The organism is Bacteroidales bacterium, assembly GCA_017521245.1.
In the GTDB taxonomy this organism is placed as follows: Bacteria; Bacteroidota; Bacteroidia; order Bacteroidales; family G3-4614; genus Caccoplasma_A.
In genome coordinates, this window is the sequence record JAFXDI010000009.1 from 57,672 (window position 1) to 115,342 (window position 57,671).

General features: G+C 38.8%; 45 protein-coding genes and 1 tRNA gene (2 of these 46 cut by a window edge). 23 read left to right on the forward strand and 23 right to left on the reverse strand.

Annotated features, from left to right (window positions below):
* The 3 genes in view from IKK64_02425 to topA are tightly spaced (at most 16 nt apart) and all read left to right on the forward strand, a layout consistent with a single transcriptional unit that may run on beyond the window.
* Positions 1–414, forward strand: partial view of a 2,3-bisphosphoglycerate-independent phosphoglycerate mutase gene (locus IKK64_02425; protein MBR4118918.1) — the 3' portion only. Its footprint begins 1,971 nt before the window's first position; 414 of the gene's 2,385 nt are visible here — the last part of the coding sequence; its start codon lies beyond the left edge, outside the window; its stop codon occupies positions 412–414.
* Positions 415–422: 8 nt separating this feature from the next.
* The gene (locus IKK64_02430; GenBank protein ID MBR4118919.1) at positions 423–1,010 is read left to right on the forward strand and encodes a DUF3109 family protein; all 588 of its coding nucleotides are present in this window, start codon (positions 423–425) and stop codon (positions 1,008–1,010) included.
* Between the two features lie 16 nt (positions 1,011–1,026).
* Positions 1,027–3,360, forward strand: coding sequence for a type I DNA topoisomerase (topA, locus tag IKK64_02435; GenBank protein ID MBR4118920.1), 2,334 nt, complete (start codon positions 1,027–1,029; stop codon positions 3,358–3,360).
* A gap of 77 nt (positions 3,361–3,437) precedes the next feature.
* Here topA and IKK64_02440 read toward each other — a convergent pair whose 3' ends face one another.
* A complete protein-coding gene (locus IKK64_02440; GenBank protein ID MBR4118921.1) occupies positions 3,438–4,667 on the reverse strand; it encodes a DUF2851 family protein in 1,230 nt (409 codons plus the stop codon).
* A gap of 130 nt (positions 4,668–4,797) precedes the next feature.
* On the opposite strand from IKK64_02440, the gene dapB reads away from it, so the two are divergent.
* The 6 genes from dapB to nagA all read left to right on the forward strand — a co-directional run bounded on the left by dapB (position 4,798) and on the right by nagA (position 11,179).
* Positions 4,798–5,511, forward strand: coding sequence for a 4-hydroxy-tetrahydrodipicolinate reductase (gene dapB, locus IKK64_02445; GenBank protein MBR4118922.1), 714 nt, complete (start codon positions 4,798–4,800; stop codon positions 5,509–5,511).
* Between the two features lie 45 nt (positions 5,512–5,556).
* Positions 5,557–6,993 carry a signal peptidase I gene (gene lepB, locus IKK64_02450; protein ID MBR4118923.1) on the forward strand — a complete coding sequence of 479 codons (1,437 nt, stop codon included), beginning with the start codon at positions 5,557–5,559 and terminating at the stop codon, positions 6,991–6,993.
* Positions 6,990–7,616 (forward strand): WbqC family protein, encoded by a 627-nt coding sequence (locus IKK64_02455; GenBank protein ID MBR4118924.1) that lies wholly within the window; start codon positions 6,990–6,992, stop codon positions 7,614–7,616. Before lepB ends, IKK64_02455 begins: the two co-directional genes overlap by 4 nt.
* Positions 7,617–7,620: 4 nt before the next feature.
* Positions 7,621–8,808 carry an MFS transporter gene (locus IKK64_02460; GenBank protein ID MBR4118925.1) on the forward strand — a complete coding sequence of 396 codons (1,188 nt, stop codon included), beginning with the start codon at positions 7,621–7,623 and terminating at the stop codon, positions 8,806–8,808.
* Between the two features lie 10 nt (positions 8,809–8,818).
* On the forward strand, positions 8,819–9,829 hold the full coding sequence (locus tag IKK64_02465) for an acyltransferase family protein (protein MBR4118926.1): 1,011 nt from the start codon (positions 8,819–8,821) through the stop codon (positions 9,827–9,829).
* 186 nt (positions 9,830–10,015) lie between these two features.
* Positions 10,016–11,179, forward strand: a complete 1,164-nt coding sequence (gene nagA / locus IKK64_02470) for an N-acetylglucosamine-6-phosphate deacetylase (GenBank protein ID MBR4118927.1) — start codon at positions 10,016–10,018, stop codon at positions 11,177–11,179.
* Positions 11,180–11,405: 226 nt separating this feature from the next.
* On the opposite strand, the gene IKK64_02475 is transcribed toward nagA, so the two are convergent.
* Positions 11,406–12,032: a DUF4294 domain-containing protein gene (locus IKK64_02475; protein MBR4118928.1), complete on the reverse strand. Its 627-nt coding sequence runs from the start codon at positions 12,030–12,032 to the stop codon at positions 11,406–11,408.
* 89 nt (positions 12,033–12,121) lie between these two features.
* Here IKK64_02475 and IKK64_02480 point away from each other — a divergent pair, with 89 nt between their 5' ends.
* Positions 12,122–12,901 (forward strand): radical SAM protein, encoded by a 780-nt coding sequence (locus tag IKK64_02480; GenBank protein ID MBR4118929.1) that lies wholly within the window; start codon positions 12,122–12,124, stop codon positions 12,899–12,901.
* 54 nt (positions 12,902–12,955) lie between these two features.
* Positions 12,956–13,651 (forward strand): leucine-rich repeat domain-containing protein, encoded by a 696-nt coding sequence (locus IKK64_02485; GenBank protein ID MBR4118930.1) that lies wholly within the window; start codon positions 12,956–12,958, stop codon positions 13,649–13,651.
* A gap of 507 nt (positions 13,652–14,158) precedes the next feature.
* On the opposite strand, the gene IKK64_02490 is transcribed toward IKK64_02485, so the two are convergent.
* The 5 genes from IKK64_02490 to IKK64_02510 form a co-directional block, all read right to left on the reverse strand.
* The gene (locus tag IKK64_02490) at positions 14,159–17,446 is read right to left on the reverse strand and encodes a beta-N-acetylglucosaminidase domain-containing protein (GenBank protein ID MBR4118931.1); all 3,288 of its coding nucleotides are present in this window, start codon (positions 17,444–17,446) and stop codon (positions 14,159–14,161) included.
* Between the two features lie 302 nt (positions 17,447–17,748).
* Positions 17,749–18,831, reverse strand: a complete 1,083-nt coding sequence (gene proB / locus IKK64_02495) for a glutamate 5-kinase (protein MBR4118932.1) — start codon at positions 18,829–18,831, stop codon at positions 17,749–17,751.
* Positions 18,832–18,846: 15 nt separating this feature from the next.
* Positions 18,847–20,493, reverse strand: coding sequence for an AMP-binding protein (locus IKK64_02500; GenBank protein ID MBR4118933.1), 1,647 nt, complete (start codon positions 20,491–20,493; stop codon positions 18,847–18,849).
* A 24-nt stretch (positions 20,494–20,517) separates the two neighbouring features.
* Entirely contained in the window at positions 20,518–21,072 is a 555-nt protein-coding gene (locus IKK64_02505) for a helix-turn-helix transcriptional regulator (protein ID MBR4118934.1), read from the reverse strand.
* Between the two features lie 112 nt (positions 21,073–21,184).
* Positions 21,185–21,454 (reverse strand): hypothetical protein, encoded by a 270-nt coding sequence (locus IKK64_02510; GenBank protein ID MBR4118935.1) that lies wholly within the window; start codon positions 21,452–21,454, stop codon positions 21,185–21,187.
* Between the two features lie 128 nt (positions 21,455–21,582).
* On the opposite strand from IKK64_02510, the gene IKK64_02515 reads away from it, so the two are divergent.
* A complete protein-coding gene (locus IKK64_02515; protein MBR4118936.1) occupies positions 21,583–23,451 on the forward strand; it encodes an alpha-L-fucosidase in 1,869 nt (622 codons plus the stop codon).
* A 137-nt stretch (positions 23,452–23,588) separates the two neighbouring features.
* On the opposite strand, the gene IKK64_02520 is transcribed toward IKK64_02515, so the two are convergent.
* Positions 23,589–24,464, reverse strand: coding sequence for a nucleoside phosphorylase (locus IKK64_02520; GenBank protein MBR4118937.1), 876 nt, complete (start codon positions 24,462–24,464; stop codon positions 23,589–23,591).
* Positions 24,465–24,593: 129 nt separating this feature from the next.
* Here IKK64_02520 and IKK64_02525 point away from each other — a divergent pair.
* Positions 24,594–24,677: transfer RNA gene (locus IKK64_02525), tRNA-Leu, on the forward strand.
* Between the two features lie 53 nt (positions 24,678–24,730).
* Here the strand turns inward: IKK64_02525 and IKK64_02530 are convergent.
* Together IKK64_02530 and IKK64_02535 are read right to left on the reverse strand one after the other, a co-directional pair.
* Positions 24,731–24,925: a leucine-rich repeat protein gene (locus tag IKK64_02530; protein ID MBR4118938.1), complete on the reverse strand. Its 195-nt coding sequence runs from the start codon at positions 24,923–24,925 to the stop codon at positions 24,731–24,733.
* Positions 24,926–25,561: 636 nt separating this feature from the next.
* A complete protein-coding gene (locus tag IKK64_02535; GenBank protein MBR4118939.1) occupies positions 25,562–28,735 on the reverse strand; it encodes a DUF4981 domain-containing protein in 3,174 nt (1,057 codons plus the stop codon).
* 346 nt (positions 28,736–29,081) lie between these two features.
* On the opposite strand from IKK64_02535, the gene IKK64_02540 reads away from it, so the two are divergent.
* From IKK64_02540 to ubiE, 10 genes are all read left to right on the forward strand, one after another.
* A complete protein-coding gene (locus IKK64_02540) occupies positions 29,082–31,430 on the forward strand; it encodes a family 20 glycosylhydrolase (GenBank protein ID MBR4118940.1) in 2,349 nt (782 codons plus the stop codon).
* Between the two features lie 12 nt (positions 31,431–31,442).
* On the forward strand, positions 31,443–33,692 hold the full coding sequence (locus IKK64_02545) for a family 20 glycosylhydrolase (GenBank protein MBR4118941.1): 2,250 nt from the start codon (positions 31,443–31,445) through the stop codon (positions 33,690–33,692).
* A gap of 65 nt (positions 33,693–33,757) precedes the next feature.
* On the forward strand, positions 33,758–35,062 hold the full coding sequence (locus IKK64_02550) for an MFS transporter (GenBank protein ID MBR4118942.1): 1,305 nt from the start codon (positions 33,758–33,760) through the stop codon (positions 35,060–35,062).
* Between the two features lie 48 nt (positions 35,063–35,110).
* Entirely contained in the window at positions 35,111–36,085 is a 975-nt protein-coding gene (locus IKK64_02555; protein MBR4118943.1) for a glycoside hydrolase family 130 protein, read from the forward strand.
* A 14-nt stretch (positions 36,086–36,099) separates the two neighbouring features.
* The gene (locus tag IKK64_02560; GenBank protein MBR4118944.1) at positions 36,100–38,361 is read left to right on the forward strand and encodes a GH92 family glycosyl hydrolase; all 2,262 of its coding nucleotides are present in this window, start codon (positions 36,100–36,102) and stop codon (positions 38,359–38,361) included.
* Between the two features lie 127 nt (positions 38,362–38,488).
* Complete coding sequence (locus tag IKK64_02565; protein MBR4118945.1) at positions 38,489–39,970, forward strand: proline--tRNA ligase; 1,482 nt, start codon at positions 38,489–38,491, stop codon at positions 39,968–39,970.
* 248 nt (positions 39,971–40,218) lie between these two features.
* Positions 40,219–41,106 carry a peptidoglycan DD-metalloendopeptidase family protein gene (locus IKK64_02570; protein ID MBR4118946.1) on the forward strand — a complete coding sequence of 296 codons (888 nt, stop codon included), beginning with the start codon at positions 40,219–40,221 and terminating at the stop codon, positions 41,104–41,106.
* Between the two features lie 129 nt (positions 41,107–41,235).
* Positions 41,236–42,213 carry a PhoH family protein gene (locus tag IKK64_02575; protein ID MBR4118947.1) on the forward strand — a complete coding sequence of 326 codons (978 nt, stop codon included), beginning with the start codon at positions 41,236–41,238 and terminating at the stop codon, positions 42,211–42,213.
* Between the two features lie 18 nt (positions 42,214–42,231).
* Positions 42,232–43,182, forward strand: a complete 951-nt coding sequence (locus IKK64_02580) for a phosphoribosylaminoimidazolesuccinocarboxamide synthase (protein MBR4118948.1) — start codon at positions 42,232–42,234, stop codon at positions 43,180–43,182.
* Positions 43,183–43,256: 74 nt separating this feature from the next.
* Positions 43,257–44,000 (forward strand): bifunctional demethylmenaquinone methyltransferase/2-methoxy-6-polyprenyl-1,4-benzoquinol methylase UbiE, encoded by a 744-nt coding sequence (gene ubiE, locus IKK64_02585; GenBank protein MBR4118949.1) that lies wholly within the window; start codon positions 43,257–43,259, stop codon positions 43,998–44,000.
* An 84-nt stretch (positions 44,001–44,084) separates the two neighbouring features.
* Here ubiE and IKK64_02590 read toward each other — a convergent pair whose 3' ends face one another.
* The 13 genes from IKK64_02590 to IKK64_02650 all read right to left on the reverse strand — a co-directional run.
* Positions 44,085–44,585, reverse strand: coding sequence for a flavin reductase family protein (locus tag IKK64_02590; GenBank protein ID MBR4118950.1), 501 nt, complete (start codon positions 44,583–44,585; stop codon positions 44,085–44,087).
* Positions 44,586–44,630: 45 nt separating this feature from the next.
* Positions 44,631–46,373 carry a hypothetical protein gene (locus IKK64_02595; protein MBR4118951.1) on the reverse strand — a complete coding sequence of 581 codons (1,743 nt, stop codon included), beginning with the start codon at positions 46,371–46,373 and terminating at the stop codon, positions 44,631–44,633.
* Positions 46,374–46,402: 29 nt separating this feature from the next.
* Positions 46,403–49,390 (reverse strand): phosphoenolpyruvate synthase, encoded by a 2,988-nt coding sequence (locus IKK64_02600; GenBank protein MBR4118952.1) that lies wholly within the window; start codon positions 49,388–49,390, stop codon positions 46,403–46,405.
* 168 nt (positions 49,391–49,558) lie between these two features.
* The gene (locus tag IKK64_02605; GenBank protein ID MBR4118953.1) at positions 49,559–50,563 is read right to left on the reverse strand and encodes a 2-oxoacid:ferredoxin oxidoreductase subunit beta; all 1,005 of its coding nucleotides are present in this window, start codon (positions 50,561–50,563) and stop codon (positions 49,559–49,561) included.
* 12 nt (positions 50,564–50,575) lie between these two features.
* On the reverse strand, positions 50,576–52,417 hold the full coding sequence (locus IKK64_02610) for a 2-oxoacid:acceptor oxidoreductase subunit alpha (protein ID MBR4118954.1): 1,842 nt from the start codon (positions 52,415–52,417) through the stop codon (positions 50,576–50,578).
* Between the two features lie 318 nt (positions 52,418–52,735).
* A complete protein-coding gene (locus IKK64_02615; GenBank protein ID MBR4118955.1) occupies positions 52,736–53,257 on the reverse strand; it encodes a shikimate kinase in 522 nt (173 codons plus the stop codon).
* Positions 53,258–53,272: 15 nt separating this feature from the next.
* Positions 53,273–53,977, reverse strand: coding sequence for an exosortase/archaeosortase family protein (locus IKK64_02620; GenBank protein MBR4118956.1), 705 nt, complete (start codon positions 53,975–53,977; stop codon positions 53,273–53,275).
* 5 nt (positions 53,978–53,982) lie between these two features.
* Entirely contained in the window at positions 53,983–54,438 is a 456-nt protein-coding gene (gene folK / locus IKK64_02625) for a 2-amino-4-hydroxy-6-hydroxymethyldihydropteridine diphosphokinase (protein ID MBR4118957.1), read from the reverse strand.
* Positions 54,439–54,457: 19 nt separating this feature from the next.
* The gene (gene queA, locus IKK64_02630; GenBank protein MBR4118958.1) at positions 54,458–55,510 is read right to left on the reverse strand and encodes a tRNA preQ1(34) S-adenosylmethionine ribosyltransferase-isomerase QueA; all 1,053 of its coding nucleotides are present in this window, start codon (positions 55,508–55,510) and stop codon (positions 54,458–54,460) included.
* Positions 55,511–55,533: 23 nt separating this feature from the next.
* Positions 55,534–56,262, reverse strand: a complete 729-nt coding sequence (truB, locus tag IKK64_02635; GenBank protein MBR4118959.1) for a tRNA pseudouridine(55) synthase TruB — start codon at positions 56,260–56,262, stop codon at positions 55,534–55,536.
* A gap of 19 nt (positions 56,263–56,281) precedes the next feature.
* Positions 56,282–57,127 carry an undecaprenyl-diphosphate phosphatase gene (locus IKK64_02640; protein ID MBR4118960.1) on the reverse strand — a complete coding sequence of 282 codons (846 nt, stop codon included), beginning with the start codon at positions 57,125–57,127 and terminating at the stop codon, positions 56,282–56,284.
* The gene (locus IKK64_02645; GenBank protein MBR4118961.1) at positions 57,127–57,429 is read right to left on the reverse strand and encodes a DUF3098 domain-containing protein; all 303 of its coding nucleotides are present in this window, start codon (positions 57,427–57,429) and stop codon (positions 57,127–57,129) included. Before IKK64_02645 ends, IKK64_02640 begins: the two co-directional genes overlap by 1 nt.
* A 14-nt stretch (positions 57,430–57,443) precedes the next feature.
* A protein-coding gene (locus IKK64_02650; protein MBR4118962.1) for a permease-like cell division protein FtsX crosses the window boundary here: on the reverse strand, positions 57,444–57,671 show its end. 654 nt of this gene lie beyond the right edge of the window; only the last 228 of its 882 coding nucleotides appear in the window; the start codon falls outside the window, past its right edge; the stop codon is at positions 57,444–57,446.

Genomic DNA, 57,671 nt, shown 5'->3' on the forward strand with positions numbered 1-57,671 from the left:
AGTGCATACGAGGTAAAAGATAAATTGGTAGAGGCTATAAAATCAGACAAATTTGATTTCATAGTAGTAAACTTTGCTAATGGCGATATGGTAGGTCACACAGGAATATACGAAGCAATAGAGAAAGCAGTAGTTGCGGTAGATGCTTGTGTAAAAGATGTAATTGAGGCAGCAAAGGCAACAGGATATGAGGCAATAATCATTGCCGACCATGGAAATGCCGACAACGCAGTAAATAGCGATAATACACCAAACACAGCACACTCATTGAATCCGGTACCATGTGTGTATGTAACAGAGAACAAATCAGCACAAATTGAAAACGGAATATTGGCAGATGTTGCCCCCACTATCTTAAACATAATGGGATTAGAGCAACCAGCCGAAATGAGCGGAAAGAACCTTATAAAATAGTCTGAAAGGTGATAAAGATAGGGGATACTCTGGTAAGTCTCGATGTAATCGAATGTTACTTCTGTTGTAATCTTGACGATTGCAAAGGGGCTTGCTGTATAGAGGGAGATGCAGGAGCTCCAATAACCAAAGAGGAAGAGGAGGCATTAAACGAGGCTCTCCCTGCTGTAATAGATCAGTTACCCAAAGAGGCACGAGAGGTTATAAAAAAACAAGGAGTATCGTATGTTGATGAGGAGGGCGATTTAGTCACCTCAATAATAGGAAACAAAGATTGCGTTTTCTGCACATACGATAAAAAAGGAGTATGTCTGTGTGCGTTGGAGATAGGGTATAACAGAGGCGAATGTAAGTTTAAAAAACCGGTATCGTGTCACCTATATCCCATACGCTTAACAGAATATCCAACATTCACAGCAGTGAATTATGATGAGAGGAAAATATGCAGAGGAGCGGTAAAACTCGGAAAAGAGAAAGGAATAAGAGTTTACCAGTTTCTTGAAGGACCTCTTGTAAGACACTTTGGCGAGGAGTGGTACCAAGAGTTAAAACAAGTTGCCGAAGAGTATCTACGCCAACAAGGCGAGAGTGTTTAAAGCAAAAAGGAAGAGTATGCAGTCAAATTTAGTTATAGTTGAGTCTCCCGCCAAAGCAAAGACAATAGAGAAGTTTTTAGGGAAGGAGTATAAGGTTTTGTCGAGTTACGGACACATAAGAGACTTGAAGAAAAAGGATTTCAGTATTAATGTAGAAAAGGGATTCTTACCCATATATGAAATACCTTCAGACAAAAAACAAGTTGTAGATACCCTAAAAAAAGCAGCAAAAGCGGCAGATATTGTATGGTTAGCATCCGATGAAGACCGTGAGGGAGAGGCAATAGCATGGCACCTATATGAAGTGCTTGGGTTAACACCTGAGAAGACACGCCGTATAGTATTCCATGAGATAACAAAAGATGCTATACTGTCGGCAATAGAGAATCCACGAGAGATAGACATAAACCTTGTAAATGCACAACAAGCACGACGAGTTTTAGATAGAATTGTAGGATTTGAACTATCTCCAATACTTTGGCGAAAGATAAAACCTGCACTATCAGCAGGGCGAGTACAATCAGTAGCAGTACGCTTGATTGTAGAAAGAGAGCGAGAGATAGAGAATTTCACACCCGAAGCATCATTTAAAATAACAGCAATCTTTAAAGATGCCGAAGGAAACAAACTAAAAGGCGAATTACAATTCCGTCCGGCAAACGAAAGAGATGCCGAGGCACTATTGCAAAAACTCTCAACCGAGGAGTTTGAGGTAAACGATATAACCGTTAAACCATTAAAAAAATATCCAGCACCACCTTTTACAACATCAACCTTACAACAAGAGGCAGCACGTAAATTAGGTTTTACCGTATCGCAAACAATGCGAGTGGCACAACACCTATACGAGGCAGGACTTATAACATATATGCGTACCGACTCGGTAAACTTGTCATCTTTAGCAATAAACACCGCAAAAGAGACAATAATCGAGAAGTTTGGAAAAGAGTACTCATACCCACATAATTTCCATACAAGTTCAAAAGGGGCACAAGAGGCACACGAGGCAATTCGCCCAACCTACATAGCAAATAGCGAGATAGAGGGTAACTCTCAAGAGAAACGCCTATACGACCTGATATGGAAACGTACCGTAGCATCTCAAATGACACCGGCACAAACTAAAAAAACCACAATAAGTGTTCAGACAGTTAATGGCGAAGAGAAGTTTGTGATAATAGGAGAGGTTGTGAAGTTTGACGGATTCTTACGCCTATATGTTGAGACAACCGATGAAGATGGCGAGAAAGAGAGCGAAACATCGGTATTGCCTCCTATTCAAATGGGAGACAAATTAACTCTAAACTCAGGAGAGGCTGTTGAACGTTTCACTATGGCTCCACTTCGCTACTCAGAGGCAAGTTTGGTACACAAACTCGAAGAGTTGGGAATAGGACGTCCATCAACATACGCCCCCACAATATCAACAATACAGCAACGCGAATATGTTGAACGAGGAACAAAAAGCGGAGTAAAGAGAGAGTATAAGATAATTACACTAAAAAAAGGAAAGACAACATCAACCATTAAAACCGAAAATGTAGGAAGCGAAAAAGGAAAACTAATACCTACCGATATAGGAATAGTGGTTAATGATTATCTAACTGAGAACTTCCCCGACATATTAAACTACAACTTTACAGCAAAAGTAGAAGAGGAGTTTGATAGTATAGCAGACGGAGAGAATACATGGAACGGAGCAATAGCAACATTCTATGAAACATTCCATCCGGAGGTAGAGTCTGCATCATCGCAACACTCAGGCAATAAAGTAGGAGAGCGAGTATTGGGAACCGATCCTGCAACAGGACGCAGAGTATCAGTAAAAATAGGACGTTTTGGACCAGTAGTACAATTGGGAACAGCCGAAGAGGAGGAGAAACCAATATTTGCCTCATTAATGGAGGGACAAACACTAAGCAACATAACCTTGGAACAAGCCCTAAAACTATTTGCATTACCCCGTACATTGGGAACTTTTGAAGAGAAAGAGATAGTTATAGGAGTAGGAAAGTTTGGTCCCTATATCCGCCACGATGGTAAATTTACATCATTACCCAAAGAGTATAAACCATTAGAGATAACACTCGAAGAGGCAATTCAACTAATAGAGGCAAAGCGCAGTGAGGAGCAAAGCCGAATATTAAAAACCTTTGAAGAGGAGCCGGAGTTGCAAATAATAAACGGTCGTTACGGAGCCTATATAGCATATAAGAAAAGCAACTATAAACTACCCAAAGGAGCAGTTGCCGAGGATTTAACAATAGAGGATTGCAAAAAAATTATTGCAGAACAAGGCGAAAAGCCTACAAAAAAGACAACAAAAAAATCTAAAGCAAAAAAGAGTTGAAAATTAAAAATAGATAAAGTTATAATATAAGAGAAGGAGGTTCATGTTTGAAGAGAGCCCCCTTCTCTTGTTTATACTTATAATCTCTTCTTAACCTCATCCCTAAAAATTTTATAACCAATCTTGCACCTGATACAGTTACGAGGATTGCAGTAGTTATTATTTAGAGCAATGAAAGCCTGAGAAGCTAAAGCCGATTTACACTCAATACCACCATTAACATATTTACGAACAATATAGTTATTCTCAGCCTTACATCCCTCCAAAAAAGATATAGCCCTGTCGGCAAACTTCTCGTTTCCTATATACTCCGAGTAGGCATACAAAAGAGGAGCAACAGAATTTATTATAATAAGGTCAATTGCCGCCTTACCAAAACATTTCCTAAGAGGAGGCGTTTCAGAAGTAAAGTTATAGTGAGTATCCCAAAAATCACTCGGATATATATCAAAAACCTTTCGTAAATCATCATCACTCTCCGCATCAACAAACTTAGCAAACATAGGCATTGATGAGTGAATTAAGGCTGCAAGTAAAGCAATTCTCTGATGAGGAAAGTTAGAAGGTCTAATACCTGAGAACTTCCACAACTTAATATCATTTACAGGTAAAGCAAACTTGTTTTTCAGAAAAGCAAACTCATTTGACAACCTTTTGTAATAAGCAATATCACTCAAACTACTATCATCAAGAAGTCCTGCAACACCAAACAACATTGCTTCAAGTTGAAAAAGCGAGTCGGAGTGTTTTTGAAGAAATCTTAAAGGCAGAGCCTTAGCCAGTGCCTCAAAAGCATTACCATTAACACCAAACCCTAATGAACGAGCAACAGAGATATAACAAACCTCTTCCCAATCTCCATTATAAGAGTTATGCCACTCTTTAATCCTCTCGCTTTTATTTTGCAATCTCTCTATTGCCAACGAAGTAATAAGGTCGGTAACAAAAATTGAGGGCATATCCTTAATATGTTCGCTACAAGGCAGTTCCTCAAACTTTGATATTAATTTCTTTCTCAGAATCTCTACCTCATTCAAAAAGTTGATAACAAGCATAGGAGTTCCCTCAATAGAAGATTCCACTCTATCGGTAACATAAATATCACAACCTTTGTATGAGGCAGGAGCAACCGCTACACGAAGTTTTTGTGTGTTATCCTCTATTCGCAAAAGAGCATCCGAGAAGATTAAATCTCCGTTGCAATCCATACCAGATGATATAATCTCCGCCTTTTCACCATTTGAGAGAGTAAACCTACCACCCTTCAACAAATTATATCTCCATACAAAAGAGAGTATATTTTCCATAAAAATTTGTATCTTCGCAAATGTTACAAATATAGTTACAAACAAGCGAGAAATATCAAGTTTACTTGAATATTTATCAAAGCGAGTGCAGACTATATTCGTTGTTTTCAACAAATATAAAGAAAAAAATATGAAGATAGCACTAATAGGATATGGCAAAATGGGTAAGACCATTGAGCAGATTGCCATAGCAAGAGGTCACGAAATAGTGGCACGTATAGATATAAATAATCAAGATGATTTTAACTCACCCGAGTTTAAGAGTGCCGATGTGGCAATAGAGTTCTCACAACCTCAGTCGGCAATAAACAACTATCGCAGAGCCTTTGCGGCAGGAGTAAAAGTAGTATCGGGAACAACAGGTTGGTTAGAAAATATGCCCGAAGTAAAAGAGGCGTGTGAAAACGGAAGTACATTCTTTCACTCATCAAACTTCAGTCTTGGAGTAAATATATTCTTTGCCATAAACAGATATTTGGCAAAGATAATGAACGGATTTACCAACTATGAAGTATCAATGGAGGAGACGCACCACATACACAAGTTGGATGCCCCAAGTGGAACAGCAATAACACTTGCCGAAGGGATAATTGAGAACATCACACGCAAGGATACATGGGTAGAGGGAGCAGAGCCAAAATCATCAGAGATAGGAATAACCTCAATCCGCCGAGATGAAGTACCCGGTATTCACACTATAAAATATGAGTCAGAAGTTGATACCATAACAATAACACACGATGCAAAGAGCAGAGCAGGATTTGCACTTGGAGCAGTAGTGGCGGCAGAGTTTATAAAAGATAAAACAGGCTTTATCACAATGCAAGATATGTTGAAATTTTAAAAATATATTTTGAAAATAAATAGTAACAAAAACAAATTAAAATAGATGTCGGAACAAGAAAAAAAGAGTAGATTTTCAGGCATAAAAAAATCGCGTTGGATACGCTTTACATTAGCCTCATTACTACTAACAGGTTTTACAATATGGTCGGGCAATTACCTCTTATTGTTATTGCTCATACTATTTGTAGATATATATCTAACTGAATATATACCATGGAGAGCATGGCGAAAAATCAAAAACCCAGCACTTCGCAAAGTATTTGAGTGGATTGATGCCATATTGTATGCTTTGGTAGCAGTATATTTGATAAACTCATTTATATTTCAGAACTACAAGATTCCATCATCATCACTTGAGAAATCGTTGTTAGTAGGAGATTATTTGCTTGTAAGCAAATTAAGTTATGGACCGCGAGTACCCATGACACCCTTATCGTTCCCATTGGCACAACACACCTTGCCAGTACTAAATTGTAAATCGTACATTGACAACCCACAATTAGATTACAAACGATTAAAAGGAACAGGCGAGATAAAACGCGGAGATATAGTGGTATTTAACTTCCCTGCAGGAGATACAGTCTTGAGTAAGGTCTCAAATCCCGATTACTACACACTCTCTCACATATATGGCAAGGAGAATATCAAAAATAACCAACGAGTATACGGAGAGATACTCTATCGCCCCGTAGATAGAAGAGAGAACTATGTAAAACGATGCGTAGGAATGCCAGGAGATACATTTGAGATACGTAATAATCAGATATATATCAACTCTGTTGCAGTCAAAAATCCCAAACATTTGCAGTATAACTATTACGTAATGTTATCTGCCCCTGACAAACGATTGTCAAAAAAACATTTCGAAGATTTGGGAGTCTCTGAAGATGATCGTATGCTAATACAAAACTCATATCAGTATGGCGATTTACTCTCATTCTTAGGCTTTAAAACAAACGAGCAGGGAACATACAACCCAGTATATCGTATGCCATTAACACAAGAAGCAAAAGCAAAATTAGAGGCAATGTCAATAGTGTCGCAAATAATACAAGAGCCGGGCGAAATGATGGGAGGCGATGTATATCCATTAGGATATTACGGATGGACAAGAGAAAATTACGGACCATTATGGATACCACAACGAGGCAAAACATTAGAACTTACCCTCGAGAACTGGCCTATCTACGAAAGAGTAATACGCAACTATGAGGGCAATGATACTGAGGTGAAAGATGGCAAAATATATGTAAATGGCGAGGAGACAACACAATACACCTTTAAAATGGATTACTACTATATGTTGGGCGACAACAGAGACAACTCTGCCGATAGCCGTTATTGGGGATTTGTACCCGAAGATCACATAGTAGGAAAACCACTCTTTGTATGGTTGTCACTTGATCCCGACAAATCGTTCTTTAACGGAGGAATCCGATTTAACAGGCTCTTCCGCTCCGTAGAGACCTTATCAGAATAGAGATGGTAATATTAACTCCTTCATATTTAGCCCCCATATCATATTACAGGCAGTTAAACAACTCGCCTGTAATAGTTGAGGCGTGTTGCAATTATCAAAAGCAGAGTTACCGTAACCGATGCAAAATTGCAACAGAGGCAGGAGTTATGACCTTGTCAATTCCGGTTGAAAAACCATCAGGAAAGGTACTGACACGCGATGTATCTATATCCTCTCACGACAACTGGCAACATCTGCATTGGATGGCAATCTTTTCGGCATATCAATCATCGCCATACTTTGAGTACTACTCTGATGAGTTACGCCCATTCTATGAGCCAAACCGATACAAATACCTATACGACTTCAATATTGAGTTGCAAAACACCATCTGCTCACTATTGAATATAACCCCTAAGATAGAGTATAGCACAGAGTATATACAGCCCCAAGAAGGAGATATTGATTTACGCGAAAAGATACACCCCAAACACCCTATCTTTGAACAAGAAAAGTTATTACCATACTACCAAGTATTTTCAGAGAGACATGGATTTATCCCAGACCTTTCAATATTAGACCTGCTGTTTAATATGGGCCCCGAGAGCATATTCCTATTGCTCCCCACCCCAAAAGAGATATAGTGAGATGGAAAAAGAGAGGCTCTTCAACAGAAACTTTTTATTAGTATTGGCAGGAAACTTTTTGTTGTTTTTTGCCTTTTTTACAATACTCCCGGTGTTGCCACTTTATATGCAGCAAGAGTACAATGCAACCCATACACAGATAGGAGTAGTGTTGTCGCTCTACACAATAACAGCGTTGATAATACGACCCTTTGCAGGATTTATGTTAGATTCGCTCCCACGCCGACCAATGCAGTTAATCTTTTATGGAGCATTTGCCCTACTGTTCTGTACCTATATAATACCGGGGAATATAATAACATTTGCAGTAATCAGAGCACTGCACGGATTAATATTTGGATTTATAACCGTAGCCAACAGTACCGTAGCAATAGATGTACTGCACACATCACGCCGTAACGAGGGTATAGGATATTACGGAATAAGCAACAATCTTGGAATGGCATTAGGACCAACAATCTCATTTGCCACCTATAACTTCTTTGGGAGTTATGAGGCACTCTTCTTATCTGCCTTTGTAGCATGTACATTAGGCTTTATAATGGTATTAATGGTGAGAATGTCAAAGAGAGTACCCGCACCAAAAACAATAAGTACCTCGCCTGTATCACTCGATAGATTCTTCCTAATAAAAGGAACACACGAGAGTGTAACCTTTATGCTACTATCGTTTAGTTACGGAATACTGTCAACCTATTTGGCGGTATATGCACGAGATGAAGTAGGAATAGAAAACAGCACAGGGCCATTCTTCCTTCTTATGGCATTAGGGTTAATAAGTGCTCGTATAAGCAACGGACCGCACTTGCGAAAAGGCAGAGTAATACAACTTATCACAACAGGAATGTTAGGACTATTCATAGGATATGCAATGTTTATATTTCTCACAGCGCCAATAGCCTTTTACGCTTCGGCATTTGTGTTAGGATTTTCGTATGGAATGATATGTCCGCCAGTACAAACAATGTTTGTAAACCTTGCACCTCACGAACGCCGAAGCACAGCAAACTCAACCTATCTAACCTCTTGGGATGTAGGAGTAGGCATAGGAGTAGTAGTGGGCGGAGCAATAGCCGATGTACATAGTTATCGAGCAGCATATATGCTTGGGGTAGTATTAGTAGCCATTGCCCTTGTACAGTTCCGCAAAGTAGCAGCCCCATATTTTATAAAAAACAGATTGAGATAAATATCAGACAATGAAGCAAACATTACCCACCCTTTCCAACCATGTACAGCAACGACTGCTGTGGATTGATTATATGAAGGCAATAGGTATGTATCTTATTGTTTTAGGTCATTTCTTTCCAATCGGGCATAAATTCATATATGTTTTTAGTGTACCCCTTTTCTTTATTATATCAGGATTTTTAAGCAAACGAGAGAATAAACAAAAAGAGTTCTGGAAAAAACTATGGTACAATCTTGCTCAGCCCATGATAATAATAACACTATTAGCATATAGTGTTCGTTCGGTGGGCGATATAGTTTTAGGACGTTACAATATAGAAGGATTAGTAAAACTCCCTATAAGTCTTCTATTAGGAATGTGGAATATATTGAAAGAGTGTTGGTTTATATACACGCTTATCCTAATTAAGATAGTTTTTCAATATACACGAGGATATATAACAGATTTAGTAGTAACCCTCTTGTCCCTGTTAATATCGTGGATTATATATAGAGAGGAATTTGTTATTTTTGGATATAATATATTACAAAATCCCTCCTCATCAATCAACCTGTTTTGTTGTTATCCATTCTTTATAATAGGATTCTATATAGCAAAATATAAGAGAGAATTATCAACATATAGAATCACACCAATAACTATAATATATTTTCTTGCAAGTTTAGTATGCGTATATATTTGTTACATATATAACGATGATGTGAGAATGTACACCTCATATTTTGGCGATAATATATTCTTATATCTATTAGGAGGAGTAAGCGGAACAGCAATGATATACATTATATGTAAATATATCGAAAAATACAATTTCAAGTGGTTAAAAACCATATCGGTAGGCTCAATAATAATATTAGGATTTCATATATTCTTCATACAAATTTCCCGCAAAATATTTACCGAATCATCAATTCTCGATTATCTATTGTCGCTCATAATTATATTGCTGTTTGTCCCAATAATAACCTTTACGCAAAAATATATGCCTCTGCTTATTGGAAAATATAGAACAAAATAAGATATATAAGATTGTTAAAGAAGTTGTCTCAAATAATAAATAACAATTATTTTTAAAAATAGTTCAAAAAAATAGTTAATAACCAATAAAATAAATACCTTTGCAATTGAGGAATGTAATAATGGATGCTTGTTGCACCACTTCATATGCATAAACAGTTAAAACACAATAATTAACAAAAACATTATGCTTAAGCAAATTATTAATGCTAAAATTCTAACACCTCAAGGATGGTTAAAAGATGGTTCAGTTATCATACGTGATAACAAGATTCTTGAGGTAACAAACTGCGACCTTGCTGTAATAGGAGCAGAAGTAATAGACGCAAAAGGTATGTATGTAGTACCAGGTGGTGTAGAGATTCACATTCATGGAGGTGGCGGTTGCGACTTTATGGAAGGAACAGAAGAGGCATTCCGCGGAGCAATTCAGGCACACATGAAGCACGGAACAACAAGTATCTTCCCCACTTTGTCATCATCAACAGTACCAATGATTGAGGCAGCAGCCGAGACCTGTACCAAACTTATGGCAGAACCCAATAGCCCGGTGCTTGGACTTCACCTTGAGGGACACTATCTAAATATGGCAATGGCAGGCGGACAATTACCGGAGAATATCAAAAACCCTGATCCAAACGAGTACATACCACTTGTAGAAAAATGGCACTGTATAAAACGTTGGGACGCAGCACCTGAGTTACCAGGAGCAATGCAATTTGGTAAATATATCACATCAAAAGGCATACTTGCATCAGTAGCGCACACACAAGCAGAGTATGACGATATACATGCAGCACGCAAGAACGGATATACACACGCAACACACTTTTATAATGCAATGCCCGGATTTCACAAACGTCGTGAGTATAAATACGAGGGAACAGTAGAGAGTATATACCTTCACGAAGATATGACAGTAGAGGTTGTTGCCGATGGAATTCACGTACCCCCAACAATATTACGACTAATACACCATATCAAAGGAGTAGAGCGAGCATGTGTAATCACCGATGCCCTAGCATGTGCAGCAAGTGATAGTACAACAGCATTTGATCCACGCGTAATCATAGAAGATGGCGTATGTAAACTTGCCGACCGCACAGCACTTGCAGGATCAGTAGCAACAATGGACCGACTTATCCGCACATTAGTTCAGAAAGCAGAGATACCATTAGAAGATGCAATACGAATGGCATCAGAGACACCTGCTAAGATTATGAACGTATACGATCGTAAAGGCTCATTGCAAAAAGATAAAGATGCCGACATTATGATTCTCGATGATGATTTGAACATACGCGCAGTATGGGCAATGGGTAACCTTGTAGAGGGAACATATAATCTTTAAAAGAGTTGTGGATCTTGCCACAACAAAGTTGTTATTTGTCGGCTTCGCCGCCCCTTCGGGGGTAGATATTAGTTTTTAGCAAAAAAAAGAGTGTGCATTAATAAACCTAATATTACAACTCACAATATATAAATTCGTCACCTCTGATACACAAATAATAATCCCTTTTGAAACTTAGACTTCAAAAGGGATTATTTATTTCTAACAATTAAAAACTAACAATACCTTAAAGCATTCCGCTCTCAACCAGAATGCAGACGCGTTCAATAATGCGGTCTTTCTCTTTCTTATTAGGCTCGTAGTCATCTTTCAGGTTCAGCCCAAACATTCTACCAAAAGTTTGCCAGAATCCAGCCCTGAAACCACCCAAGAAAGCCTTTAAAATATGGTGTGAGTTTTGATTACACTCTCTGTCAATCAACAATATAAGCATCTTAGCCTGAGAGTAAGTAAACTCTTTAAGAACAGGTTTATATTCATTGAAAATATCTTTCTCCATCTGTTTGAAGTGAGCAGCACGTTCCTCCTCAGGAATAGTCTGCACATACTCGTAAGTCTCAATAAGAGCAGCCCTGACCATCTTAGCGTATGGCAAAGTCTTCTTCACATCCCTAACAGTTTTCCAATAGAACTTCTCATCCTTTTTGTTCTTGAACTTATACTCAGGCATACAAAAAACAGGTCTTATATTAATCATAATCACCGTGTCGCCTGTTTCAATAATAGCAAGATAAGGATCACTAAATATAGGGTACCTGTCGAGATAAGGGTTAGTGCTTCCATCGGCTTTTACATTAGTCGATAGAAGAAAAAAACCAATAATACCAATTATGTAAGCAATACACTTTCTCATTTGCGGTGTAAAGGTAATAGATATTTAGATATAAAAAGATACAAAATCCCAAATATTAGTTAATTTTGCAACAAAATAACCATATAAGAATGTCAACAAAACTATTTGAAGATATAATATTTGGCCCAGTCCGTAGCCGTCGTTTAGGAATATCATTAGGAGTAAACCTCTTGCCTACATACGGAAAAATATGCTCATTTGATTGCATATATTGTGAGTGTGGATATAACAGCGAACGGCGAGGGGACAAAGCCCTTCACACACGCACCCAAGTTCGTGAAGCACTACAACAACGCCTTTCGGCAATGAAAGAGGCAGGGGAGGAGTTAAACGTAATAACCTTTGCAGGAAACGGAGAGCCAACCCTTAATCCTGAGTTCGAAGAGATAATATCCGACACAATAGAGTTACGCAACCATTACTACCCTGAGGTAAAAATATCGGTACTCTCAAACGGAACACGAGTTACAGATGATTCAGTATTTAGAGCATTGAACAGGGTAGATAACAACATTCTCAAACTCGATTCCGCAATAGAGAGAACATTTAAAATCATAAATGCACCAAATAACACCACCCTTTCGGTACGCCAACACATTGAGGGATTAAAACGATTTAACGGAAACTTCATTCTACAAACAATGTTCCTACGAGGCACACACAACGGAGAGGAGATAGACAATACAACCCCAGAGGAGTTATCGGTATGGATTGAAGCAGTAAAAGAGGTCAACCCAAAAATGATAATGATATATACAATTGACCGCGACACTCCTGAAAAGAATCTACAAAAAATCTCCCCAGAAGAGATGAATAAAATAGCCAATAGATTAGAAACACTCGGTTATAAAGTATCAGTCTCTTGCTAACGCAGAGCAAGTAGAGAGAGTAATAGATTTATAGTTGAAAACTGAAGAATAATTATGGCAGAATTTGAAATTATCAATGGCGCAGGTATTATTCCCGAAGCAACAACTATAATAAAAGATTGTGCTTTTAAGGGTTGTGAGTCACTTAAGAATATAATCATTCCAGAATACGTAACATATATTGGAGACTGGGCCCTTTCAGGTTGTGAGTCACTTGAGAGTATAACTATACCTAAGTCGGTAACAAAGATTGGAGATTTTGTCCTCAAAGGATGTACAGGCCTGACAGAGATTAAAGTTTCAGAGGAGAATCCTCTATATGACTCGCGAGAAGGATGTAATGCAATAATAGAAACGGCAACTAACAAACTAATTGCAGGATGTAAATCTACCACTATCCCTAACTCCGTAACAGAGATTGGTGAGGGAGCTTTCTCAGGATGCAAGTCACTAAAAAATATAATCATACCTAAGGGAGTAAGATCTATTGAGTGGAATGCATTCAAGGATTGTATAAGTTTAACCACAATAACTATACCCACCTCGGTAACTAAAATCGGGTGGTGTAGTTTCTCAGGTTGTACAAGTCTAACCACAATCACTATCCCCAACTCGGTAAGAGAGATTGGCGAATATGCCTTCTCAGGTTGCCACTCACTCAACACAATTTATGTAACAAAAGGAGATAGCGAAAGAGTTAAAAGAATGTTACCCAAAGAGTTGCATAAGTTTGTAACAGAGAAGGAATAGCAGTCAGCTATCAGCTATTAGTTATCAGATGTCTGTTTTCAGTTATTAGTATTTAGCTAACAAGTCATCAGTTAAAATAAGTTACTTCGGTAATCCCGTTTCTTTATTTATAGAGGTCTGAAAGCATTTTAAAGTAACCTAAGTTAGGATTGACATTTAGTCAATTCTAATTACAAAGTAATTACCTAAAAATGCCCCATACTGCGGTCGGATTAGCATTCAGTTAATCCTATTTGCTTAAGCAAATACCTTGTATGCGTCACTACTTGCTCAAGTTACCCTTTTCAGCGGACGTGGCAGGCCTACTCCGTCGCACAGAGCACTGTGCTCCCCAGACTACAGCACAAATTGACATTTAGTCAATTTTATTTGCGTTGCAAATGCTTTGTCTGCATCCCTACTTGTTGATAACTGATAACTTACAAATCTGTGAGTAAGCGAACACAATACCAAATTTATTTGAGTATTGTTGAGCGAGAACAGATTCAACAAACGAATATTTGTTAACTAATACTTCACAACCTTATAAACTTTTGCGGGTGTTACCACCAAATATACTCCGGTGCTGTTTACTGGTAATGATATTGATCCATTTAGGTTACCTTGCCACACTGCAATACCCGATGCGTTGTAGATTGTTACTGCTCCCTCTACTCCGTTTATTTGCAGGTTATCTCCTTCAAAGAAGATTGCAGTTTCGGGAGTAATATTATCCTCTACTCCTGTTAAATCGTGGTCGCCAACGTATGGTGTTCCTTTTACTACAATATCATATATATCTGGTTTGTTTACTGCATTCCACTCAAACTTTAAGAGCGAAATGTTTTTATATCCTTTTACATTCAACTCTGTTAAAGGTTGGCTCAAATAACCCATATCATACCACTCTCCGTTGGCTTTTATTGATATTGAGGGTAACTCTTCTTCGCTACTCTCATATTTTGAGTTGTGGTATATCTCTATTGTTTCAAAATCGAGGTTTTCAGTAAACTCATACTCTAACCATCCCTCCTCCATTGCTTGGTATGATGTTGCAAGAGAGCGGTCGTCAAGGGCTGTTGTGTAGGCGTTTTTGTTATCCTTGGCAACGGCTATCTCTTTGCCTTCATACACCTTTATTTTTACTACTTTAAGCCAATTGTTACCGGTTGCACTATTTAATTTAAATTGTACATATCGAGCAACATTGCTTCCTGTTACAGAGAATGTTTTATCTACTATATCGGCAGATGTGAAGGTCTGCAAGTTTACCCATTGTCCTCCATTGTTAGAGATTTGCAACACGCAATCGCCTGACGGTTGGTCGTTGCTATCGAACGTAACTTCTATTTTATATATTCCTTTTGAAGCTCCTAAATCTACTCTTATATAATCTCCTGCTTCTTGGGCTCTATTACTCCAGAAGAAACTATCATTACTGTAATTTACAACATTTGCTACTCCATTATTATCATATTGTGGAATATTTGTCTCTGCTCCAATTGGTGTTAAGATTCCTGATTTTGGGATATTGATTGTTATAGAACTTACGCCTATAGGTTTTGTTACATCTCGGCTTACATTGCGTATTCTGATGTATGCCAGCTCTATTGGAGTTGTTCCGTTAGGGGTAAATTCATACCACTCTTTTCCGTTTACCGAATACTCGTAATAGAACTCGCTTGGGAGAGTGTTTGATGATACCGACACTGTTACTTCGTTCTTTCTATTCATATTTATTCCAACATATTCGCCAGTTGTCAAACTTACGTTACTTAAATTTTGTAATGTTATTGCCTCTGTTGTTGTTGACAAACTTACATTATAGGGTAAATATGTTAGATTATGAATTATCTCAGGAGTACGTGAACGCTCGGGCAATGTTGGTGCATAATTGGGATATTTTGTCATGATAAAATCTACAAAAGGCTCCATATTCTGTTGTGCTGGATGCACCTCAAAGTATCGTGCCGAAGCCTCAGAACCTGTTCCCTCCACTGTGTATGCAATGAATGCTGAGTCTTTATGCAATTTTGAATACTCTCCCGCTATGTTTGCATAATCTGTCCAACGACTTAATGCTCCGGGAGATTTCATCCATGTTAATGCTCCATTTATGATATTTGACATTGATGCGAGTTTTCTACTCCAATATTTTATGTCTTCAAACATAAGAGTCTCATCTTTTACATCGCTTGTCTCCATTGCCTCCAACGCTTTGCAAGCGTCATAAATCTCTTTTGTTTTTGTTATCAACTGGTTTGTTGATGATGGTAAATTATTATTACTATATGAATCTTTGAATGAGTTATAAAGATTTACCATTTCGGCCGGCTCTTGTGTTGCATCAGTATTCAAACAGAATGTTTTAAAGGCAGATGCCAAATCGGGTTTATCGGGGAACAGATACGCAAAGCAGTCTTCCCAATTCTGTTGAGAGTTAAATGATGCAGTGTTCCAGCAGTAGTCTGCTCCGCCAAATAAAAATACTTTTGATGCCGATGCCTCTTGCATGGTATTGAATACTACACCTCCTAAGGCCGTCATTGGTGCATTCTGGGCGGTATATCTATAATTCATATGATTCATATATAGTCTATCATCATAATTGTCATTACAGTTGTTATTCCACCAGAAGAGAGGATTACGATTAATAACCTGCTTCATAGTTTTGCAATTTGAGTCGGTAATATTCGACCACACATCACTTCCTGTAAATGCAACTACTATATCTGGATCTACATCATAGAGGTCAATTAATGAGCCTACGGTATGTGCTATTGAGTATGCTGTGGGTACAAAAAACAGGGGCGAAACTTTTTGATCAGATGTTGCAGTGGCAGTATTGTATTTTGCTTTAAGTCTTGCTTGTACCTGAGCAGGAAGATATGCCGTCATTTCAGAACTTGGTACAAAGGTCATATCATCAATGAAGACACCAAATCCTCTTACTCCAAGTTGGTACATACGGTCAAATTTATCCATTATCTTCTCTATTCCTGGATTCATCTCTGACGGAGAATTAAATCCCATTCCTCCATGTAATCCGGGGTGAATAGCCCATACAAAATTCACATTACACTCTTTTGCTTTGGTTGTAATTGTAACAAAGTCCTGTTGTGTAAGGAGTCCTTTTTTTCGTTCTTCATCAGTAAGAGTAGTTGGATAATCTTCATACCATGAGCCTGCGTGATACGGATCGGCTTTAGGCCCGTAGATGAATGTATTGAGTTTGTACAACTTAAAGAAATCTAACATCGACAATATTTGGTCAACCGTAAATGGCATTCCGTAAAATCCTTCTACTAAACCTCTATATTGTGTATATGCGTAATCTTCTATTGTAACAGGGTTTAGAGTTTTGTCGCTGTTAAGCATTTGTCGTAGGGTTGATATTCCATAGAATACCGAATTATTTGCATCTCCAAGTATAACAATGTTTCCATCACTTGTTACATGTAATAGATATGGATCATATTTGTTTGATGCCGATGAGAATACACTACGTGATAGACCTCGTTGTGTTGCGTATGTATCAGCCTCTTTACCCGAACCGTTAACTCCTACATAGAGATATTTATTTGATGACAAGTAACGTGAAAATGCAGGTGATATACCTTTTGCTTTTAAAGCCTCAGAGATAAATGTTTTTACATTCTCCGGAACTCCCTCTTCAAGAACTACATTTACTCTATTTGTAAGTGTTACCTCTCCACTTCCCATTGTAATTTTTTGGGGTTTGGGATAGATTGTATAATTCGCAAATGTGTTTGTAACTATAAATACTAAAAACAGTAGTGTAATTAATTTTTTCATATTGTAAGTGTTTTTGTTTTTAACTGTTTGGGAGATAAAAAAATACCTCTGCTTTCGCAAAGGTAAAAAATATTTTAAATATTATACTGTTTTTGTGTGATTATTATCAGTTGTCGGTTTCGTAACCTCCACCTCCTCTATGGGTAGTTGTTAGTTTCTAGTTGTTAGATGCTTGTTGTCTGCGCTCAATCGCAAAATTAATAAACATTCGTTTCTTGATTTTGCTCCCGTTCAACAATACTCAATCAAGATTGGTATTGTATTCGCTTACTCGCAAAAGTTCAAATTTTTAATTTAACAAACTATTCCAAATAGAGATAGTCGTAATGTATTAATGCTCGTCCGCCTTTGTTTCCTGCCAATGAGCGAGCCTTTGTGCTATCGCACGATACTTTTCCTACTCCTATTGACTCTCCCTCTGTTGTTACTATTTTTACTATATCATCTTTTTCAAACTCACCCTCTACCGATACTACTCCTATTGGCAACAGACTTACTGCCTCTTCAGATAATAGTTTTGCCTTTGCCTTTTCGTTTATCACTAACGAGCCTTTTGCATAACCGTCAGAGTGAGCTATCCATTTTTTTACACTCGAAATCTCTTTGTTTGAGGGGGTAAAGGTAGTATAGATTACATCGCTTTTAGGGTTAAGCAAGTCAGGTAAGATATTTTCGCGAGTTCCGTTTGCAATAATAACGGTTATACCCTCCTTTGCAACTTTTCGGGCAATGTTGGTTTTGGTTATCATTCCTCCTCGCCCAAACGATGATTTTTTTGTTTGAATAAATTTTGAGAGGTCTTTGTCGGCAGCAGTTATCTCTCTTATTACGGTAGTGCCTTCATCGGCAGGGTTTCCATTGTATATGCCATCAATGTTGCTCAATATTATGAGTGCCTCCATATCCATCATTGTGGCTATGAGTCCCGAGAGTTCGTCGTTATCGGTAAACATCAACTCGGTTACAGCAACGGTGTCGTTTTCGTTTACAATGGGTATTACCTTGTTCTCAAGCATCACCTCGATACACTGCTTTTGGTTTAGATATAGACGGCGTGTTGAGAAACACTCCTTCATTGTAAGTACCTGTCCGCAACTTATTCCATGTTTGCTGAACAACTCGTAGTAGTTGTTCAGGAGTTTTACCTGCCCCACTGCCGAGAACAACTGACGCGACTTTACTGCATCAATTTTTTTGTCGAGGTGCAACTCGCCTCGCCCCGATGCAACTGCTCCCGATGATACAACTATTACCTCAACACCATTGTGGTGTAGTTGCGCAATTTGTGCCACAAGCGAAGCCATACGCTCTTTGTCAAGCATACCATCTTTGCCTGTAAGCACATTACTGCCAATTTTTATTGCTATGCGTTTAAATCGGTACATCGCACAATGTTATATCTATTTCTTACGAATTTCGTAGCGTTTAATCTTACCGCTTATTGTTTTGGGCAACTCATCTACAAACTCTACCACGCGAGGATACTTGTAGGGTGCTGTGGTACGTTTTACGTGATCTTGAATCTCTTTTACAAGTTCTGCTCCCGCCTTGCTCTTGTACTCTTTTGATAGAACTATTGTTGCCTTAACCACTTGTCCACGAACCTCATCGGGCACTCCTGTTATGGCACACTCTACAACAGCAGGGTGTGTCATCAAGGCACTCTCTACCTCAAATGGTCCAATGCGGTAACCTGATGATTTGATTACATCATCGGCACGTCCAACAAACCAGAAGTATCCGTCTTCATCACGCCAAGCAACATCACCTGTGTAATATATTCCATCGTGGTGAGCCTCTTCAGTTAGTTCGGGGTTACGATAGTAGCCCATAAACAATCCAAGGGGTTTGCCTTTGTCGGTACGAATTACAAGTTGTCCTTGCTCTCCGTCCTCTGCCCAGCGTCCGTCAGAAGTTAAAAGGTCAATATCATACTGAGGGTTGCGAACTCCCATTGAACCCGGTTTTGGAGTTATCCAAGGGTAAGTTGCAACGGTTAGGGTTGTCTCAGTTTGTCCAAATCCCTCCATAAGTTTTATACCTGTTAAACGGTAGAACTCATCATAAACTTTGGGATTTAATGCCTCTCCTGCTATTGTGCAATATTTCAATGATGAAATATCATATTTTGTAAGATCCTCTTTGATAAAGAAACGGAACACTGTTGGTGGGGCACAGAACGAGGTGATTTTGTATTTGCTTATCATCTTAAGCACATCATCTCCTTCGAACTTCTCAAAGTCGTATGTAAATACTGTTGCTCCTGCAATCCATTGTCCGTATAGTTTTCCCCACACGGCTTTTCCCCAGCCTGTATCGGCAAGTGTAAGGTGTAGGCTATCCTCTTTAAGGTTGTGCCAATATGAGCCTGTTATTATGTGTGCCAATGGATAGGTGAAGTCATGGATAACCATTTTTGGGTTACCTGTTGTTCCAGAGGTAAAGTACATTAATGATATATCATCGTTTTTATTGGGGTTTTGAGGTTTTACAAATGGTGCAGCCTCCTCAATTCCTTTGTGGAAATCTTCCCAGCCTTCGGGTACTTTTGGACCTATTGAGATACATTTCTCCAACGATGGAGATTTCTCTATTGAGTTGTTTATGTGGTTGATAACTATATCATCGCCTACTGCAACTATTGCTTTAATATCGGCTGCATTGCAACGATATATTATATCTTTTTCGGTTAATAGGTGTGTTGCAGGTATTACTACTGCTCCAAGTTTGTGAAGTGCTACTATTGAGAACCAAAACTCATAACGACGTTTTAAGATAAGCATAACCATATCGCCATGACCTATGCCTAACGAACTGAAATATGATGCAGTTTTGTCGCTCTCGCGTTTCATATCGGCAAAGGTAAAATCGATATGTTCGCCTTCGCTACTCACCCATGTCATTGCTATTTTGTTAGGCTCTTTCTCTGCCCACGCATCAACTATATCGTATCCAAAGTTAAAGTTCTCAGGGACATTAACTTTGTAATTTTTCATAAAGTCCTCTTGTGATGAGAACGATGTCTGTTTTAAAAATCTTTCTAACATATTTCAAGTGGGATGTTCCCTTTTTTACATTATTATTGCAAGGAATTTTACAGGTTTGCCGTCCAATGCTTTCATTCCGTGTGGACGTTGTGCATCAAAATATATGCTATCTCCCTCGTTTAGAATTATCTCTTTACCTGCTATCTTTAGCATTAAACGACCTTCAATTACCATATTGAACTCTTGACCTGAGTGAGTGTTCTCATGTATAGGTGTATCATCACTTTTGGGTTCAACGGTTACAATAAAGGGATCGGCTTTACGATTACGGAAACCTGCTCCCAACGATTGATATTTATATGCTTTTGTACGCTCTACTGCTGCTCCCTGTCCTTTGCGTGTTAAAAAATAACTGCTCATGTGAGGCTCATCACCAAACATAAGAACTGATAAATCAACTCCACAACTTTGACTGATTTTATGTAATACACTTACGGGAATATCTACTCTACCCGATTCGTAGTTAATATATTCACTCTCTTCAATACCACTCATCTGTGCCATTTCTGCTGGAGTAATATCCAAGGCATCGCGTAAACCTTTTAACCTTGTGGTTATTTGTATTAATTGATCGTTCATAATATGAAACTGTTATGTTTTGAAGTCGCAAATTTATAAAAAATAAGCGAATATGTTACATTTTATTCTTTATATAGATTTTAATTTTATTAATTATTTAGAAAATATTTTTCTATTTTTTACAATTATTTCGCTCTCTGATATAATTCTTCAGATTTTTTATGCCTGATACCCCAAGAATGGTAAGTCCTGTATATTGTGTTGTTTTTGCCAATCCAAAAAAGACAAACCATAGTACCCCTTTTGTGGCAGCACTTATGGGAAGTGCCATTTGAGCAAACGAAATTATGTAGAAAGGTATGCACAATGCCAATATTATCATCCCTGTTTTAGGTGATAATCGTTTTAAGTTGGCAACTACTCTTGAAAATAGTTTTTTTATGTTCTCCTTTATGCGTTTAAACATTATTGCTTTACCTCTGAAAGTATGCAAAGATAATTACTACATCGTTATTATTCAAAAAAATTATTTATCTTCGCAATATTGTGAGTTATATTAAAAAACAAGTTATGAAATATTTTATATCATTTTTAGCAATTGTATCTGCAATTATAGTGTCATCGTGTAAAAGTTCTGTGCAACCTCCTGCTCCCTTATACCCTATCCCTAACGAAAGACAATTATCATATATGCACAACCCCCATGCGGCATTTATCCACTATGGTATGAATACTTATACTAACAAAGAGTGGGGCGATGGACATGAGAAGGTTACATTGTTTAACCCTTCAGATACTGTTGATACCGACCAATGGGCAAGAGTATTAAAGGAGTGTGGTTTTGACCGTATTGTTTTTACGGGTAAGCATCACGATGGTTTCTGTTTATGGCCATCGAAAGCTAACAAAGTTAATCCGCACACTATTGCACAATCGCCATACCTTAATGGCAATGGGGATTTTTTTGAGCAACTATCGGTATCGTGTACAAAATATGGTATTGATATGGGTGTTTATCTTTCGCCATGGGATGCCTACGAAGAACACGTGGGTGGTAACTACACTTCAGAGTTATACAACGATTTTTATGTTACTCAGCTCAACGAGGTTTTAAGTAAATATGGCAGATATAATGAGAAACTTGGACGCAGGGAGATTGTTGAGATTTGGTTAGATGGTGCAACTGGCTCTAATAATCCTCCTGTTTATGATTTTAATAGGTTTGTTGATGTTATGCGAAAGTATCAGCCTACCGCCTATATTTGGATTGATGCTTTGCGTGCCTTTAAAAGTTGTGCAATGGGCGACACCTGCAAGGTTGATGGCGCATGGGCTATGAATGAAAAAGGACAGGCTCCCGACCCTTGTTGGCACAAAATGGATACTTGCGGTGTTACTACTGATGATTGTAAAAACCGTCCCGAAGGGGAGTTCTTCTTCCTGCTTGAGGCAGATGTATCTATTCGTAATGGGTGGTTTTATGGTGATGGTGGAGGTGTGAAATCGGCTACCGACCTATTTAAGGAGCGTTATATGAAATCTATTGGACGTGGTACTCCGCTTATATTAAATATTCCGCCAGACAAAAACGGTAGGATTACTGATGAGTATATCGCTATCTTGAAAAAATATAAAGAGTATATCGACACCACTTTTGATAATAATATTATTCCTTCAAATACAACCGCAAGTGCTACCGAAGTGAGAGGTAACTGCAATACCTACGCAGCCAATAAGAGTATTGATAATGATTACGATACCTATTGGACAATGAACGACAGTTCTACAACAGGTAGTATTACTCTTAATTTTGGAGAGAGTGTAAAATTTGATATTGTGCAGTTTCAGGAGTATATCCCATTAGGACAACGTGTTGCCGAGTGGAGTGTGGATGTTAAAACCAATGATGGTTGGCAAGAGTATGCCAAAGGCTCTACAATAGGTTATAAGCGAATTGTTCAGGGTAGTGTGGTTGAGGCAGAGGCTGTAAGATTAAATATCACCTCTTCTCTTGCTGTTCCGCTAATAAACGAGTTTTCGGTGTTCCTCTCTCACGAAGATTTAAGAGAGGAGAGTTCATTGGTAGATAATGGCAGTGGCAAGTTTATTATTGAACCTGACTTTATATCAGTGAAAGAGACCGATGGAGAGGTTTCTGTTAAAGTTAAACTTTTGAATGGTGGGGAGCAAGAGTGTTCGGTTTATATTGCAACACTCCCCGGCTCGGGTGTTCAAGGGAAAGTTTATGAAGACCGCACTGCAACTCTTATATTTCCAGTAGGAGTTACCGAACAGGAGTTTAAAGTAAACATTATAAACAACCAAAATAATGAAGGCGATAAAGATTTCTTTATACAACTTTCAAATGCTACGGGTAAAGGTGTAACAATTGGAGAGAAATCGACTGTTAGAATTTTGGTTGATGATGATGAGAGTTAAAATATAGAACCTCTATTTTCGCCAATTATTCAAGTTATCGGCATAATAACACTCTTGAGTATCTCTCCCCTGAAAGGGGGAGAGTATTTATGGCATTTATTGTTCGCTTATACTTTGTAGTGCTGTATCAGGGAGTATTAGATTCTATCCAATACCTTTTCAATTAGCGAAGGCATACCGCTTTTGTAGTTGGTGTTTGCCGAGTGTGTTGCTCGCCCTGCAATGATATTGCATACTGTTGCGGCTTTATGTCCCATCAAAAGAGCTAAACCGGCAAGAGCAGCACCCTCCATCTCGTAGTTTGTAATTCGTTCATTACCATAACGGAAACTCTGAATCTTTGCGTTTAACTCAGCATCGGCAAGAGGTAAACGTAAATATCTGCCTTGCGGACCATAAAAGCCATTTGCCGATATTGTTACACCCTCCTGCATATCGCCTTGGTTTAGACGTGCTACAAGTTCAGAGTTGGCACTAACAATATAGGGCGAGGCGTGTTGAGGATTCCATCCCACTGCTTTACAAAATTTATCTTCAAAGTCGAGGTCGCACACACTATCCCTACCAGCATAAAAGTTTAATACTCCATCAAATCCCATAGAGCGTACCGAGATTAGGTTTGTTCCTAACTCAATATCGGGTTGTAATCCGCCTGATGTGCCTATGCGAACAATGGTAAGACTCTTCTTCTCCTCCTTTACTGTGCGTGTGGCAAAATCAACATTTACCAAAGCATCCAACTCACTCATTACAATATCTATATTGTCTCCACCTATACCATGCGACATTGCTGTTATTCTCTTTCCCTTATAACTACCAGTAATAGTATGAAACTCTCTACTTGAGATATTACACTCAATAGTATCAAAAAACTCTGCTACCATATCTACTCGAGCAGGATCGCCCATCATAATTATTTTATCTGCTAACTGCTCAGGGAGAAGATGAAGATGAAACACTGTACCATCGGCATTTATAATAAATTCCGACTCGGGGATGCGTCTGTTTTCCATAATATGCAACTAATATATATTATTTGCTAAAGTAACTATTTTTTTTGGTTAAAAATAAAAATAGACTATTTTTTTAAGTTACTATTTGCAGTTTTATAAAAAAGTATTACCTTTGCATCGTTTTACCACGCCCAGATGGCGGAATCGGTAGACGCGCTGGTCTCAAACACCAGTGGATTCACTTCCATGCCGGTTCGACCCCGGCTCTGGGTACTACGGAGAGAGTTGAAAAACTTTCTCCGTTTTTTTATTCCAGCAACTAACAGCTATTCCAATTCTTTTACAAACTTATGCAACTCTTCAGGTAACATCCCTTTAACTCTATCGCTATCCCCTTTTGTTACATAAATTGAGTTAAGAGAGGAGTAATCACAGAAAGCATTCTCTTCAATCGAAGTCACAGAGTTGGGGATAGTGATTGATGTTAAATTTTTCCAGACAGAGAAAGCTCCATCTCCAATACATGTTAACGAAGAATTAACTCATAGTCGTTGAAGTTTCCATATACAATTTCTGCTGTTCTTTCAGGGATCGTAGCAACGCCATTGATAATTTCATATTTTGTCATGATTACTTTTTTTATTAGGATTTGTAATAAGTTAATGATAAGAAATTTATAAACCTATTTGTATTAGGTTCGCAATGTAAAAGTATGATATTTTCTATGAGCTCCCTTTATAATCGAGCGAGGATATTGGTTGAGTAACCGATAAACATTTTCCCCTGTTATTGAGAGAAAGAGATATTAATGAGTATTCGATTGGTTTAAAAGTCAGTTTGATTTTGTTTATTGCTCAAGACTTAAGCAATGCTACGCTGCAAGTGTAATCTCTAATTTATAAATATGCAAATAAAATAGATTTTGTTCTTTATAAATAAATTTTGTAATGTTATTTGAGCCTTAACAAGGCTTTTAAACTTCCAACAACAAAGGTTTGCTTGTTAATCCGATTACCCTAATAAGATCAATTAGTCCAAAAAACTTAGTAACCTTAGCCCCCCTAAAGACCTAAGAGCCCCTAAAGTCTTTAACTTCTTACCAACAAAAAAAGGAGCATCATTGCAATGCTCCTTTGATAATATAACCCTTCCACTTCTTAGAATGTAGGCATTGGCCAGTGAGGGTCAATCGATACTCTGTGTTTAAACTCGCCAGTACCGGGTATGCGATATTTCTCAATAGTTTGAGGACCGCAACTTGCGTTACCTATACCACGTTGCATATAATCAATATGTAAGATTATATTATCTCTTCTCGCTTCGGGTAACTCCCAAACGTGTTTAAGTTTTGATAACTCCATATCGGTAAAGTAGAGAGCCGAGAACGATGCTTGTCCTTTAACATTAATCTCAATACCGTGGTCATCATCATCAGTCAAAGATAGGTAACGTAAATCCTCGCGATTACCCATTGTTTGAGGTTTCATATAGCTCTCTTCCATCTCCTCAACAGTAGTCTTGTGATTTACAAGATATGCACCAGTTTTGCGGTCAACGTAGTTTTCCCAAGGACCTCTTGCGTAGTACTCAACATTGTGTTTGTCGCCAGCAACCACGGCAGAAAGTCCCATACGGCGTAGATTCTCAGTCAATGGACGGTATGTAATGTCCATTATAATATGTCCATTAGCATATATCTCATACTCTATTGTGTAGTTACATTTGTTTATTGAACTTACAGTTGCTGAAACTAACATACTCTTTTTGTCTTTTGCTCTTTTGTAAGAGAATGACTCAGTAACAAGAGTATCAACCTCTTTCCAGCCATCGTTCTCAATCCAGCGATAACTATCAAATTTTGGACCTTCGCCTGTTGGGAACATCTCCTCGTGGAACTCTCCGTTGTGGTATCTCAACGATGTAATAAAGGTTGTATTTTTATTGAATGTAACATCCATATCGTGTCCCTTTATAATCAATAAAGAGTCAGTATCTTCAAACGAAATCTTATCAACAATATACTCTCTGAATACCTCAGTCTTATCGCTTCCTTCGCGAACAATAAATTGTTCTGTTGCAAATGGGTGTTCTATACCCCAAGGCGTTTTACGTTTAGAGAACAGATTAACCTTTACAGTATATTCTGCATCGGGGTTTGTAATCATATTTATTCCGTAAGGAATCTCAATTTTGATGCTATCTCCGGGAGCGCATGCAGGAAGATTTACTTTACTGCTTCGGGTAGTTCTTTTAATCTCTTTTCCGTCACAAGCAAGAGTCCAAACCATATATAGATCCTTTAAATCTGTATCGTGGAACTTGTTTTTCAGAGTCACCATTTGAGTGGCAGGGTTGAAGTTCGAGAAAGCAACAGGTTGGTATGCTTTAGTAACCTCTTTCAGTTTAGGAGTCTCTTCACGTTCTGCAGTAACTATACCATTACAGCAGAAGTTTCCTTGATGAGGTCCGGGGAAATCATAACCGGTAGCAAGTTGACGTATGCCCTTCTTTAAAAGTTGAGGATGATATATTGATTGGTCAGCCCAGTCCCAGATACAACCTCCAATAGTGCGGTTGTTCTCTTCAAAGTAATCAACATACTCTTTAAGATTACCTATTGCATTACCCATAGCGTGAGCATATTCGCAAACGAAGTGAGGTTTGTATGTTCCGTCAGCAAAAAATGCTTTTGGATTAGATGTTGTATCGGTTTTGCAAAGCTCCTCAATAGTTCTATACATATTGCCTGTAAAGTCAGAATATTGCCATCCTCCTTCATAATGGATAGGTCTATCATCAACAGCCTCTATTGCTGCGCGCTCAGCGGCAAAGTTTATACCGTCGCCACACTCGTTACCCAACGACCACATAATTACCGAAGGGTGGTTGCGGTCACGCAAAGCCATTCTTAAACCTCTGTCAACAAAAGCAGCCTCCCAAGTTGTGTCGTTACTTATTGCCTGATTAGCGTGGCACTCAACATCTGCCTCACAAACAGTCAACAGGCCATAGTAGTCGAACATATCGTACATTTTACTTTGGTTGGGGTAGTGGGCAGTACGAATAGTGTTCATATTTGCACGTTTCATCATTAAAACGTCTTTAACCATTGATGCTGTATTCACAGCGCGACCATATACAGGGTGAGTGTCGTGTCTGTTTGCCCCTTTAAGAATTATAGGAGTTCCATTAAGTATGAATTGAGCATCCTTAATTTTAATATCTCTAAATCCGTATTTAACCAAGAAAGCCTCAACCTCAACACCTTCGCTATTTTTCAAAGAGAATATGGTATTATAAAGGTTAGGATGCTCAGCGCTCCAAAGATCAATATTCTTCACCTTTCCGTTTAGAGTCACTTTTTCTTCTCCACCAGCCTTTACTGTTACTGTTTTAGGTTCAAAACAAACAAGAGTGTCACCTTTTAGAGTCTCAATAACAACATTAATAGTAGATGTAGCAGATTCTTTGTCTCTATTGTTTATCCAGCCCTCAATTTTAACATCACCAGCTTTATAACCCTCATCGGGGTTTAGTTTAGAAGTGATATAGTAGTCGCGAATAAAGGTTTTAGGAGTAGCAAACATATAAACATCGCGATATATACCGCTCATTCTGAACATATCTTGGCACTCCAAATAACTACCATCGCACCAGCGGAACACTTGAACATCAATTCTGTTCTCTTTGCCCGGTTTAACGTAAGGAGTTATATCAAATTCGTGGTCGTTATTAGCACCTTGAGTATACCCAACCTCTTCGCCATTTACCCAAATGTACGCAGCCGAATATATTCCACCAAAATGAAGGAAAATTTGTTTGCCATTCCAGCCTTCAGGAACAGTAACAACCTTGTGGTATGAACCTACGGGGTTAACACCATAACCATCATAACCTTTTCTGCGTTGGATATAAGGGTAGTTGCTCTCATGAGGGTACTCAACATTGCAATAGATAGGTTGGTCGTATCCATGCATTTCCCAGTTTGAGGGAACAGGTATTGTATCCCAATTTGAGAAATCATAGCCCTCTTTCATAAAGTCAAGGGGACGCTTTGAAGGCTCATCAACCAAACTAAAAGCCCACTTGCCGTTAAGTGATTTAAAGTATTCCGATTTGGTAGTAGCCCAAGGAAATTTAACCCTTTTATCATCCTTAAAAATCTTCTCTCTGTTGGGGTATGGCATATAAGATGCATGACCCCTCTCTTTGTTTATTGCAAAAACGTGTTGATTTTCCCAATCGTTTTGTTTCTCTGCCGAAGCCGAAAAAATTGAGATCATCAGCATAAGAGCAACAAACAAGAAGTTTTTCAAAATTTCTTTACTCATCACTATAATATATTATATATCAACAAATTATTAATTTCAAATTTTAAATTATTCCACAAAAATTTGATATTTTGAGGTTCCTCTTTTATTGAAAGAATAAACTCCTATGTAAGTTGCAAAAATACTGATAATAAAACTCATATCCAAATCATTAGCACTTTTTTTACCCATAAATTTTATGAAAATTTGATATAGGTAAAAAACACTTCCTGTTCATATAATTTAATCTCTATATATTAGGAGATGAAATATTTATTTTGTATTTTTACCCAAAATTTGACTATTTATTAAGTTGCGGTAAAACGGAGTAATTAAAAATAATATATAAACTAATCACATTTAACTTATGAAAAAAATCTCAACATTAGTTGCACTATGTATTTCAGTAGTGTTGTTTGCGGCGGTATCGTGCAAACCTTCAGTAGAGGAATATACAATTATTCCAATGCCTAATAACCTTGAGCCCAAATGTGGAACATTTGAGTTACCAAACAATGTTGTAATTGGATATTATGGAGATATAGATTCTGCAACTGAAAAGGTTATCGATAATTTTGCATCAATGCTTGCAAACGTAACAGGCTATACTGTTACAACAGAAAAAGATGCAGCAGATGCTACAATAAGTTTCACTTTAGATAGTACATTAGAGAAAGAGGCATATACCCTTGACATATCAAAAAACAAAGTTGAGATAAAGGGAAGTGCATCAAACGGAATGTTCTATGCCATTCAAACACTAAAACAGTTGTTTCCTGCACAAATCTACGGCAAAACACTTGCCCAAGGAGTAGAGTGGAGTGCAAAATGTGCATCAATAGTAGATGCTCCACGTATGCCATATCGTGGGAATCACTTAGACGTAGCACGTCATATGTTCTCAGTAGAGGAGGTAAAAGAGTTCTTAGATTTGATGGCAATGCACAAAATGAATGTCTTCCACTGGCATATAACCGATGACCAAGGCTGGCGTATGGAGAGCAAAACATATCCTCGCCTGACAGAGGTTGGAGCATACCGTAATGGAACAATCATAGGCCGTCCCGATACAAACGAGTATGATAATATACGTTACGGAGGTTTTTACACTCGTGACGAGATTAAAGATATTATCAACTATGCAGCAGAGCGTCAAATAACAATAATCCCTGAGGTGGATATGCCGGGACACATGGTAGCCGCAGTTGCATCATACCCACATCTTGGATGTTTCAACAAACAATGCGAGGTTATGAAAACATGGGGAGTAAGTCGCGATGTTTTGTGTATGGGAAAAGAGAGCACCTTTGAGTTTGTTAAAGATATTCTAACAGAGGTAATGGAACTATTTCCATCAGAATATATCCACATTGGAGGAGATGAGTGTCCAAAAGAGGCATGGGAAAAATGTCCACGCTGTCAAGCAAGAATAAAAGCAGAGGGCATTGTAGGAGATTCAATCCACTCAGCAGAGGTTTTCCTACAATCATACTTTAATAAACGCATCGAAAAATTCTTAAACGACAACGGTCGCAAGATGATAGGATGGGATGAAATATTAGAGGGCGAACTATCACAAAGTGCAACAGTAATGTCATGGCGAGGAGTAGTAGGAGGTTTGCAGGCTGCACGTCAAGGACACGATGTAATTATGACACCCAATACTCACCTATATTTCGACTACTATCAATCATTAGACACAGAGCGTGAACCTCTTGCAATTGGAGGAAATATTCCAGTAGAGATGGTATATAACTACAACCCAGTAGATACATCATTAACAGCCGAAGAGGGAGCACGAATAAAAGGAGTTCAGGCAAATATCTGGACAGAGTACATAAAAGACTTTGACTATCTGCAATATATGTTGCTTCCCCGATTAGATGCATTAAGTGAAGTTGCATGGACAAATTTAGAGAACAAAGATTGGGCAAGTTTCTTGAAACGTCTTGATAAGAATGTTCAAGTATATGTTCAGAACGGAAACAACTTTGCGAAACATATCTTAGAGGTAGCAATGTCGTACGATGTAAATATGCAAGATAACACAATCGACATAACACTTCGTACACAAGGAAATGCACCAATCTATTACACATTAGACGGAACAGAGCCAACAACAGAGAGCACAGTATATAAAGATGTAATCAAGTTGGGAGAGACAGCAACACTTAAAACTTTCTCAGACAGAGAGGGATTAGAGAAGAGTGTATATGAGTGTACTTTTGATTTTAACAAAGCAACAGCAAGCAAAATAACATTAGATGAGCCAATCTGTGCCAAATATGTTTATGATGGACCAAGAACACTTGTTGACGGATTAACAGGAACACATGCATTCAACACCGGTCGTTGGATAGCCTTTGAGACAAAAGACCTTGTAGCAAATCTTGATCTTGGTAAAGTAGAAGAGATTTCAGAGGTATCAGTTGGTCAACTTTGCGACCTCTCAAACTGGATTTTCCCGGCAGCAAGCTATAAAGTAGAGGTTTCTGCCGATGGCGAGAACTTCACAACCGTAAGCGACCAAACATTTGCAATCCCAACAGGATACGAGGGATACAAACAAGAGCGTCAAATGCTTGAAGCAAAATTTGAGCCGGTAAAAGCACAATATATAAAAATCAAGGCAGAGAGCGTTAAAGTTGGACCAGAGTGGCATGACGGAAAAAATCTACCACTATTCCTCTTTGTTGATGAGATTGTGGTAAAATAACAGAGTTTAAGAATGGCAAGCATAAAAAAAATATTCCTTCTTTTTGTTGTTGCAACCCTTGTATGGAGTTGCAGCAACAAAAATGCAAAGGTAGCCGAGTTGCTAATACCCCAACCAGTACAAACAGAAGTAAAATCAGGAAGTTTCAACTATGAAACCCCCTCAGTATATTTTACCAATGTATCCGATACTGACAAAAGCAATCTGTTGGAGTTGATAAAAGGAATATATCCTGAGGCAACAGAAGCAACAAAAGAAGATGCGAGTGGAGTAATAAGAATCAGCCAAACCAACGATTCAACACTAACCTCTGAGAGTTACAGGTTGAACATAGCAAGAAAATCAATAGATATTGAAGCTGTCGATTTTGGAGGTCTTATCTATGCCATTCAAACAGTAGCACAATTACAATATCTTGCTCAGGATGGAATTCCCTGTATGCAAATAACCGATACACCACGCTTTGCATATCGTGGATTGCACTTGGATGTATCACGCCACTTCTTCAGTGTCGAGTTTATCAAAAAGCAATTAGACGTACTTTCATTCTACAAAATGAATCGTCTTCATTGGCACCTAACCGATGGAGCAGGGTGGAGAATAGAGATAAAACAGTATCCACGCCTAACAACATTTGCCGCATGGCGTCCATACAATAACTGGAAAGAGTTCTGGTTTGGCGAGAGATTATATTGCGACCAGAACGATGAAAAAGCAAAAGGAGGCTACTACACACAAGAGGATATAAAAGAGGTAATAGCATACGCACAAAAACTAAACATTACCATAATCCCCGAGATTGAGATACCGGGACACAGTGATGAAGTTCTTGCAGCATATCCCGAGTACTCATGTAAAGGCAAGCCCTATACAAGTGGCGAAATGTGTATAGGAAACGAAAACACCTATACATTCCTAACAAACATCCTATCGGAAGTTTGCGAACTATTCCCATCAGAGTATATCCATATAGGAGGAGATGAAGCAGACCACAAGAACTGGAAAGAGTGCAAAAAGTGCCAAAACCTAATCCACAAACAAGGCCTTAAGGACGAGCATGAGTTACAAAGTCATTTAATTAAACGCATTGAGAGTTTCTTAAACTCAAAAGGCAAACAGATGATAGGTTGGGACGAGATAATTGACGGAGGACTATCACCCAATGCAACAGTAATGGCATGGCGTGGAGAGGCAGGAGGAATCAAGGCCGCTCAAATGGGACACGATGCAATTATGACACCGGGCAACTGGCTATACTTTGATGCTTATCAGGATAACCCTGCAACAGAGCCGGAGGCAATAGGCGGTTACTTACCATTGAGTCGGGTATATAGTTATGAGCCGGTTCCCGATTCATTAACAGTAGAGGAGAAATCTCACATAATAGGAGTTCAGGCAAACCTATGGACAGAGTACATCCAAACCGAAGACCATGCAGAGTATATGATATATCCTCGTTTACTTGCCCTGTCAGAGTTGTGTTGGAGTAAAGCGGAAGCAAAAAATTGGGATAGATTCTTACCTGCTGCAAACAAACACTTAGATATCTTAAAGGCAAAAGGAATAAACGCACATCAAATCTCTAACAGCGTAATAGCCACAGAGGTAGTGGATATGGAGAAACAGACCATAGAGCTATCGTTCCGTTGCGACAAGATGCCGGTTGAAATCAGATACACTCAAGATGGAACAGAGCCAACAATGGAGTCAACACTGTACCAAATGCCAATATCGGTTAAAGACTCAGCAACAGTAAAGGTTGCAATATTCCAAAACGGAGAGCGTATAACAGAGGTACAAACATTTACCCCATTATACCACAAGGCAATAGGTAAAAAGGTATCATACAACATCCCCCATTGCAGTCATTATGTAGCAAAAGGAGAAGCAACCCTCACAGACGGATACAACGGCGGAGCATCTTATGGCGATGGCAGTTGGCAAGGATTTAACAAAGATGTTGATGTAGTTCTTGATATGGGAGAGGTAACACCTATAAAAGAGATAGAGGTAAACTTTATGCAGCAGGCAGGTCCATGGATATGGTTTCCCGAGTATGTTGATATATATATGTCAGAAGATGCTGAAACCTGGCGTAAAGTAAAACATATCAAAAACGATGTCCCACGCGACACAGAGGGAATGCTAATCAAGAACTTTGGATTTGTTGGAGATGAGAGTTGCCGATATATTCGTTACACCGCTCATCAACTACCCAAAGATGGAGCATATATGTTCATTGATGAGATAAAGATAAAATAACAGATATAAATGGAGGAAACCCTTTTGTAGGGTATTTCTCCTGTTTTAATTTATAGAATAAAAAAATGGAAGAAGGAAAAGTAAAAAATCCCATAACATGGGTACCATCGGTATATTTTGCAATGGGTATGCCGTTTGTAGCGTTATCGTTGGTTGCGGTAATTATGTTTGCTGATCTTGGAATAGATGCAGCATCAATAACATTCTGGACATCATTAATAATATTGCCATATTCATTAAAACCAATATGGAGTCCATTGCTTGAGATATGGGGAACAAAAAAAGGAGTAGTGGTAGCAACCCAAATGTTGTCGGGATTGTGTTTCGGATTTATAGCCTTTATGTTGCCTATCCCCAATTTCTTTGCATTCACAATAGCCATGATGGCGGTAATAGCATTCAGTGGAGCAACACACGATATAGCAACAGACGGAATCTATCTGACAGCACTCGATAAAGAAACCCAAGCACGATATATAGGTTGGCAAGGAGCATTCTACAATTTAGCAAAAGTACTTGCAAACGGAGGAATGGTAGCACTTGCAGGAGTTTTGATGACAATGTTCAAAGAGAACAACCCTGAAACAGCCCCAATGTATGCGTGGATGATAATAATGGGCTTGATAGCATTGTTGTTGTGCGGACTATCAATATACCACTATTTTGTATTACCCAAAGGAGCAAAATCGCACGATGCTCCCACCTCAACATACGGAGCAATAATGTCTTTTGTAGAGGTATTCAAAACCTTCTTCACAAAAAAATATGTATGGCTCTATATCCTGTTCATAATCTGCTACCGCTTAACCGAAGGCTTTGCAGTTAAAATGGTACCATTGTTCCTAAAAGCATCAATAGCAGATGGAGGATTGGGAATGAGCAACGAATCAATAGGATTGATTTACGGAACACTCGGAACAATCGCCTTTATCATAGGCTCAATAGCAGGAGGATACTATATAGCAGCATTTGGATTAAGAAAAGTACTATTCTCATTAGTATGTATCTTTAATATTCCATTTGTAATATATTACATATTTGCCCTGTTACAACCCGAGAACATATATATAATAGGAAGCGGATTAGTATTAGAGTACTTCTGCTACGGATTTGGATTTGTTGGATTGACACTATTTATGATGCAACAAGTAGCACCCGGAAAACACACAATGGCACACTATGCCTTTGCATCGGGAATTATGAATCTTGGATTTATGATACCGGGAATGGTCAGCGGATGGATATACGAGCAAGTAGGATATGAGAAATTCTTCTTTATCGCATTGTTAGTATCAATACCAGCATTCTTATTAGCATGGTTTGTACCATTCACACACCCCGATAAAGAACCAGAGAAAGTAGAAGAATAATAGATAATATAACAGAATAAATTATTAACTTATAAATAAAAAATCATTATGGGAAAAGTAGAAATGCCATGGGAAGATCGTCCCGAAGGATGTAAAGATGTGATGTGGAGATATTCAAAAAATCCGGTAATTGATCGTTACCACATACCCTCATCAAACAGTATATTCAATAGTGCCGTAGTACCTTACGGAGATGGATTTGCAGGAGTATTCCGTTGCGATAACAAAGCAGTTCAAATGAACATCTTTGCAGGATTCAGTAAAGACGGAATCAACTGGGAGATAAACCACGAACCAATCAAGTTCAAAGCCGGAAACACTGAAATGATTGAGTCGGAGTACAAATACGATCCACGCGTAACTTGGATTGAAGACAGATATTGGATTACATGGTGTAACGGATACCATGGGCCAACAATCGGAATCGGATATACATTCGACTTCAAAGAGTTCTATCAATGCGAAAACGCATTCTTGCCATTCAACCGTAACGGAGTATTGTTCCCACAAAAAATCAATGGCAAATATGCAATGTTAAGCCGTCCAAGTGATAACGGACACACACCATTTGGAGATATATATATCAGTTTCTCACCCGATATGAAATACTGGGGCGAGCATCGATGTGTAATGAAAGTAACACCATTCCCTGAGAGTGCATGGCAATGTACAAAAATAGGAGCAGGCTCAGTACCCTTCTTAACAGATGAAGGATGGTTGATGTTCTATCACGGAGTAATCACAACATGTAACGGATTCCGTTACTCAATGGGAGCAGCAATCCTTGACAAAGAGGATCCAACAAAAGTGTTGTATCGTACAAGAGATTACATCTTGGCACCAGCAGCACCATACGAAACACAAGGCGATGTACCTAACGTAGTATTCCCATGTGCAGCACTCTTTGACAAAGAGAAAGACCAAGTAGCAGTATATTACGGATGTGCCGACACAGTAACAGGAATGGCATTCGGAAAAATCAGCGAGGTAATAGAATTCGTTAAAAAAACAAACATACTATAATATATAAATAAGGTATGAAAATATATAGTTATCTGTGTGCTGCCATGATGCTTTTAGCATCGGCAGCCGTAGAGGCTAAAACTGCCGCCGATTATGTAAATCCATTTATCGGAACAACCAACTTTGGAACAACCAATCCCGGAGCAGTTTCACCCGGAGGATTTATGTCTGTTGTCCCCTTCAATGTAATGGGTTCAGCCGATAATAAATACGACAAAGATGCTCGTTGGTGGTCAACACCATACGAATACCACAACTCATTCTTTACAGGCTTTTCGCATGTAAATTTGAGTGGAGTAGGATGTCCTGAGTTAGGCTCACTATTGTTAATGCCAACAACAGGCGATCTTATAGTTGATTACAAAGAGTATGGCAGTGCTTACAAAAACGAACAAGCCACACCAGGTTACTACTCAAACGAGTTAACCAAGTATGGTATAAAATGCGAAGTATCGGCAACACCCCGAACAAGCATAGCGCGATTTACCTTCCCTGCGGGACAAAGTAACATACTTATGAACTTGGGCGAAGGACTAACAAACGAGTCGGGAGCAACAGTTCGCCGAGTAAGTGCAACAGAGATTGAGGGAAGCAAACTAATGGGAACATTCTGTTACACACCCCAAGCAGTCTTTCCAATATACTTTGTAATGCGAGTAAGCAAAGCCCCTGAGAGTTACGGCTTTTGGAAGATGCAACGCAACAAAACAGGCGTTGAGGGAGAGTGGGACGTAGATAACGGAAAGTACAAACTATATCCCAAATACTCACGCGTAATGTCGGGTGATGATATAGGAAACTGGTACATATTCAACACAACCGAAGGAGAGCAAATCGAAGTTCAAATAGGAATTTCGTTTGTAAGTTGCGAGAATGCACGAGAGAATCTCGATGCCGAGCAACAAGGTTTCAACTTTGACAAAGTGCGTACCGATGCCTACAACACATGGAACAACTATCTGTCAACAGCCACCGTTGAGGGCGGAACAGAAGACCAAAAAACAGTCTTTTATACAGCCCTTTACCACTCATTGATACACCCCAACATCTTGCAAGATGTAAATGGAGAGTATCCGGCAATGGAGAGTGGCGAGAATCTGAAAACCACAACAAACCGTTATACAGTATTCTCATTATGGGATACCTTCCGTAACGTACACCAACTACAATCGTTGCTCTATCCCGAGCGACAATTAGATATGGTACGCAGTATGGTAGATATGTATAAAGAGAGTGGATGGTTACCACGATGGGAGTTGTACGGACGCGAAACATACGTAATGTCAGGCGATCCGGCAATACCGGTAATAGTAGATACATGGCTACGAGGATTAAAAGATTTTGATATAGAGAGTGCATACGAAGCAATGATAAAATCGGCAACCACACCGGGAAAAGATAACCCATTGCGTCCCGACTGCGATCCCTATAACGAAAAAGGGTATATCCCATTCGGAATCTTTGCAGCCGACCTTTCGGGCGACAACTCAGTATCACGCTCATTGGAATACTATGTAGCAGACTATGCACTATCGCAACTTGCAAAAGATTTAGGTAAAAAAGAGGATGCAGAGTACTACTACAACCGCTCATTAGGATACAAAAAATACTATTGCAAAGAGTTTGGAACACTACGTCCCATAACAGCCGATGGCAAATTCCTCACACCCTTCAATCCAAAACAGGGAGAGAATTTTGAGCCTTCACCCGGTTTTCACGAAGGAACAGCATGGAACTACACCTTCTATGTACCACACGATATAGCAGGACTATCAAAATTGATGGGAGGCAAAAAGAAATTTGTAAACAAATTGCAGATGGTATTTGATGAAAAACTATACGATCCGGCAAACGAGCCAAACATCGCATACCCCTATATCTTCTCGGCATTCAAAGGCGAAGAGTGGAGAACAGACAAAGAGGTAAAACGACTCCTTGCCGAGCACTTCACCAACACCCCTGACGGAATACCGGGCAACGATGACACAGGAACAATGTCGGCGTGGGCAGTATTCAATATGATGGGATTCTACCCCGATTGTCCTGCAAAAGCAGAATATACTGCTGTTGCACCAACATTCGATAAGATAACACTCACATTGGATACCACATATTACAAAAACAACAAAGTAGTTATCACAACCGAAAAGTGTTCGCCCGATGCCAATACAATCAGTTGCATAAAGATTGACGGCAAAAAGATAAGCGGAAGAAAACTAACACATGAGCAGATAGTTAATGCAAAAGAGATAAAATTTGTATTGATTAAAAAGTAGAAACACAAAAACATATCAATATTGGGAGCGGAGAGAAAATATCTTTCCGCTCCTTGTTTGTAATATGAGCAGATTGTTGTAATTTTGTGCATTGTAATAAAAGCACGAAAAAGAAACAGACTATATAATTATGGCAGAACTTAAAAATCTTACAAAAAGAGGCGAGAACTATTCGCAATGGTACAACGAACTTGTTGTTAAAGCCGACTTGGCAGAGCAATCTGCAGTGCGTGGTTGTATGGTTATCAAACCTTACGGATACGCAATATGGGAGAAGATGCAACGTCAATTGGATGATATGTTCAAAGAGACAGGTCACGTAAATGCATATTTCCCATTGTTAATCCCCAAATCATTCTTAAGCAAAGAGGCAGAACACGTTGAGGGATTTGCAAAAGAGTGTGCCGTTGTAACTCACTATCGCCTGAAAAACTCTGATAACGGACAAGGCGTAACAGTCGATCCTGCTGCAAAATTGGAGGAGGAGTTGATAATTCGCCCCACATCAGAGACAATTATATGGAACACATATAAAAACTGGATACAATCATATCGCGACCTTCCAATTCTTTGTAACCAATGGGCAAACGTAATGCGTTGGGAGATGCGTACTCGCTTGTTCCTTCGTACAGCCGAGTTCTTGTGGCAAGAGGGACACACTGCGCACGCAACAAAAGATGAAGCAGAGGCAGAGGCAGTAAAAATGTTGAATGTATATTCTACATTTGCTGAAAAGTATATGGCTATGCCGGTAATAAAAGGAGTAAAATCGGAGAGCGAGAAATTTGCAGGAGCAGTAAATACATACACTATTGAGGCATTGATGCAGGATGGTAAAGCATTGCAATCGGGAACATCACACTTCCTTGGACAAAACTTTGCAAAAGCATTCGAGGTTCAATTCTTAGATAAAGACAACTCTCTTTCATACGTTTGGGCAACATCATGGGGAGTATCAACACGTTTGATGGGAGCATTAATAATGTCGCACTCTGATGACAACGGACTTGTGTTACCTCCAAAATTGGCACCTATACAAGTAGTAATTGTTCCTATCTATCGAGGCGAGGAGCAACTTGCTCAAATTGATGCAAAAGTTGAAGGAATTGTTTCGGCACTAAAAGCAAAAGGAATATCAGTAAAATATGATAACACTGACAACAAACGTCCGGGATTTAAATTTGCCGACTATGAGTTGAAGGGAGTACCTGTTCGTTTGGTAATGGGAGGCAGGGACCTAGAAAATAATACCATAGAGGTTATGCGTAGAGATACTCTCGAAAAAGAGACTCGCACTTGCGATGGTATTGTAGAGTACGTAGAGCAACTACTCGAAGATATTCAAAACAACATCTTTGAGAAAGCACGTAAATTCCGCGATGCAAGTATTCGTGAGGTTAACACATACGAAGAGTTTAAAGAGGAGATAGAGAAAGGCGGATTTATATATGCTCACTGGGATGGAACAGCAGAGACAGAGGCTCTTATCAAAGAGGAGACAAAAGCAACAATCCGTTGTATCCCAGAGGATATGGAGGCAACACCGGGAGTATGTATGGTAACAGGCAAACCATCAGCACGCCGAGTTCTATTTGCACGTTCATACTAATACTATAAAAACATATAGTTATCAAAGGAGATCAAATAAAATTGGTCTCCTTTATTTTTATGTTTTTAAACATATTTCCCTGTAAATATCTAATATTCAAGCGTATACATTAATAATTGCAGTAACTTTTAAAATTATTTGACAAATTTTTTTATCGCAACTTGCTAATAATCAAAAGAAAATGCTTACCTTTGGTGCGATTTTGGGAAAATATTTACTAAAATAACTAATATAAGCAAAGATTAAAGATGATAAAAAGCGTAAAAATAGTGATGCTTATTCTAATTGTTGCGGTAATGCACGTTGGCTTGTCATATGCACAACCAACACGCCTTAATGCACAAGAGCATCATGCTTTAATGCAACAAAATCTTATTGCTTATAATAAACTGATACCACAAATAATGAATGTTGTGGATTCATCACTTGTATTAAATCAACTACTTAATAAGGAGAGTGATTTAGATGCAATGATGGCAGATGGTTGGGATGAACAATGGTTAGAGACATACTCAACCAAGAACCCCAAAGATACCTTTGCAATAGATGTAAAAGATCACTGCATCCCGGTACCCGGGCATGTAACATCGGCATACGGATGGCGATGGGGACGAATGCACAAAGGAATAGACCTAAAACTCTATGTAGGCGATACAGTACGTGCAGCATTTACAGGAAAGATAAGCACCACAGCATATCAGGCAAGAGGATACGGATATTATGTAAAAATACGCCATATTAACGGGTTAGAGACCGTATATGGTCACCTGTCAAGAATACTTGTAAAACCCAATCAAATAGTTAAAGCAGGAGAGCCAATCGCATTAGGCGGAAACACAGGACGTTCAACAGGACCTCACCTACACTTTGAAACCAAGTTGATGGGAATGACAATAAACCCTGCTGAGATTTTCGACTTCAAAAATCAAGTTGCACATACCGACACCTATATGTTCTATAAAAAGAAACAACAAAACAGTGCGGTTAATAGTTATGCAACACACCGTATAAAATCGGGCGAGTCGTTATCAACAATAGCCCGAAAATATCGCACAACAGTTACACAGTTGTGTCGCTTAAATGGCATAAAATCAAATAAGATATTACGAGTAGGAAGTGTCATAAGAGTAAGATAAAAACCAAGAATACAATATAACGAAAAGAGATTGTGCACAATCTCTTTTTTTTATCCTCAAAAAATTGAGATTTTATATAAAAGTATCTATCTTTGTTTACGTAAAAAACAGCAATCCCGATATTATATAATGATAGAGAAGAACATAATAATAGAAGATGTTGATCCGGTTGTCTTTTATGGGACAAACAACGACAATTTACACTTCATTAAAACTCTGTACCCCAAACTGCATATCATAGCACGAGGCAATGTTATGAAGGTAATAGGAGAGGAGAAAGATATTATTCAGTTCGAAAAGAGCATATCATTAATAATAAAGTATTGCTCAGAGTATAACCGTTTAGACGGAACAATAATAGGAGCAATAGTAAATGGCGGAACACCACTTGAAATAAAGCAAGAGCATCTTATAATACATGGCATAAACGGAAAGCAGATTGTAGGGCGAACCGAAAACCAACAGAAGCTGGTAAAGTGTTTTGAGAAGAACGATTTAGTCTTTGCGCTTGGCCCTGCAGGAACAGGAAAAACATACGTTGCCATAGCACTTGCTGTTCGTGCATTAAAAAACAAGGAGGTAAGAAAGATAATATTAAGTCGCCCGGCGGTAGAGGCAGGAGAGAAACTCGGATTCCTCCCCGGAGATATGAAGGAGAAAATAGATCCCTATCTACAACCCTTGTATGATGCCCTGCAAGATATGATACCCGCTGTTAAACTCCGCGAGATGATGGAGAATAACACAATTCAAATAGCACCACTTGCCTTTATGCGTGGTAGAACGCTAAACGATGCAGTAGTTATATTAGACGAAGCACAAAACACAACAGTTCCCCAAATAAAGATGTTTCTGACACGTTTGGGAAGTAACGCCAAGATGGTAATAACAGGCGATATGAGTCAGATTGACCTCCCTTCAAGTCAAACATCGGGATTGGTGCAGGCAATAGATATATTGCGAGATATAAAGGGCATAGGATATGTCCGATTTGACAAGAGCGATATTGTGCGACACAGGTTGGTACAAGCAATTGTTGAGGCATACGAGGCATACGACAAAAAGCAAAAAGATAAACGAGAGAAGAAGGATAAAAAAGATAATTAATAAAAACATATAAAGACAATGGAAAAGGCTTTAGTAAGAACCGATTTTGAGTTCGAAGGACAAAAGAGTGTATATCATGGAAAAGTACGTGATGTTTATAACATTAACGATGAGTTGTTGATAATGGTAGCAACCGACCGTATATCAGCATTCGATGTAATACTACCAAAAGGAATACCCTTTAAAGGAGAAGTTCTAAACAAAATAGCAGCAAAATTCTTGGATGCAACATCAGATATAGTACCCAACTGGAAACTTGCAACACCCGATCCAATGGTAACCGTAGGATTACAATGCGAGGGTTTCAGAGTAGAGATGATTATTCGCGGATACTTAACCGGAAGTGCATGGAGAGAGTATGCAGCAGGATGTCGTGAGATATGCGGAGTAAAACTACCGGAGGGAATGAGAGAGAACGAAAAATTCCCCACACCAATTATCACTCCAACCACTAAAGCAGATGAAGGACACGATGAAAATATCTCAAAAGAGGAGATAATCTCGCAAGGCATAGTAAGCAAAGAGGACTATGAGTTGATGGAGAAATACACCTATGCACTATTTGAGAGAGGAACACAAATAGCAAAAGAGAAAGGCTTAATACTTGTAGATACAAAATATGAGTTTGGTAAACGCGATGGTAAAGTATATCTGATAGATGAGATTCACACACCCGACTCATCACGTTACTTCTATGCCGAAGGATACGAAGAGCGTTTTGAAAAAGGCGAGCCACAAAAACAACTATCAAAAGAGTTTGTACGTCAATGGCTGATTGAGAATGGATTTATGGGCAAAGAGGGACAAACAGTACCCGAGATGACCGAAGAGTACGTAAATAGCGTTTCAGAGCGTTACATTGAACTTTATGAGCATATAACAGGCGAGAAGTTCACTCGCACCGAGAGTGATGATATAAACGCTCGTATCGAGAAGAATATCACAGCTTACCTAAAAGAGCGTAAATAACAGACAATACAAAAGGAGAGTGGGAGGTAAAACCTCTCACTCTTTAAATTATATTCCCAAACGAACAACTAATTATGTCGCAAAAGAGAGTAGAGAAGTTAACACCATACAATAGTGGCGAAAAGAAAGGGATGCAGATAGCAAAGATGTTTAATGCCATTGCATCGCGATATGACATTATGAACCGACTAATATCTCTCGGACAAGACAAACGTTGGCGACGTAAGGCGATATCAATCCTAAAACCGCAATCCCCTGCAACTATCCTCGATATAGCAACAGGAACAGGCGATATGGCAATAAAGATACACTCAATGCTATCGCCATGCAAGGTAACAGGATGCGACATATCAGAGGGAATGTTAGAGGTTGCCCGAAAAAAGGTTCTTGATTTAGGCTTAGCAAGTGAGATAGAGTTCTCGCTCGGCGACTGTATCTCGCTCCCCTTTGAAGACAACAGTTTCGATGCCGTAACAATCTCCTTTGGAATACGCAATGTAGAGGATATAGAGCGAGGAATATCGGAGATAAACCGAGTATTAAAACCCTCAGGGACATTAGTTATATTAGAACTTTCAGTCCCCGAAAACAAATTCTACAAGTTCTTTTATAAGATATATACAAAACTCTTTATACCTACATTAGGCAAGATAATAACAGGCGAGCGAAGTGCATACGACTACCTGCGTAAATCAGTAGCGGTAGTACCACAAGGCAAAGCAATGACCGATATTATGAGTGGAGTAGGTATGACAAATTGCCGTTACACCTATATGACCTTTGGAGCCTGTGCCATCTATTCGGCAATGAAGCAGTAGTCAGTTATCGGCTTTAAGTTAATAATAAAACATCGTTATCTTAGTCACCCTAGTAATCTTATTAATCCTAGAGATTTCCAACTCTTACTCCTCCCAAATATTTTCAATCTCGGCAACGTACATATAGTGGAGGTCGCCATCTTTATACCATTTGGGGAGAATTGATTTATCAATAAAACACTCCTCGGTTAGTAGAGATTTATATAACTTACGGCATTTAAAAACCAGACGAGCCTCCTCAAAAGCAACGCATCCCTCAGCAGGAGCGTATGGAGTAATACCGGCCTCCTTTGCTTTGTCGGTATCTCTGCCCGATTTAGTACCGCACAACGTGAGAGCCTTTCGGTACCCCTCGTTAAAGAACGAAAGAGTAAATACTTCACTCTCCTCAATAAACTCAAAAGTATAGCGTTGAGGTCTTATAAAAATTGTAACAACGGGCTTACCCCACAAGAAACCCATACAACCCCAGCTTGCAGTCATAGTGTTGTATTTGTCAATATTACCGGCAGTAATTAAGGTCCAGTCTTTACCAATAAGATTGATAATATTCTCGTTAAGGTTATCAACCGAAATCTCTTTCATAGTTCAAAGTGAGTTAATATAAAACAAATCGATAAAGGAACAATCCTAATCCCACAATTTCATTTGGGCAGGATCTTCAAAAGGAATATCAATAGCGCTCTTCTCCTCCTCTGATTTCTGCTCCTTTTCGCGTTCACGTTTAGTTCTCTCTCTAATCTCCTCCTCAGTCTCAGGCTCCATCACAACCATCCAGTCGTCCTCAACAAAATCAAACAGACCTTCATCTTTCTTAGGCATAGAGTTACGTAACTTCTCAACTTCGTTAGTCAGAGCAACAACATTCATTCTTGCAATCTCAGCATCTTTTCGTGCCTTCTCGCTCTTCTTCTCCTCCTCTTTAAGTTTTTCGGTAAGTTCCTCTATCTGTTTTGCAGCCTTTTTGTTCTCGGCAATCCTTTCGCGTTTAACCTGTATCTTCTCAATCTTCTCATTGGCTTCGGTAATGATGTTCTCTTTGTTCTGAAGTTCAATTTTAAGTTCAGTTATCTCGGCACTAAGTTCCTCAACCTTATCGTTAGTCCCTTCAGGGAATTTTTTAAGGTTTTCAATCTCCTTATCTTTATTCTCAATCTCTTTGACTGCCTCGTTCAATTTTATTTGAAGTTCCGAAGTTTTATTATCTGCCATCTCAAGTTTCTCTCTTAGGTCTCTCATTTGGCTAACTAAGTTATCCGATGGCATATTGTTATTATTCTCAGCCTCTTCGAGTTTCAGTTTTGTAAGAGCAAGGTCGGCGTTGAGTTGTTCAATCTGTTTATGTAATTCTCCCTCCGACTCCTCATAAATTTTATCCTTATATTGAGTTAACTCCGATTGAAGAGCCTGATATTTTCTTGTAACCTCTATCAATCTTTGAGTAAGAACCTCATCTCCACCTTCAGGAATCTCCTCTTTGCTATTAAGCGACTCTTGAAGTGCCTCAATACGAGCCTGTAAAGTCTTCTCTCTTTCAACCGCTTGAAGAACAAGTTCCTCCTTCACGTGTAGAGTAGTCTCAAACGACTCAACCACCTCTTTTATGTGGTCATCACTTGCCAAAAGGCGTTGCTCCATCTCTCCGTTCTCGGTTTCAAGAGCAATAATTTTATTCTTAAGCGACTCAATAAATTCACTCTCTGAGAATCCTTCGCTTTGTCCCATTAGATTGTTGTTAACCTCTAACTGTTTGTAATGTTCAACCTCCAATTTAAGTTGCTCATTGCTCTCTTCAAGTTGATTTTTTGTTTTAGTTATTTGGCGAAGATTATTATTTGATTCAATACGAGCATTCTCCGATTTGGCAAAATCTTTCTCCACCTTTGCAAACTTCTCTTCAAGATCTCTAACCTTATCGTTTAAGGCACGTTTCTGACGCTCTGCACTCAAATATCTGTTTTTGTAGTCCTCCTCGCGTTGCGAAGCAAGTTTAAGTTTCTCTTCAAGTTCAACAACAAGATCCATATTATCATCGCCCTCAATAAAGAGAGGAGAACCATCGCTTTTTTCGGCTTTCAAGAGCAGGTATTTGATATATTCGCAGAATGTAGGGCGTAAACTCTCCTTAATCTCCAGCTTCTCAGCCTCTCGGTCTATTGTTTTGAGAATAACTTCGGGGAGAGGTTTGTTTACAATATCAGTAATCTGCTCCAAAATAGCATCAGGAATATCCACCTCGCTAATCGCTTTATCAAAATCGTTGTTAGGAGTAACCTCTTTAATATTCTTGTGAGCAGGTTTCTCAGTTGAGTTTTGAGTCCCCTGATCCGATGAAAATATTGAAAGTAGTGATTTCTTGAAGTTTAGTTTCATTATAATAAAAAATTATATATTGTTTTATGTTACTCTTCTGTATGTGGTTTTATAATAATACCAACATTTTTCTTTCCGTTTATCTTAATAACAAGAGGAGCCGATAGTTCAACCACTCTAATATATTCACTCTCGTGTTGAGCGGGAAGAGAATCCAAGAACCTTTTGTCATATTTACACTCGCAACTCGATGGATCTATTGTAAAGTATCCAACTCCAAACGAAGTAAGGTTCTGGAAGAAGTGAGTTCCCTGACTTGGCTCAATCCAAAAATCTTTAATAGCAGTCTCAACAATAGCCTTTGCAGCCGAAATATGAGGCCACTTAATGGGAATACCAAGAGCCGTATCACTTGAGCCCCATCTGCCGGGTCCAACTAAAACATAGTTCATCTTCTCCTCAAGGAATTTTTTATTAATCTTCTCAATCTCGCGAGCAATATAAGAGTTAGCAAAATACCCAAACACGTTGTCTTTAACATAAACAACATGTCTTACCCCCTCATCAACGCCATGGCCTAATGCCGAGGTACTCTTTATCAGAATATCCTCATCCCTGACATTATCAATCTCATCCTCACGCATCTCCTTCATATCAACAATGGGGCGTATTTGCAACCAATAAACCTCGCCATTATTGTTCTCTCCACCCTTTAGATTACCGGCAAACTCAATCTCAACAGGGCGTCCCATCTCATCCTTGCCATAGGTAAGCATCATGCTTAAGATTTTAGCGAGGGGGAACATATCGTGTTTTAGAATGTTGGCAAAGGTAACAACCTTTCGACCTTCATCGTAATATCCATCACGAATAACTTGGTCCATATAATCGTATGTCGATACCATACCATATAGAGCCTTATCGCTATCGGCATCGGCAATAGATAGTTTCTGAATATTAAACCCATCATCAATAGAGAACGATTTATCTCTCTTCTCCATATCAAGAGCGTAGAAACGAGTTTGAGTATCACTCAAGGCCATCTCCATTGTACTGGTTTGTAAAATAGAGTTAGGATGCTTAGGCGAGAAGCGTAAACTTCTGCCACCATCAACAATATATTTACCCAACCCCACAGCAACATCAACAACGCCATCTTCAGGTTTCTCGTCGTTAATGGGGTAGTAGTTAAGCGAACGACCAACACCCGAGAACGAAGGATAGAAACGCTTATCATACATTGTGCCCACCACCTCTTGAAGAATAATAGCCATCTTCTCTTGGTCAATAATATTTGAAGTAGCCTCCATATAAGCTTTACTATCGGAGTAATATACCGAAGCATACACACCCTTAATAGCATCTTTTAGCATATTCAGCATTACCATTTTATCCTCATTATATGGAATCATATAAGTAGAATAGATACCGGCAAAGGGTTGGTAATGAGAGTCCTCCAAAAGGCTCGAAGATCGAACAGCAATAGGATTTTCAATAACATCAAATAGAGCTAAAAAGTCATTATCAAGGTGTTCGGGGAGTTTAGCCTTTAAGAAGTGTTCCAATATCTCCTCATCAGGAATATCACTCAGAGCAACCGAGTATAGGAAGTTCTCCTCCATAAACTCATCGAATATGTCTGTACTCAAAACAACAGTCTTTGGAACAGCAACCCTGACGCCGTCGCAATTAGCAAGTTCGGGGTGGCGTTTTATAATAGCATCAACAAAAGCCAAACCTCTGCCTTTACCGCCCAAAGAGCCTTGTCCAATACGAGCAAAGTTTGAGTATTTATCAAAGCGAGTACGTTCAAAGATAGCAACAACACCGCTATTCTTCATTTTACGATATTCAACAATAGCCTCAAAGATAATATTCTTAATCTCGTCGGCATTATCGCACGAACGTACAGTCTTTTGTCGCAAGAGTTCGGCAAGAGGGAACATAGCACGAGAGTATAACCAACTTGAAATATGGTTACGGCTTGCGTGATAAAGTACCGACTCATCAGGAATATCAAAAATCTGGTCCTGTAAATCCTTAAGGTCTTTAACCGTAGCAACCACCTCGCCGGTAATGGGGCGAATAAACTCAAAGTCACCATATCCAAAGTTCCTTAAAACGGCATATTTTAAGTCAACAGGTAAGGTTTTAGAGTTTTTGTATAGGAACGCAGCATTATATTTTGCTGCTGCTTCGCTATTCTCAATATCTGATGAGTCAATAATAATAGGCAGATCTTCATTATGGCATCTCAGGTACTCGCAAAACTTCAAACCTGCTTTACTATCCTTTTCTCCATTACGGGTAAACGAAACATCTGTAACAACGCCCAGAACATTGCTACTGTATTTGTCGTATATCTCAACAGCCTCTTCGTATGTACGAGCCAAAACAATCTTTGGTCTGCCTCGCATACGTAGCATCTGTTCGTGTCGGTTAAGAGCCTCGGTCGAGAATATCTGAGACTGTTTAAGGACCACTTTGTAGAGGATAGGTAGAATTGAAGAGTAGAAACGTATAGAGTCTTCAACAACAATAATAACCTGTACGCCAACCGAAGCAACATCCTCTTCAAGATTCATATTGTCCTCCATCAACTTAACAATAGCAAGAAGAAGGTCGGCATTACCAAGCCAACTGAAAGTGTAATCAACAGCACTCAAATCCTCTTTTGCCAATCTGCGGGAAACCTCGTGAGAGAATGGAGTTAAAAGAACTAACGGAATATTCTGGTGGCTCTTTTTTAAGCGTTTAATCTTTTTGAATACGTTGGCATCCTGCATAGCAGGCATAACAATAATAAGATCGTAGTTCTTTTCCTGCAACTCTTTCTCTGCCTGCTCAAAGGTATAAGCCTCTGTAACGCGAGGAGGAGAAGTCAAGTTAAGAGACATATATTCCATAAATATATGCTCCTCAATACGTCCATCCTCTTCCAATATAAAGGCATCATATCTGCTTGCAATCAGCAAAACATTGAAAACACGTTTTTGCATAAGATTTGCAAACGAAGTATCCTTCATATAGAACGCACTGATACTCTGTCCTTTATTGTTTTCACCTATCGCATCCATTAATGAAAAAAGATAAAATTTTCAATTTTCAAATATAATAATTTTTAACCATTTATAAAAGAGGGAGAAAGCAATATATTTTCGCAATTATTTTTATCCTAAGATGGGGATAAAAAAAGAGAAGAGGTACCCGAGTACCCCTTCTCTAAAAATATCTGTAAAAAGTATCTATTTAACCTCCCAAGTCTCTTCGCTAAGAAGAAGGTTGCGTAGAGTTTTACCGGGTTTCTTATCTCTAATCTCCTCCATTTGACGTTTAACCTCTTCGTCATAGCAAGGAGCCTCTGCCGAGCGGATAACACCCACTGCAAGAGGAAGTTCGTGACCATCCATCATTGCAAGTCGAAGATGCAAGAAGTTGTCTTGAGTAGTCTCATCGTGAACTAAAATGTCATCTAAAGTAACACCATTCTCACCAATTGTCACAACCTTTAAGTTAAGACCATCAAGAACCAAACCTTTATCCATATTCTTACCAAACAACATCTTCTCACCATGTTTAAGGTGAATAGTGCGTTCAGCTCTAAACTCTTTGTCGGCAACATGTTTGTGAATTTGGTCATTAAAAATCACACAGTTTTGTAAAACTTCAACAACCGAAGCACCCTTATGTTTAGCTGCTGCAACCATAACCTCTTTTGCGGTAACAAGATCAACATCAATAGTACGAGCAAAGAAGTTTCCTCTTGCACCAAAAGTAAGTTCAGCAGGGATAAAAGGATCTTCAACAGTTCCGTAGGGCGAAGATTTAGTTACCGCACCTCTGTTACTTGTAGGAGAGTATTGTCCCTTAGTCAAACCATATATCTTGTTATTCAAAAGAATAATATTAAGGTTAACATTACGGCGAATTTCGTGAATAAAGTGGTTACCACCAATAGCAAGACAGTCACCATCACCGGTAATTTGCCAAACTGTCAAATCGGGATTTGCAGTCTTAACACCAGTAGCAATAGCACCGGAGCGTCCGTGAATAGTATGAAAGCCATAAGTGCCCATATAGTAGGGAAGGCGTGAAGAACAACCAATTCCCGATATTACTGCAATTTTGTGAGGAGGAATACCCACCTCTGCCATTGCCTTTTGTAGAGTATTTACCACAGCGTGGTCGCCACAACCGGGACACCAACGCACATATTGGTCGCTCTTAAAATCTTTTGCTGTATATTCCATAGTTATATCCTCCTATAAGTTTTTAAGAAAATCAACAAGTTCTTCAACCATAAAAGGCTGACCTTGTACTTTATTAAATTTCTTAACTTGTAATCCCTCTATTTTTGAAACAAGGTGAGTAGCAAATTGTCCATTATTCAACTCGCATACCACCACGTTTTTGTATCTCTTGATAACCTCTTCAGTATTAGCAGGAAGAGGGTTAATGTAGCGGAAGTGAGCAAGAGCCGTTTTTTTACCCATAGCGTTCAACTCCTCAACTGCGGTAACAAGGTGTCCGTAAGTACCACCCCAACCAATAACCAAAGTATCGGCACTCTCATCGCCCTCAACTTTAAGAGGCTCAATGCAATTAGCAATATACTCTATCTTGTTTTTACGAATATCAACCATCTTTTGGTGATTAGCAGGGTCAGTTGAAATAGCACTTGTGCTGGCATCTTTCTCCAAACCGCCTAAACGGTGCATAAATCCCTCCATACCGGGTATAGCCCAGTAGCGAACAAAAGATTCTGCGTCACGTTTATAAGGTTTCCAACCCTCCTCTAACATTTCAGGTTTAACATAGTTAGGTTTGATTTCGGGGAAGTCGTTATCCTCAGGAATACGCCATGCAGCCGAACCGTTTGCAATAAAGGCATCTGTTAATAGAATAACTGGAGTCATATGCTCCACTGCAATCTTGGCAGCGTTGAAAGCCATATCAAAGCAATCTGTTGGTGTAGATGCTGCAAGAACTACCGCAGGAGACTCTCCGTTACGACCATAAAGAGCCTGAAGCAAGTCTGTCTGCTCAGTTTTGGTAGGTAGTCCTGTTGAAGGACCACCACGTTGAACATCAATAACCACCAATGGGATTTCTGCCATAACAGCCAAACCAATAGCCTCGCTCTTCAAAGCCAAACCGGGACCCGAAGTAGAAGTAGCAGCCAAATTACCGGCAAACGAAGCACCTATTGCAGTACAAACACCGGCAATCTCATCCTCTGCCTGAACAACCTTAACACCCAAATCTTTACGTTTAGCAAGTTCGTGCAAAATATCGGTAGCAGGAGTAATAGGATAACTACCCAAGAATAGGGGAAGTCCCGATTTCTCCGAAGCCATGATTAAGCCAAGAGCAGTAGCACGATTACCATTAATGTCGGTATAGATACCAGGTTTTTGAGATTTGCTCTCAATGCGGTATGTCGATACCGAAGCATGTATATTATTACCATAATCATAACCAGCGGTCAAAACCTTTAGGTTAGCCTCAAGAATGGTAGGTTTCTTGCCAAATTTATTTGTAAGAAGTTTTGAAGCTTGCTCAATAGGACGGTCAAATAACCAGCAAATCAAACCGAGAGCAAACATATTTTTGCATCTCATAATAGATTTATTATCCATACCACTATCGGCAAGAGAGGCAGCAACCATCGAAGATAGAGCAACAGGAACAATCTGTACAGTTGCCGCTGCACCAATCTCAGCGAAAGGATCATCGGTAGTAAAAGCAGCCTTATCTAAATCGCTTTTAGCGAAAGAATCAGTGTCATAAATAACAATACCATCGCTCTTTAAAAACTTAAAGTTAGTTTTAAGAGCGGCAGGGTTCATAGCCACTAAAACATCAGCTTTATCACCGGGTGTGTGAACACCGTTACCAATGTGTACTTGAAAACCAGATACACCACCAAGAGTTCCTTGAGGTGCTCTAATTTCGGCAGGATAGTCGGGGAATGTAGATATTTCGTTACCAATTGCGGCAGAAATATTAGAGAGGATGTTTCCTGCAAGTTGCATACCATCTCCCGAGTCTCCCGAGAAACGGACAACCACCTTCTCTACATTTTTTACTCTTGTTTCTGACATAATATTCAGTTTTTATTAAAAATCAAGTTGAAATAATTATTAAGCCAACAACTGTTTTGCTTATCACTTAATAATGTCAATCTTTATTAAGGATGCAAAGTAATAAAAAAATAGAGTAAAAAGCAACTCTAAAAGATTAGATTGTGTTAAAAGTTCAACTCTTAAAAAAAATAAGATATAAAAAAAGCGAAAAGATTTCTCTTCTCGCTCACAATTGTTATATGTATGAGTAAATAAATAACTACTCACAAATAACCTTCACAACCTCATTGTTTACCTTAACCATTATCACTCCTTTAAGGGTTGTGGGGTGAGGAATTAAATCATTTCAAGCACCCTCTTGGCAGTATTTAATGCTCCCTCTTTGGTTGAGAGGGGATCAGCATCAATAATTATATTGGCTTTATTGTAGAAAGGTTCACGTTTTGGCAAAGAGTTTTCTATAAACTCTTTTAGTTGGTCTTCATTTTTATACTTCAATAGAGGTCTGGTGGATTTATATATCTTCAATCGTTCCAATAACTCGCCTCTACTGCAATTCAAATATATAACCTTGCCATTGGTTTTCATATACTCCATATTGTCAAAAAAGCAAGGAGTACCGCCACCAGTAGCAATAACACCACCAATATTCTCGGTAACTTCACGTAGGGTGTTGCGTTCCATCTCTCTAAACGCAGATTCTCCCTTTTGAGCAAAAATCTCGTTTACCGATAATCCCTCTTTCTCTTCAATATATTGGTCAAGGTCGGTAAACTTCACTCCTGCCATCTCTTTAAGCAGAGAGCCAAGAGTTGTTTTCCCCGAACACATATATCCAATTAAGTATATTACCATCACTTTTAATTAGGAATTTTATGCCTGCTTTTCAAGTTTATCAACCCTTTTCCAGCACTCAATTCTGTATTTCTCAGCATATCTCTTTTCCCAGAATAGCCAGATAAAAAATACAAATACACTCATTGCCATACCGGAGTAGTCGTGAGCGGCAACAAATATCTCTTTATTTTCGCACATAGTAGTCAAGTTAACAATTGACAATCTAAAGCAGTTTATAATAAAGAAAAGGATAAGAGCAGTGGGTATATACCATATCTTAGGTTTAGTAGGACCAGGTATAAGAAGCATCAATAAGAGAATAATCATCATCTCTCTATTACCAGCACAGGTGGGAAAAATTCTTACACCGCCTAAATATTTACCCTCATCGCTACGGATAATAACAGACTCTCTATCTCTCTCAATGTTTTGCATATAAACATATCTATTAAAGAACTCTACACCGTCAGCAGTTCTAAGAGATATCCATTGGTTGTAATCCGAGAAATCAACAAACTCCATAATAGGCTCAGGATCATACTCTCCGTCCCAGCCAGTATAGAATGCAAAATTGTCGCTACCTCCCCACCAAATAATCCTGACAAAACCAAAGATTAAGAAGAATAGGATAAGACCTATAAAACCATTAGTTCTTTCACTTCCCAAACTCTTCCAAACCTTATCGGGGCATCTTTTTTTGAGAAAGCCGAGTATGCGTTGATATGGTTTAAACCCTTTCATATATATTATAATTTTATATTTTTAATAGCCATCCCTAATACCGGGTGAATAATTTCTGGAGCAATTTCACGTAGAGGAACAATCACAAACTCTCTTAAGTGCATTTTAGGATGAGGAAGCGTTAACAACTCATCGTTTGAGATAATATCATCAAACAACAGAATATCAATATCTATAACCCTATCCTCATACCCCGTTGAGTTAATATCTCTTTTTCTCCCTAATTCATCTTCAATTTTGTGAACAATAACAGAAACCTCAGATGCAGAGAGTTGGGTTTTAACCTCCACCGCCACATTAATAAACTTGTTTTTAGAGATAAAACCCCAAGGCTCAGTTTCGTATTTACTTGAGATATTTGTTACCTCTCCTATTCGTTTATCTATCTCGCAGATAGCACAATCTATAAAGTGCTCTCTATCACCCAAATTTGAGCCTAACGACAGATAAACAACACTCACGCCCTTCTCCTCCAATAAATTAGTCAACAATCAACATAGCATCACCGTATGCTCCAAAGCGATATTCCTCTTTAACAGCCTCATGGTATGCAGCCATAGTGTTGTCGTAACCACCAAACGAAGCAGTCATCATAAGCATTGTCGATAGAGGAAGGTGAAAGTTTGTAAGCATAGCGTTAGCAATAGAGAAGTCGTAAGGAGGGAAAATAAATTTGTTAGTCCAACCCTCAAACTCGTTAATGTGAGTTCCGGTACAAACAGCAGTCTCAATAGCACGCATAGTTGAAGTACCAATAACACAAACCTTACGTTCAGCATCCTTAACAGCATTAACTGTTTTAGCAAACTCATCGGTAATAATCATTGGTTCTGAATCCATTTTATGTTTTGTCAAGTCCTCAACATCAATATCTTTAAAACTTCCCAAACCTATGTGAAGAGTTAAGAAAGCAGTATCAATACCTCTAATCTCCAATCTCTTCATCATCTCTCTGCTAAAGTGTAAACCGGCAGCAGGAGCAACAACCGCCCCCTCGTTTTTAGCAAAAATAGTCTGGTATCTCTCAGCATCTTCAGGCTCAGGTTTGCGTTTAATATACTCAGGCAGCGGAGTCTCACCAAGAGCCAGAAGAGAACTCTTAAACTCCTCGTGTTCTCCGTCATATAAAAAACGAAGAGTTCTACCGCGAGACGTAGTATTATCAATAACCTCTGCCACTACCGAGTCATCATCTCCAAAATACAATTTATTACCAATACGTATTTTTCGGGCAGGGTCAACCAGTACATCCCAAAGGCGATTAGTCCTATTTAATTCTCTAAGCAGAAACACCTCAATTTGTGCCCCAGTCTTCTCTTTGTTTCCATAAAGGCGAGCAGGGAAAACTTGAGTATCATTAAAAACAAATAGGTCTCCCTCATCAAAGAACTTTATAATATCTTTAAAAACAAGATGCTCAATCTCACCAGTTTTGCGGTGAAGAACCATCATACGAGACTCATCGCGATGATTTGTAGGATATTGAGCAATCAACTCCTCGGGTAATTTGAATTTAAATTTTGAAAGTTTCATATCTATATGTAGTTTAAAATTTCCTATTTTCTAACAATGTTTATATCCTTCGGAGCAATACCTCTCTCCACAATATCAGGAATCTGATCAACCGAGAAACAATCCTCTAATCTAACTGTTCCAACACGGGTTCTAATCAACTCAGTAAGATGACCTCCGCTATCCAGAGCAATAGCAATATCTCTGGCAAGGGAGCGAATGTAGGTACCTTTACCACAAGCAACCCTTATTCTAATAGCATTTTGCGAGAACTCCAAAAGATCAATAGCATCAATACGAATAACCTTTGCTTTAAGTTCCACATCATCCCCCTTACGAGCAAGTTTATAAGCCCTCTCGCCATCAATCTTAACAGCCGAAAAAATGGGAGGCACCTGTTCAATGTTTCCAACGAATGAGGCCAATACCTCTTCAACCATTTCGCGGGTGATATGCTCAGTAGCAAAGGTAGCATCTACCTCAGTCTCCAAATCAAACGAAGGCGTAGTAGCCCCCAAAGCAATAGTTGCAATATACTCTTTGTCCTCGCCTTGCAAACTCTCAATAAGTTTAGTAGCCTTACCGGTGCAAATGGTCATCACGCCAGTAGCAAGAGGATCAAGAGTACCTGCATGACCAACCTTAAACTTCTTAATACCATAGTGTTGGTGAATATGACCTCTCAACTTCTTAACAAGTCTGAACGAAGTCCAATGAAGAGGCTTATTAAAATGCAGAACCTCACCACCTATAAAGTCAAACTCTCTGTCAATCTCTTGTGTCACTATTATATTAAATAAAAGAATATATTAAAGTAAATAATCCAGCGGCAAGGCAGTAGTAAGCAAAATATATAAGTTTACCTCTCTTAACCACAGATATCATCCATTTACAAGCAATACAGCCCGAGATAAAAGCAGCCAAGAATCCAATAATCAGAGCCGTAGGAGTAATGCCACCAAAAGCAACATCAATACCCTCTTTAACCATCTCAACACTCTCTAAAAGAGCCTCACCCAATATAGGCGGAATAACCATTAAGAATGAGAACTGAGCCATATTCTCTTTTTTGTTACCCAAAAGTAAACCGGTAGCAATAGTAGTACCTGAGCGAGAGAGACCGGGTAGCACAGCAACAGCTTGGCTCAAACCAATAATAAAGGCATCCTTAATAGAAATCTTATCTTTTTGTCGAGGTTTAGCGTAGTACGAAAAAGCCAAAAGAACGGCAGTAGCCAATAAACAGCAACCTACAATTGTCAACCCCTCAAAAGCCGCCTCAACCGCATCTTTGAAGAAAATACCAACAATCCCAACAGGAATCATAGATGCTATAATGGCAATAATATATTGTTGTTGCGAGTTAAGAGTTAAACCACACCATTTAGATAAAGGTTCGCTATCCCCAGTGTGTGTTTTAAATAGTCCTTTAAAAAGCCAAACAATCTCTTTATATAATATAACAATAGTACTTAGAACCGTAGCAACGTGTAGCAATACAGTAAACGGCAGAATTTGCTCAGGGTCAGTAATATCAACAAAGTTTGATGCAATAGTTAAGTGACCGCTGCTACTAATGGGCAGATACTCTGTAAATCCCTGAATTAAACCTAAAATAAGAGCTTCAAGCCAACTCATTACTTATCTCCTTTCTTTTTATACATAATACCAAATATAATAGCAACAAAACCAATAAAAGAGATTGTTGGGCCTAACACAATACGACGCCAACTAAAAATATCGGCATTGTAATTATCGGGAGTAGAACTCTCGCCACCCATAAGAGCAAACCCTAAAATAATAAGGGCAAACGAAATAGCAATAAGAATATAGTTTATCTTCTCTAAGGCAAACCCTTTAGAGTTGTTCTCATCCAAATTACTATTCAAACTATCAGAAGTTTTATTATTTGGCAATTTTGAAAAATTTTGAGTACTCATAATAAAATTAAAATTTAAGAAGCGTGAAGTTCATCCTCATCCATTGAAATATATCTGTTAACAGCAAAGAAAGCCGAAACAGAAGATAGCACAATGCCGAGTAGAAGAACAACACCAAACACTTGAATTAAAGTCAAAAAATTTATCAATATAGCAAGATTTTCAAACTCGCTTACAATATAGTATGCACAACCCGAGAGCAAAATTGTAGCAATAACCGCAGCAATAACACCCTCAATAAT

Excerpts from the sequence above, each read along its gene's own strand:
- topA (MBR4118920.1), top strand. The coding sequence starts at position 1,027 with ATGCAGTCAAATTTAGTTATAGTTGAGTCTCCCGCCAAAGCAAAGACA.
- IKK64_02440 (MBR4118921.1), bottom strand. The coding sequence starts at position 4,667 with ATGGAAAATATACTCTCTTTTGTATGGAGATATAATTTGTTGAAGGGT.
- dapB (MBR4118922.1), top strand. The coding sequence starts at position 4,798 with ATGAAGATAGCACTAATAGGATATGGCAAAATGGGTAAGACCATTGAG.
- lepB (MBR4118923.1), top strand. The coding sequence starts at position 5,557 with ATGTCGGAACAAGAAAAAAAGAGTAGATTTTCAGGCATAAAAAAATCG.
- IKK64_02460 (MBR4118925.1), top strand. The coding sequence starts at position 7,621 with ATGGAAAAAGAGAGGCTCTTCAACAGAAACTTTTTATTAGTATTGGCA.
- IKK64_02465 (MBR4118926.1), top strand. The coding sequence starts at position 8,819 with ATGAAGCAAACATTACCCACCCTTTCCAACCATGTACAGCAACGACTG.
- nagA (MBR4118927.1), top strand. The coding sequence starts at position 10,016 with ATGCTTAAGCAAATTATTAATGCTAAAATTCTAACACCTCAAGGATGG.
- IKK64_02475 (MBR4118928.1), bottom strand. The coding sequence starts at position 12,032 with ATGAGAAAGTGTATTGCTTACATAATTGGTATTATTGGTTTTTTTCTT.
- IKK64_02480 (MBR4118929.1), top strand. The coding sequence starts at position 12,122 with ATGTCAACAAAACTATTTGAAGATATAATATTTGGCCCAGTCCGTAGC.
- IKK64_02485 (MBR4118930.1), top strand. The coding sequence starts at position 12,956 with ATGGCAGAATTTGAAATTATCAATGGCGCAGGTATTATTCCCGAAGCA.
- IKK64_02490 (MBR4118931.1), bottom strand. The coding sequence starts at position 17,446 with ATGAAAAAATTAATTACACTACTGTTTTTAGTATTTATAGTTACAAAC.
- proB (MBR4118932.1), bottom strand. The coding sequence starts at position 18,831 with ATGTACCGATTTAAACGCATAGCAATAAAAATTGGCAGTAATGTGCTT.
- IKK64_02500 (MBR4118933.1), bottom strand. The coding sequence starts at position 20,493 with ATGTTAGAAAGATTTTTAAAACAGACATCGTTCTCATCACAAGAGGAC.
- IKK64_02505 (MBR4118934.1), bottom strand. The coding sequence starts at position 21,072 with ATGAACGATCAATTAATACAAATAACCACAAGGTTAAAAGGTTTACGC.
- IKK64_02515 (MBR4118936.1), top strand. The coding sequence starts at position 21,583 with ATGAAATATTTTATATCATTTTTAGCAATTGTATCTGCAATTATAGTG.
- IKK64_02520 (MBR4118937.1), bottom strand. The coding sequence starts at position 24,464 with ATGGAAAACAGACGCATCCCCGAGTCGGAATTTATTATAAATGCCGAT.
- IKK64_02535 (MBR4118939.1), bottom strand. The coding sequence starts at position 28,735 with ATGAGTAAAGAAATTTTGAAAAACTTCTTGTTTGTTGCTCTTATGCTG.
- IKK64_02540 (MBR4118940.1), top strand. The coding sequence starts at position 29,082 with ATGAAAAAAATCTCAACATTAGTTGCACTATGTATTTCAGTAGTGTTG.
- IKK64_02545 (MBR4118941.1), top strand. The coding sequence starts at position 31,443 with ATGGCAAGCATAAAAAAAATATTCCTTCTTTTTGTTGTTGCAACCCTT.
- IKK64_02550 (MBR4118942.1), top strand. The coding sequence starts at position 33,758 with ATGGAAGAAGGAAAAGTAAAAAATCCCATAACATGGGTACCATCGGTA.
- IKK64_02555 (MBR4118943.1), top strand. The coding sequence starts at position 35,111 with ATGGGAAAAGTAGAAATGCCATGGGAAGATCGTCCCGAAGGATGTAAA.
- IKK64_02560 (MBR4118944.1), top strand. The coding sequence starts at position 36,100 with ATGAAAATATATAGTTATCTGTGTGCTGCCATGATGCTTTTAGCATCG.
- IKK64_02570 (MBR4118946.1), top strand. The coding sequence starts at position 40,219 with ATGATAAAAAGCGTAAAAATAGTGATGCTTATTCTAATTGTTGCGGTA.
- IKK64_02575 (MBR4118947.1), top strand. The coding sequence starts at position 41,236 with ATGATAGAGAAGAACATAATAATAGAAGATGTTGATCCGGTTGTCTTT.
- IKK64_02580 (MBR4118948.1), top strand. The coding sequence starts at position 42,232 with ATGGAAAAGGCTTTAGTAAGAACCGATTTTGAGTTCGAAGGACAAAAG.
- ubiE (MBR4118949.1), top strand. The coding sequence starts at position 43,257 with ATGTCGCAAAAGAGAGTAGAGAAGTTAACACCATACAATAGTGGCGAA.
- IKK64_02590 (MBR4118950.1), bottom strand. The coding sequence starts at position 44,585 with ATGAAAGAGATTTCGGTTGATAACCTTAACGAGAATATTATCAATCTT.
- IKK64_02595 (MBR4118951.1), bottom strand. The coding sequence starts at position 46,373 with ATGAAACTAAACTTCAAGAAATCACTACTTTCAATATTTTCATCGGAT.
- IKK64_02600 (MBR4118952.1), bottom strand. The coding sequence starts at position 49,390 with ATGGATGCGATAGGTGAAAACAATAAAGGACAGAGTATCAGTGCGTTC.
- IKK64_02605 (MBR4118953.1), bottom strand. The coding sequence starts at position 50,563 with ATGGAATATACAGCAAAAGATTTTAAGAGCGACCAATATGTGCGTTGG.
- IKK64_02610 (MBR4118954.1), bottom strand. The coding sequence starts at position 52,417 with ATGTCAGAAACAAGAGTAAAAAATGTAGAGAAGGTGGTTGTCCGTTTC.
- IKK64_02620 (MBR4118956.1), bottom strand. The coding sequence starts at position 53,977 with ATGAAAGGGTTTAAACCATATCAACGCATACTCGGCTTTCTCAAAAAA.
- queA (MBR4118958.1), bottom strand. The coding sequence starts at position 55,510 with ATGAAACTTTCAAAATTTAAATTCAAATTACCCGAGGAGTTGATTGCT.
- IKK64_02640 (MBR4118960.1), bottom strand. The coding sequence starts at position 57,127 with ATGAGTTGGCTTGAAGCTCTTATTTTAGGTTTAATTCAGGGATTTACA.
- IKK64_02645 (MBR4118961.1), bottom strand. The coding sequence starts at position 57,429 with ATGAGTACTCAAAATTTTTCAAAATTGCCAAATAATAAAACTTCTGAT.